We start from the raw sequence: 56,485 nt of genomic DNA, 5'->3' as shown, positions 1-56,485 counted from the left end.
GCAGAACCCATGATTCCGGCTACAAGTTTTTTCTTTTCAGGCTTCGCTTCATGATAGATTGCAAGCGCTGCCGCCGGAAGACCGAACATCATAAACGGATATTTCCCCGTCATAAATGTTCCCGCCGTCAGCTGCACGCCGTCTTTGATCTGAGCCATGAAAATCCGCTGATCTCCGCGGATGATGTCTCCGGCGGCATCTTTATAGCTGAAAAATTCATACCAGAACGGCGAGTAGAAAATGTGATGAAGACCGAACGGAATCAATGACCGCTCAATCATCCCGAAAATAAAGGCCGCCAAGGTTGGATTCGCTTCCACAAGACCTGTGGAGAAGGAATTCAGACCGTGCTGGATCGGAGGCCAGATCACTAACATAATAAGACCGAGAATTAATGCGGAAATTGATGTGATAATCGGGACGAACCGCTTACCCGCAAAGAATCCGAGGTACTGCGGAAGTTCAATTTTATAAAACTTGTTGAACAATAACGCGGCCAGAACCCCGACGATAATACCGCCGAACACGCCCGTCGCCAAAGTGGGTATCCCCAGCATGTTAATATAGGCCGGATGGTTTTCCGCAAAAAACTTTGCCCGTTCAATTTTGTCAGACGGAATACTGCCGTTTGCCATAAGCACGGCGCTCATGGATACGTTCATGACCAAGTATCCGATAATAGCCGCGATTCCGGCAACACCGTCTCCGTTGGCAAGACCGATCGCAACCCCTACTGCAAAAAGAAGCGGCAGGTTGTCAAATACGATTTGGCCGGCGCTTTCCATGACGTTCGCCACAAGCTGAACGTTATCATTGCTTAAGAAATGCATGACTTGAATCATATCTTTGTTCTGCATGGCATTCCCTAACGCAAGCAAGATCCCCGCAGCCGGTAAAATCGCAACCGGAAGCATAAGAGCACGGCCGATTTTCTGGAGAACGCCGAATAATGCTTTAAACATAAAAGATGTACCTCCTCTGTTAGCTAGTGTGACCTTACAGCGAAAATTCATGACAACGAATTCACTGGCGCAAGTCTTCAGTTTAACCGTTTACATTTGCCCTTTTACACAACAAAAAAGGCATGAGTAAAAAGGGTGTGCAAAATAACGGGATCGTTCTTCCCGTTTTTTTACCCTCAATCACTCATGCCTGATCGAATCAGTGACACGTTTTTAAGGTTTCAACTGAAATTATGAAATTTTATTGGTTAATCGGTACAAATGAAGCGTGAGATAAACCGCTTCCGCCTCATGAACTGGTTTTTTCAGTATTTGCTGCAAGATTTTTATCAGTTTCCAAGCAGTATTGTAGCATAGCGGGTATTCATTTTTCAATAATAACATTAACTTTTCTGGTTCTTTTGTCTGCTCTTCCCGATTAATCCTGTCTATGGTAAATCTGATATGCCGGATCAGCCGCAAATAGTGGACGCTTTCTTTATTCACTTTCATCTGGAAAGATTCCTCAATCACCTGAACGAGCCGGGACATCAGCTGTGAATGCTGATTGACCTCTGAAAGGGGCCGATTCGTCAGGGCGGAGTGGATATGCAGAGCGATAAAGCCGATCTCTCCTTCCGGAAGGCAGATTCCCGTCTTTTCATTAATCATGCCGACGACTTCACGGGCAATTTGGAATTCTTCCGGATAAAGCGTTTCGGTTTCCATAAGAAACGGGTTTTTAATGTCAAAGCCCTGCTGCAGCCGCTTTACCGCAAAGGCGATATGGTCAGTCAGCGCAATATGGATATGCTCATTTAACGGTTGGCTTGTCCGCTTCTTGATATGATAAATGACGTCATTGGAGATGTCGACAAGTGTCTCGTCCACATAACCGAGGAGCTTTTTAAATTGTTTTTGTTCTTTTTCATCCTTTAAGATGAACATCTTGTCATACCCTTTATCTTCAATGACATCCGCTTGTTTTTTTCCAAAGCCGATCCCTTTTCCGATTAAGACGACCTCACTGTATCTATCATGTGTTGCGATGAGCACATTGTTATTTAATACCTTTTCAACTGTAAAGGACCCCTTCATGATCCTCAGCTCCTTTGTCATTCAATACCTCATATCGTACAAAACGAACGGAAAGCGCGTCAATTCTTTTTTTAGACGGTTGATCGTTCAATAAGTCGGTAATCAAGAACTTTCCTTGCCGGAGGCCCGCCGCTGATCCGGTTCTCAAGCATGTGAAAAGCCTGCTTTCCCATTTCTTTTGTTTGTATATCTATTGTGGAAATACCTAACATCTTGCTGATATCATGATTGTCGATGCTCAAAATCGCAAGCTCTTCCGGGATGCGTGTCCCGTTTGCCTTGGCTTCAAGGTAAAGACCTGCGGATACTTGATCATTCGCCGCAAACAGCGCAGTCGGTTTGTCATCCCAGCTCTTCCATCTATGAAAAAGGGCTTTCCCGTCAAGCAGCGTCAGCGCCTTTTCCACAACCAGCTCTTCCCTGTAAGGCTGCCCGATCTTCTTCAGCGCCTCTTTGTATGCGGCAATGCGTACTTGACTGTTTTTTCCCTTTTTTCTGGCCAGGCTGATCGCTATTTTCCGGTGTCCCTTTTCTATCAGATAATCCAGACCGTGCCGAAATGCTTCCCGATGCGGATTACTGATGGAGGAAAGCCCTGCCGCATCAGTGTACTGGCAGAGGATGAGCGGTTCTTTCACGGTAAGCAGATGCTCATCAGGAATTGCTTTGGAGCAGATAATCAGGCCGTCCACTTGGCGCTCCTGTAATTGTGATAAGGCAAAACGTTCTTTTTGCTGCTGATAATCTGTCTGGTATAAAGAAAGATGCACGCCTGACGTTTCGGCAGCCTCGGCAATACCTGCAACAAGGTCTGCAAAATACGGAAGATTCACCGACGGAAGCACAACGCCGATCATATCGGAAAAACCTTTGGATAAATGCACAGCATGAATGTTGCGCGTATATCCGAGCGATTGCATCGCTTTTTTCACTCTTTCTCTTTTGTCCTTACTTACATAAGGATGATCGTTTAACACTCTTGATACCGTTGTAACGGAAACCCCGGCAGCGCCGGCAATGTCTCTGATCGTAGCCATGGCGTCCCCCCTTTCTTTTTTTCCCTTGATCTGGAATGCGTTTCATACAGTAAGCTAGAAACAGATACAGCCTATTCGTTTGAAAGGAGAAGAACAGCGATGGGGATTCTTTGCTTAATCGGTTTGTGTCTGGCCATAGTCGGCGGCAGTTACCTTGCCATGCGGCCCCTGAATGAAAAGCATGACATCAAACCATTTCAGCATTTTGATGATTTTTTCATTTAAAAGGTGATAAAAAAGGACGCTGCGTTCCAGAACCGTCCTTTTTTATCACAAAGCTTTCTATTTCAGAATCGTTAATTCTTTCGGATACTGCGTTAATGCTTCGGCGCCGTCTTTTGTGACGAACACATCGTCTTCAATGCGCACGCCGCCGACATCCGGCACGTAAATCCCCGGTTCTATCGTGTAGACCATGCCTTCTTTGAGGAGTGTGTCGTTCGCGCTGCTCATTGATGGATATTCGTGAACCGAAATCCCGAGTCCGTGGCCGAGGCGGTGCGGGAAATAGTCTCCGTATCCGGCTTTTTCAATAATGCCGCGGGCTTTTAAATCAAGATCGCCGATTCTGACGCCGGGTTTGCTTAATTGAAGCGCCGCCTGTTCAGCTTTAAGCACCGTTTCGTAAATCTCTTCCTGTTTCGGGCTGATTGATTGGTATGCGAATGTTCTCGTAATGTCTGAACAGTAGCCGTCAAGAATAACGCCCAGATCAAACAGAACGAAATCGCCTTTTTTCAACCGGTCTGCACCCGGATTTCCATGGGGCTGGCCTGATTTTTCCCCGAACAGCACCATCGTTGAAAATGACATGCCCTGCACGCCTTTTTTCTTCAGCTCAAACTCAATCTGCGCGAGTACTTCGGTTTCACTCACACCCTCTTTAAGCGCCGCGACACCGACTTCAACTCCGTAATCCGCGAGTTTTGCCGCTTCCCTGAGAATGCTGATTTCCTTCTCATCTTTTACGAGACGGAATTGGTTGAGCGTTTCTTCTGCCGAAACAAATGCCGCGCCCCCTGAAGCTTGTTTGAGCTGTTCTGAGCGGGAAAGAGAGATCGAATCCTTTTCAACCGCGATGGAATCAAGCCGCACATTTCGTTTTGTGAGCTCGGCTTTGATCAGCTCCCACGGATCTTCGTGATCGCCGTAGCCGATAATACCATGCTCCCACCCGGCGCTTCGGGCTTGTCCGGCTTCCATTCCCGGACAAACGAAAAACGGCTCCTGTTCCTGAAACAGGAACAATCCCATTAACCGCTCATGCGGATCCGTGTAAAAATCAGTTAAATAAAATACGTTTTCCTTTGTATGTATAAACGCCGCATCATGTCCTTCTTTTTTCAGCCAAGATGAAACACGTTTTAATCTGTTCATTTTTTGCTTTTCCTCCTTACCAAAGTGACTCTTTATTCATTCTATCAGTTTTCCGGCGTTTATGCTGTGAACGAACATTAAAAAAACAGCCGCCCGTGTGCGGCTGTCATGTTTATTTTAATAATCTCAGTCCGTTCAATATGACCAGAATCGTGCTCCCCTCATGCCCGATCACGCCAAACGGCAGTTCCATCACCTGCAGAAAGTTAGCGCAGATCAAAAGGCAGATGACCGAGAGCGAGAAAACAATATTCTGCTTAATAATCCGGTTCATTTTCCTTGAGAGTCTGCACATTTTCACAAGCTTGTGAAGATCATTTTTCATAAGGACTAAGTCAGCCGTTTCAAGAGCCACGTCCGTTCCCCCGCCCATCGCAATACCGACGTCAGCGGTTTTCAGAGCGGGCGCGTCATTAATGCCGTCCCCCACCATGGCGATTGTGCCGTACGTTTCTTTCAGCTTCTTCACTTCTTTTGCCTTTTGGTCCGGCAGACAATCGGCAACAACCGTCGTCATGCCCGCCTCTTTTGCAATGGCAGCCGCAGTTTCAGACTGATCGCCGGTGAGCATGGCTGTTTTAATGCCCAGTGATTCAAGCTCAGCCATCACGGCTTTCGCTTCAGGTCGGATTTGATCCTTTAAGGCAAAGCAGCCCGCAATCCGGTCATCTTTCTTGACAAAGACCAGTGTAAAGCCTTTATCCTTTAATTCTTTTCCCGATGTCTGCAAAAAAGCATCTGTCGCATCTTCACCTGCAAATCCCGCTTTTCCGACCATCCATTTGACGCCTTCTATTTCAGCCTGAACACCGAATCCGGACGTCTCGTCAATCGATAGATGTCCTGCGGGCGCGGCGCCCCGGCTTTCGGCAAATTCAGCTATCGCTTTTGCAAGCGGGTGGCTTGATTGCTTTTCTATCGCATACACCGCCTGCATGATCTCATCTTCACTCACATTTTCCGCAGCTTGAAATGCCGCGACTGCCGGCTGTCCCTTAGTGACCGTGCCGGTTTTGTCAAAAGCGATCATCCGTACGCTTCCCAGCTGCTCTAAAAACACACTTCCTTTAACCAATAATCCGTTGCGGGCCCCATTTGAGATAAGGGAAAGCGCAGCGGGCATAATAGAAGCGACAAGCGCGCACGGGGAGGCGACCACCATAAACACCATCGCCCGGTAAAAGGTTTCACTCCAGCTCCAGCCTAAAGCGAAATGAGGAACGAATAAAAGCAAAGCCACGGCTAACAGCACGCCTTTGACATAGACACTTTCGAACCGCTCAATAAATGCCTGAGCCGGTGACACGCTGTTTTGGGCTGATTCCACCAGCCGGATGATTTTTCTGAATAAAGACTGTTCATTTGTTTTCGTCACACGGACAGTTAAGGAGCCGTTTCCGTTTACCGTTCCTGTAAACACAGAATCTCCGGCTGTTTTTTCCGCCGGCATCGCTTCACCCGTAAGCGCCGATTCATCGAGGCTCGTCACGCCAGACTCAATGATCCCGTCTGCCGCTACGCGTTCGCCCGGCTTAATGACGATCATGTCACCGATCTTAAGTTCAGCAGCGGGCACCCGCTTTTCCCGTCCGTCCGCAAGCAGGGTCGCTTCCTCCGGTTCCAGTTTCATCAAAGAGGTTAAATCACGGCTGCTTTTATTCATCGTATATGTTTCGAGCGCGCCGCTTAACGAAAAAATAAAGATAAGAACAGCGCCTTCCGCCCAGTAACCGATCAGGGCGGAGCCGACAGCCGCAAAAATCATCAGCAGTTCCACATTTAACGCCTTCGTCTCAATGGTATCCTCAATTCCCTCTTTCGCTTTTGCAAATCCCCCGATCAGGAAGGCAAGGATATACAAAGTGACGGACAGGCCTTTTGTTTCGGTAAAAAACCAGGCCGCAAGAATAAGGACGCCGGATACGAGCGCCGCAATGAGTTCTGCATGCTGGAGCCACTTTTTTCCGGCCCGCTCTTCTTGTATGTGCTGTTGTGAATGAGTTTGTGTCATCACTTGTTCATTCATTATGAATTCTCCTCTCTAATTGAGAACGCAAATCATCTTCAATTCCCCGATAAAAGCAAAACAGCCGCCTGACAGGCAGCATTTTCACAGTGTTATCGCAGTGTTTTCTTTATTATAGCATGCCGGCGGAAGATTTCAATTATAATTGTTTTAATTTCTTTTTGATAATAATTATCATTAGTGTTTCTTCAGCTGTTCATTATATGCAAAAAAGGTGCGGGAGGAATTCCTCCCGCACCTTTTTATTTCTCTGACCATTCTTTTAATTGTGAGGCGGTCATCGGACCGACGATCTTTTTTTCGATTTCTCCTTTTTCATTCAGCAGAAATGACGTGGGAATCGTCATGACATCGTATTCCTTCATAAGCTCGCCTTTCTTGTCAAGAACAATCGGGAAAGTGAGATGGTGCTGACTGACAAAGTTTTGAACGGTATTTTTGTTTCGCTCGGCATTCATCAGATTTACCGTTACAAGGCTTACATCATCGGACTGATGCTGTTCATAATACGTTTGGAACTGCGGCAGTTCTTTTTTGCACGGCGGACACCACGATGTCCAAAAATGCAATATCGTTTTCTGCCCTTTATTCGGAATCGATATTTCGTCTCCTTCAATCGTCTTCATCAGAAACACGGCGGGAACTGCCTGTTTTTCTGATGAGGCGTTTGCTTCAGGCATCCAGACGGCGGCAGCTATCAAAAGGACTGCACATACAATTAGGCGGTTTTTATGCATATGATCTTCCTTTCACGCGTTTCGGATAGCTTGCCCTTCCTTATTGAAATGTATCAGCCTTTTCAGCTTTCGATCCGGGGCGCTGTTCTTCCGCCGCCCGTCAAAAACACGGAGACACCGAGGTCTTTGCAGATCGTCGCGTAATGTAAACTTGTCAGAAGAATCATGCCGGTATTCATGCCGAGTATAATGCCGAGCATTTGCAATTCCGGCATAGAACCGAGCACATACATCATCGAAAGCCCTACAATGCTGCTCCATACGTTATGATAAAACGCCGTTTTCACGTGGCCGATGCCGATCAGACAGGCCTGAAGCGGCATCACAAACAGGTGAAAAAGAAAAAACGGCCACAAAAGCTGCAAATAATACTGCGCTTCCGGAGACTGAAAAAACAAATGGGTCAGCGGGCCCGCGAACTGAAACATGACCCAGACTGCCGGAATGCCGTAGCCGAATGTAATAAAAATCGCTTGTCTCAGCCGTTTCAGCACAATATCATATTGGGACAGCGCATACGCTTCTGAAATGCTGGGAATCATGACGACCATCAGCGAATGGGCGATAAATGCAGGAAACGAACCGATTGTCATCGCTACACCGGCAAGCATGCCGTATTGATCAATCGCGGCGGTCCCGGCTGCCCCGGACGCCAGCAGCGCTCCTTTCACTAAAAAGGGTTCAATGGCGTTTGTCACCGCATGAAATATACGAAGTCCCGTTGTCGGGATGGATACGGCCAGGAGGCGTTTCCGCACGTCTTTCCCGCGAAGATGAATGTGCTGATGGCCGGAAAGCGCCCTCCGCGCCAAAATAAACTGCGTATATAAGTAAACGAACACCACAACATCGCTTGCGACCAGCACAAATAACGAAATGAGCACGGCCATATCAATTTCAAAAGAGTACCATTGAAAAAAGATAAACAGACAAAGCACTTGAATGATTTTTTTCAAGACATTCGCAACCGCGATTTTTCCCATTTGCTGCACACCCATAAAATAACCTCTGGCGATGGATGTAAAAGCGACGACTGGAATCAGCCCGATGACAATCCCTTTAATAAACGGGTGATACGTATCGAATACAGGAATGAACGGCAGCGCGATGCTTGCGGCCGCGGTTGAAAACGCGGTAAAAACGGCGGTCATTCTGAAGGCATGCCGGAGCATGCTTTCATGCAGCTTCTGATTGGATTCCGCGATGAATTTTGAAATGGAGATCGGAAGCTCCAGACTGGCGATCACGATAATTAAAAAAATGGTGGGCAGAATGCTCATGTAAAGCCCCATCCCATGCTCGCCAAGCTCCCGCGCCAGTATCATATTCACGACAAATTCCAGACATTCCGCGAAAAAGGCGGCGATGGATAAAAGAATGATCCCTTTCACAAATCGATTCATGGTGTCTCTCCTTGTCTCTCGTTCTTCCATCATCATATGAGACAAGTTCTGAAAATATTTTCGATTTCTCAAAATTGAAAAAAGCATAGCCGGGATATTTTTGATCCCGCTATGCTTACATCGCAAATACGTGTCTGCCGATCCGTTCGATAATTTTTCGGGAACGGATCCAGTGGTCAGATGCCGTTTTCGGATTGTAGAAAAACACCGCGTTCGTTTCTCTGCCCGGATGGTCAAGCGCCTCATTTGCGGCGGCGACGGAATCCTTATCCGGCTTTTGATTAATGCTTCCGTTTGCTACCGGTTCAAATGCATTCCTTTGATAGATCACACCCCGAATGGTATCCGGGAAGCCGTTTTTTTCAGTGCGGTTCAGCACTACGCTGGCTACCGCAACCTTCCCTTTATAAGATTCACCTTTCGCTTCTGCGTGAACGAGACGTGCCAGAAGTTGTCTGTCAGCGCGGGAATACGTTTTTTTCGGCGGCTGATAAGCCGTCTCTTCCGGTTTTGCTTCCTTCTCTTGGTGAGATGACAGCTTTATCGGTTGAATAGAATGCTTATGATCCGTTTTTGAAAGCTTCGGAACCGAGCTTTTTTTATTTAAATCAGCAACCAGTGTGCTGGGTTCTTGCTTTGGCTTCTTCGCAAAAGTAAACAGAGCTTCTGTATGTTCAATTTTTGATGCAGGCATAAAACATAGAAAAAAGACAGCCAAGGCAGCAAATTTTGTCGTCATACGATTTCCTCCTTAAATACTTCACTACCTTAACAAGAGCTGTGCGCAAATTCACGGTTAAAGATTTTCCAGTGCTCCCAATCAGCTTTTATGATGGAAGAAGTTCGTTAACAGCCTTGTTATTGGCAGGAAAACAGCCGTCATTTTCACAACATTAACCAAATAGCAGTAAAAGTATCCATCGGAGGGATTTTACATTTTGTTTACATCTGTTACAGCCAGATGAAATGAGAAACTGAAACCCCAAAAAAGACTCCTCAAGTGCGAGGAGCCGTCAGCTTCTTGGCTGTTCTAAATACTGAAATATAACATCTCCGCCCTGCTGGGCAATACCGCGGAAATGCTTAAAATCTTCCTGCTTCGACAAAACCGCTCGAAATGCAAGAAAATGTTCTTTCTGCACCCTGAATTCTTTGATTTCACCGGTGCGCATTTGGTTGATACGTTCTGAAATTTCCTCAGGCAGCAACGAATACAGCCTCCTTTTCTCGGCTTTTTCCCGAAAAACAATATACCATCTTTCCCCCGCCGGGACAATGATTGAGCGGGCTGATACCCATATCGCTTTACTTCTTAAAGAAAATACTGCAAAATATTTTCAAACAGGATTTATGATAAAGGAGAGGAAGCTCGTGAAAATTGCTAAGGTTGGAAACGTCATTGAATTTAAAAACGGATTAACCGGTATTGTTGAAAAAGTAAATGAAAACTCCGTCATCGTTGATGTAACCATCATGGATAATTATCGTGACCTTGAATTAGATTCCCTCACTGTCGTCAACCATAAGAATTATAAAATCATCAGAGACTCCTATTAAACCCCCCCGAACATCCGAACCATTTACATATCCCGCACAAAAGCTGCCGCCCGGCAGCTTTTTCAAATGAATTCAGATCTCGGTCATTTCTACATAAAAATCACCGGTCTCATCTTTATTGTAAAGATTTGTGACGGATGTATAGTAGTTGGTTATTTTACCGCGGAATTCAAGCCCGCGCTCGGGCGCCTTGATGTCAAATGTTTTTTCATACAAAAGGACGGCAATATCATGATACGTTTCAGAGGTCACCTTCAATACAAATGAAATCATGCGGCCGTTTTTGCCCGCACTTTCTTTACAATCATACATTTTCAGCCTTACACCGTTTAACTCTAACGGCTCCATAACGAACACTCCTTCTTTTTACAGGACATGCTATCATGCTGACCATTCCTTTACAATTGATCCGCTCCGAATGAGAAAAAACAGCGCAGGTCTTTACAAACATACGTTCCCTATTTTATAATGAAACAGACGAGCTGCCATCCAGCACCCGTCACGTAATGAAGCGGCGAGTACACTCCCCCCGGGTTTACTCGTCTTTTTCTTTTCTCCAAATGATCTCTCTTTTCCTTATAGAAGTTCTGTGCAAATATCATGCACCTTTTTGGCGGCGCGGCACAGATGAAAAATACCCCCTCTTAAAAGGCGGGGGTATTTAGGTTATATTCCGAGACCGTACTCCGTCTGAAAATTAACGGTTGTCAATCGTCTCCGGGTACATATCATGATTCATCATCCGATGTTCGGCCATTTTTTCATATTTTGTTCCCGGTCTGCCGTAGTTTGTATACGGGTCAATGGAGATTCCGCCTCTAGGCGTGAATTTGCCCCATACTTCAATGCAGCCGGGGTCCATTAATTCGATCAAATCATTCATGATGATGTTCATGCAGTCCTCGTGGAAGAAAAGGCAGGTCAAAGTCTTGTCCCATAAGTACTTGCTCTAGACATTAATCATGAAGTCACACCAATTTCACACCTTACCAAACGATTGATTTTAACCTTTTTTGGGGACTATTTGTAATCTCTGCGCAGTGAAATTATACCTGTGCTAGCCCGCCATCTACGAACAATTCAACACCCGTCAAGTAACTGCTTTCGTCTGAAGCAAGGAAAGATACAGCGTTTGCTACTTCTTCAGGTGTCCCAACTTTTCCAGCTGGAACAGTATTTCTGCTATTTTCCATTACTTCTTCAAGTGCATCACCAAAAAGCTCATCGTAGGCAGGTGTAAGAATAGCTCCTGGACTAACCACATTTACACGGATTTCAGTACCTTTTAGGTCAAGAATCCAGTTGCGAACTAGTGCTCTTAATGCTGCTTTAGATGCTCCATATACACTAAACGCTGGGTTGCCAATTGATCCAGCAGTAGAGCCCGTTACAATAATAGAACCTGCTTTGTCCGGGAATAGTGATAACGCTTTTTGAACAGTAAAGATGGTTCCTTTAACGTTAATGTCGAACGTTCTATCAACCTGCTCTTCAGTAATTTCACCTAATGGAAGGAAGTTGCCGGTGCCTGCATTAGCAAAAAGAATGTCCAACTTACCTTTTTCCTGCTTTATAATGTCATATAGTTTGTCTAAGTCTTCAAGCTTAGAAATATCACCTTGAACACCGGTTACGTTCTTGCCAATTTGGTTAACAGCTTTATCAAGTTCGTTTTGTCTGCGTCCTGTGATATAAACATATGCACCTTCGTTTACAAATTTTTGTGCTGCAGCAAGACCAATCCCACTTGTTCCACCCGTTACAAGCGCTATTTTACCTTCAAATTTACCCATACTTAACACTCCTTTAGAATTAATTTTATTTTATGTCTAGTACCTTTAAGTACTTGAAGAACAACTTACAAGATATAGTATCCTTCAGTAAGCACATTATCGGAAGTACCCACTTTTTTGTGATATAGTAACTAAAAAGTAATAAATGTGGAATGGAGAGCTTTAGACATGAAAAAATTTAGCTGCGGCTTTGAAGTGACAAAGGAAGTTATTGGCGGAAAATGGAAAGGCCTTGTATTATACTTTTTAATGAATGGACCAAAGAGAACGAGTGAATTAAAGCGCATTATCCCAAATATAACTCAGAAAATGCTGATTCAAACACTTAGAGAGCTTGAAGTCAGTGGACTTGTGAGCAGAAAGATGTATAATCAAGTACCGCCGAAGGTTGAATATTCATCCACTGAACTTGGAGAATCTCTTAAACCTATCTTGCAGGAGCTCTGTCAATGGGGAGGCCATTATGCGGAGCAAGAGTATGCAGAAGGTGAATATGAAATTGTACAACCAGAACAACTAAGTTAGGATTGATGTAGCTGCTGAAGTAAATGCTAAACAACTTCAATACCATCACCTAACAGATGAAGAACAGTCAGAAATAAATGAAGATATTCAATTTTGAAAGTGAAGTTCTAATAAGAAGTGTCATCGATATATTCAGGAGAACTTTGATGAAATTCAAAAAAGAGCTGTTTCAAATGTTAAAGAGAAGGTTCAGAAACTTAGCCAAAAAATAAATGAAGATATTGATAATAATATTTAATGCCTATGATCTCTAGATAGGCATTTTTTCTTTCGGATAAAAAAAGAAAAGACGTACAAATTGTACGCCTTAATCTGCTTCTGTACTATCAATTTTTCACTGCATAAAAGTCACAGTTCAGGTTGCACCTCAGGTCACACTTTTATTGAGCTTAGTGCGGGTCACACTCCGGTCACTTCGGGTCACAGTCGGGTCACAATTCCGCTGAAAATTAGCACTGAATGTTCGGATTTTACTGTGACTCCACTTCGTTTCACACTCCGTATCACACAACGGAATAATTACCGATTATCAATCGTCTCCGGATACATATCATGATTCATCATCCGATGTTCGGCCATTTTTTCATATTTTGTTCCCGGTCTGCCGTAGTTTGTATACGGGTCAATCGAGATTCCGCCTCTTGGCGTGAATTTGCCCCATACTTCGATATAACGCGGATCCATTAATTCGATCAAGTCATTCATGATGATGTTCATGCAGTCCTCGTGGAAATCTCCGTGGTTGCGGAAGCTGAAAAGATACAGCTTCAGCGATTTGCTTTCCACCATTTTTTCGTCCGGAATATAGCTGATGTAGATGGTTGCGAAGTCCGGCTGTCCCGTTTTCGGGCAAAGCGACGTAAATTCCGGGCAGTTGAATTTTACGAAATAATCACGGTTCACGTGTTTATTCGGAAATGATTCCAAAACCTCCGGCGCATATTCAAATAAATAGTTTGTCCCTTGATTCCCCAGGAGCGTAACTCCTTCTAATTCTGATTCTTTTCTTGTCATATAAATCTCCCTTTCTATTAAACTCCCCGTTTATTGCCCCAAAGCAGCGTATGCAGCTGAGGCAGGACTCTGACGAGATTCAGATCCGAATCGGCTGAAACCTTATCAACGAGTGTTTCGTATTTTCCGAGCAGATGTGCGATTAATGCCCGGTCGTCCGTCGTATGGACATTATCGTTTCCGACCTGAAGATAAAACGGGATATTCGGATACCGCTTGTGCACGGTTTTCGCGAATTGCAGATCTTCATCATTAAAAATGACGACCTTTAAGCTGACCGCGTTAAGCCTTTCTGCCGCATCAAGCGAAGACACAATGTGATCGAGCTTTGCAAAATCGGTTGTCATCCCCGAACTTGGCGGCTTCGGTGAAATCGTCAGGTCGTTAATCATTGTGAACCAATCCTGATAGACCGTTCCCTGCGTTTCTAAAGCGGCGCGCACCCCGTGCTCTTTCAGCAGCAGAATCAGCGCGTCAAGCTGCTTTAACAGCGCCGGGTTTCCTCCTGAGATGGTGACATGGGAAAAGGCGTCTCCGCCGATTTCTCTCAGCTCGCGGTAAATGTCTTCCGCCGTCATCCAGCGGATATCTTTTTTGGCTGAGCCGTCCCATGTAAAAGCGGAGTCGCACCAGCTGCAGGAGTAGTCGCAGCCCGCCGTGCGGACAAACATGGTTTTCTGGCCGATAACCATGCCCTCCCCTTGTATCGTCGGTCCGAAAATTTCTAAAACCGGAATTCCTTTAGCCATTCCTATCACCTTTTTTCGGGCGGTATACGCAATAGCTTGTCGGGGTTTCCCTGACAAAAATCTGCACGCAGACCGGCTGATTCTCCAGTGTTTCAAGGTAGGACTGCACCTTATCGTAAATCGTTTTGGCCACGACCTCGGTCGTCGGCAGTGAATATCTGTCATCTTCAGAAAATTCGTCATGGTCATTCAGCAATGTATGGTCATAAGCGCCGTGCACCAATTTCTTCAGCACGCTGAAATTCACGAGAAAGCCTGAATCGTCCAGTTCATCCCCCGCAACTGTAATATTTACTGTATACGTGTGCCCGTGGACTCTGCTGCACGCTCCGGCGCTTTCGCGGGGAATAAAGTGCGCGGCTGAAATGTGCATGTCCTTATTCAACTCAAACGAATAAGGATGCTGAACCTGCGGGTAAATTTGAGAAAGCAATTAGTTCCGCTCTCCTTTCATTTTCATATATTCATCATATCCTTTATTGCGGAGCAGGCATGCCGGGCATTCGCCGCATCCGTCCGCAATGATGCCGTTATAGCAAGTCAGTGTGTTATTCTTTACAAAATCAAGCGCGCCGAGCTCATCAGCAAGTTTCCACGTTTCCGCTTTGTTCAGCCACATAAGCGGCGTATGAATGACGAACGGCTTTTCCATCGCCAAGTTGACGGTGACATTGCAGGATTTGACAAACTCGTCACGGCAGTCCGGGTAGCCGCTGAAATCAGTCTCGCAAACACCGGTGATAATGTGGCGCGCGCCGATTTGATACGCAAGAATAGAAGCAAAGGATAAAAACACGAGGTTTCGTCCCGGCACAAAGGTTGTCGGCAATTCCCCGTCCTTCGCTTCAATTTCGATATCATCTCTTGTCAGCGCATTCGGCGCAAGCTGATTTAAAAGAGACATATCAAGCAAGTGGTTTTTGACACCGAGCTTTTCGGCAATCGATTTTGCCACATCGATTTCTTCTTGGTGACGCTGATTATAATGGAATGTAACGGTTTCCACTTCTTCAAAGTTTTGCAAAGCCCATAATAAACAAGTCGTGCTGTCTTGGCCTCCGCTGAACACCACAACTGCTTTTTCTTTTTTCATGTCTTTCTCTCCCTTATCTATCATTCCATAAAAAAAGCGCCTTTTTCGGAGAAGGCGCCCTAAAAAACATAAAAAAACCGTATCCAAGGATACAGCTCGTCCTTAGTTTTTTATAGAGGGTGTAGCTAGAACCTCTCCCGCATACATACGGATTTTCTTCTTTTTTCACTTTCGCTATCATACCATAATGTTGTTTCCCGTGACAATAAAAAAACAGCCTGAACACTGTGTCAGGCTGCAAAAGCGGGTTTAAGCCCCGCGTTTTTTCCCCGGAAATACCATCAGCACAATCCCGATCAGAACAAATAAAGCAGGCCAGAAAACAGAAACCGGGATGATCGGCTGAGACGTCATCATAAAGCAAAGTGCTGTCAAGGTCAGCACCGCAATCGGGATGAGCAGCGCCTTCTCTTTCCCGCCGAACAGCCACAGCTCAAATAAACCGAATGCCGTTGCAAGCAGGTAAACAGGCCATGTCACACCGGAGTAGGACCAATTGGTTGCCGTTTCAAAGACAAACAAGATCCCCGTAATCAATAAGATGCCGCCCGGTACGAGAAGTCCCGCGTTTTTGACAGGTTTCGGACCGAAAATCGGAATGTGAAAAGCGGCGCCCAGCAAAAGAATGAGAGCGGGCCAGCCGCGTTCGCTGATGACTTCATTTGCATTGGTGAATATGCCGAAAATGCCCGCGGCGCACAGAACCGCCGCAGCAGTCAAAAGCCCTCTTTGCCTTCTGCCGAACAGCCAGGCTTCAAACAGCCCGAACGCAACGGCAAAGAGGTAGACAGGCGATGTCACATTTGCGTATGTCCAATCCGTCAGCGTTTCAAACCATAACAAGCCGCCCGTCACAAGCAAAATGCCGCCCGGAATAAGAAGGCCCGATCTTTTTTTCGGCTGCATAAAGGCAGCGGCGTGAAACAAAAGCGCGGCTGCGATGATCAAAAGCGGCCACAGCCCCGGCATCAGCATACCGGCAAAGCATAGTGCTCCCACGGCAGTCAGGATGAAAGCAGGAATCAATACACCTAACTTCCTCCCGCCGAAATACCACAGCTCAAACAGACCGAGAGCAGGCGCCCATATATAAACAGGCCACGTCACGCCTGAATACGTCCATCCCGTTGCCGTTTCAAAACAAAACAGGCAGCCCAGCACAAGAAACATACCGCCCGGAACGAGCAGTCCCGCCTGGTCAGGCGTTTTTTTCGCAAAAATAAATCCGCCGTGAAACCCTGCGGACATTATAATGAAAAGAAACGGCCACGCCGAACCTGCGGATATATGTATAACTCCCGCCTTCTGTAAAAAAAACGCAATGCCGATACAAATAAAAATAAATCCCAATAATACACGTCGAGCTTTCATCTCTTACTCCTCCCCATCATTTCCCAATTCATTATACAGAAATGTCAGGAAAAAAGAAGGGGAATTCCCAAAAAATACAGACATTTTCCTTATATCCTTATTTTTCTTTCGGGATTTTTTTGCAAATCAATGCGCCGATAAAAGCGAGACTCACATACCCAAACACCGGGTAAACGGTGGAAATCAGCTGTCCGTAGCCGATTTGGCTGATAATGAAAGCAAACGCCAAAATGCCGCCGTAAATATATGTACTTTTTATATGAAGAAAACTGTTTAATTGTTTTTCCAATCCGTATAAATTGCCGATGACCGACGTAAACACTTCCCCGAAAATAATAAACAAATAAATGATATGAAGCGAACGCGAATACGAATAGACAACTTGAGCCATCGGAATGTCAAACTCCAGCACATCCGGCAGCACCGATAATGATAAAAAGCTCGCGGCAAGCACCAGTGTCAACAGAACGCCGCCTAAATAAGCCCCCTTTCTGATCACCTTCTCTGAAGACATTTCGTTCGCAAGCGGCACAAGGACGGCTTGGGCGAGCGATAAATTTAACGCGCCGTAAGAGACGGCGGACAAAAGCCAGTTCCACTTGTCAGGCCATACCCATTCGTCCGCGTTTCTCGTGCTTGTAAATACAAATGAATCAGCTGTCACGATAAAAGAGAAAGAAATTAAAAGCGGTACAACCAATATATTGACGCCGAACACACCTTTAACACCGCTTGTCATGACGGCAAAGCTCAGTACGATCGTCAAAAGGATCCCCGCTTGTGCAGACCATCCAAGCTGTTCATGAAACAGCGCCCCCGCTCCGGACAGCATGACAGAGGTCACTCCCAGCAATATAAACATCATAAACATGTTTACGGCACGGCCGATGGACTGGCCGAATAAATATGTGTTCAATTCCTGATAAGACGCTGCGTGAATCCGTTTGGAAATGATCATGATTTTGGCGCCTAAATATGTAAACATCAGACCGCTTACCACGATACCGAACAGACCGATCCAGCCAAACTTCAGAAAAAACTCAACGATTTCCCGTCCCGTGGCAAAACCGGCTCCTACAACCGTGCCTACGTATACAAATGCAAGCTGACTTGCAGAACCTTTTGTTTGTCCCATTTCACCCTCCGGCTAAGCGCAGATTTGTCCAGGCCTTTATATATGCTTATGAGACAAGTCACCCAAAAAGACGAGCAAATCGTCCTTCCCCGGAGAAAACAGATTCAGCTCTCTCCTCTAAGCAAAAATATTGAAAGAAAAAAAGGGCCGGCGTATACTCTTCATCAAGAAAGGTCAAAGCATTTCATTTCCTTTCTGACTATATTGGTCAAAAATAATCAAACCTCACAAATATCACTTATCATGCTGTAAACATTTATTTTTCGAGGTTTGAAACAAAACACTTGAAAGTCAAAGAAGGTCAAAGTATACTATTAATCAAAGAAGGTCAAAGTTAAGACCTTATTTTCTAATCCATTTGGTCAAAGATGATCAAACATTTTCCAAGGAGGTTTTGGCAAATGCGTTGTCAACATTGTCAGAAAAACGAGGCGACGATTCGCCTGAACATGCAAGTCAATTCCATTCAAAAACAATTCGTTTTATGTGAAACATGTTATACAGAATTAACCCGAAAACCGTCTATGAGCATGGGGCCGCAATCATTCGGATTCCCGTTTGAGCAAGGTTTCGCTCCCAATCAAAATAAACAGCAGGCCGGCCCTGAAAAAGGCCTGCTCGACGAGCTCGCTCAAAACGTCACAAACGGCGCAAAAGCAGGTCTGATTGACCCTGTGATCGGCCGCGATAATGAAGTGGCGCGCGTAATTGAAATTTTGAACCGCCGGAATAAAAACAATCCGGTGCTGATCGGTGAACCGGGCGTCGGTAAAACGGCTATTGCAGAAGGCCTCGCGCTTAAAATCGCTGAAGGCGATGTGCCGAACAAATTGAAAAACAAAGAGCTTTACCTGCTTGACGTCGCTTCTCTCGTCGCCAATACAGGGATCAGAGGCCAGTTTGAAGAAAGAATGAAACAATTAATGAACGAATTAAAAGAACGGAAAAACGTCATCTTGTTCATTGATGAGATTCACCTTCTCGTAGGCGCCGGCTCTGCCGAGGGATCAATGGATGCCGGGAACATCCTGAAACCGGCGCTTGCCAGAGGCGAGCTGCAGGTCATCGGGGCGACAACGCTGAAAGAGTACCGCCAGATTGAAAAAGATGCGGCGCTTGAAAGACGCTTCCAGCCTGTCATGGTTCACGAGCCTACAATAGAACAAGCCATCAGCATTCTGGAAGGCATTAAAGATAAATACGAGAAATACCACGGCGTCACATTCAGCAATGAAGCGATAAACGCCTGTGTTACGCTTTCATCCCGTTACATTCAGGACCGCCGCCTGCCGGATAAAGCGATCGACTTATTAGATGAAGCCGGCTCTAAGGCGAACCTGGAGCTTGATACCGTAAATGAAGAAGATGCGGCTGAGAGACTCAAAGCAATTGACGCGGAGAAAACAAAAGCGCTTCATGAAGAAAATTATGAGCTTGCCGCGAAACTGCGTGATGAAGAAGCGGCTTTGGAAAAGCAGCTGGCGCATGAAACACCGGCCTCTTCACCTGAAATCGGTGCGGAGCATATTCAAGCCATCGTTGAACAGAAAACAGGCATTCCGGTCGGAAAACTCCAGGCTGATGAACAAGTCAAAATGAAGGAACTTGAAGAGCATCTTCATCAGCGTGTCATCGGTCAGGAAAAAGCCGTGAAAAAAGTGGCGAAAGCGGTCAGACGAAGCCGCGCCGGCTTAAAATCCAAAAACAGACCTGTCGGCTCCTTCCTCTTTGTCGGACCGACCGGAGTCGGAAAAACCGAGTTATCAAAGACACTCGCAGATGAACTGTTCGGTACAAAAGATTCCATTATCCGTCTCGATATGAGTGAATACATGGAAAAACACGCCGTATCAAAAATCATCGGTTCACCGCCGGGATATGTCGGACACGATGAAGCCGGTCAATTAACGGAAAAAGTGCGCCGCAATCCGTACAGCATCGTGCTGCTCGATGAGATTGAAAAAGCCCACCCTGATGTCCAGCATATGTTTCTGCAGATTATGGAGGACGGCCGTCTGACAGACAGCCAGGGCAGAACGGTCAGCTTCAAAGATACCGTTTTGATTATGACAAGCAACGCTGGAACCGGCGAAAAACAGGTGAAAGTCGGATTCCAATCTGAAGAGAGCGTCCTGGAAGAACAAACGCTGATTGATTCACTGAGCGCGTTCTTCAAACCGGAGTTTTTAAACCGGTTTGACAGCATTATTGAATTCCAATCCCTGAAAAAAGAACATCTCGTGAAAATCGTCAGCCTGCTTCTCACAGAGCTTGAAGACACATTAAAAGAGCGCGGCATCAGCCTGAGCGTCACCGATGATGCGAAAGAAAAAATCGCTGAAATCGGCTACCACCCCGCTTTCGGAGCACGCCCGCTCAGAAGAACCATCCAAGAATTGATCGAGGACGAAATGACAGATCTCTTATTGGATGACAACGAAATAAAAGCCTTCCATGTCGTAATGGAAGAGGACGGCATCAAAGTCCGGGCACAATAAGAAAAAAGCGGTCCCCTCCTTTCGGGGAGCCGCTTTTTTGTTTCTTTCTCCATGCCGGAAGGGAGAAACTGTGAAGAATTCGGGAACAATTTCTCAATCACCCTAAAGTTCCATGCACTGCCACCGATATTAACCATAGAAAGCTAGTATAAAGGATTTGGTGAAAACTATGGATAAAACATCGATTATCGGTATCATCCTCGCCTTGATTGCTTTAAGCGTGGGCATGGTGCTGAAAGGGGTCAGCTTAAGCGCACTCGCTAACCCGGCAGCTATTCTGATTATTTTGTTCGGTACGATTTCTGCGGTGATCATCGCATTCCCCGGAAAAGAAATCAAAAAAGTGCCTGCCCTTTTTAAAGTGCTGTTTAAAGAAAACAAACAGCTGACAATTGCGCAATTAATTCCTATGTTCTCTCAATGGGCGCAAATCGCCAGACGTGAAGGTCTGCTCGCATTGGAAGCAAGCATTGAAGACGTGGATGACGCATTTTTGAAAAACGGCCTGAGCATGGCGGTTGACGGACAAAGCGCAGAATTTATCAGAGATATTATGACTGAGGAAGTTGAAGCGATGGAAGACAGACACCAGGCCGGCGCAGCCATCTTTACACAAGCCGGCACATATGCGCCGACACTCGGCGTTTTGGGTGCGGTCATCGGCCTTATCGCCGCTCTTTCCAACATGAACAACACCGAGGCGCTCGGACATGCCATCAGTGCGGCGTTTGTCGCCACCCTTCTCGGGATTTTCACAGGATATGTACTATGGCATCCCTTCGCCAACAAACTGAAACGCAAATCAAAGCAGGAAGTCAAACTGCGTGAAATCATGATCGAAGGCGTTCTGTCAGTGCTTGAAGGACAGGCTCCGAAAGTGATCGAACAAAAACTTCTCATGTATCTTCCTGCGAATGAACGCGCAAAAGTCGCTGAACAAGAAGGAGAGGCAAACAATGGCGAGAAAAAAGAAGAAGAAGCATGATGACGAGCATGTGGATGAGTCTTGGCTGATCCCGTACGCGGATTTGCTCACCCTTCTTTTGGCTCTGTTCATTGTATTGTTCGCCATGAGCTCGGTCGATGCGGCGAAATTCCAAATGCTGTCTAAATCATTTAACGCCGTGTTTACCGGAGGCACGGGTGTTCTTGAATATTCAAGCCTCACCCCTCCTGAAAACGAAAAAGACGGCGTTGATCAGTTAAAAAAAGACAAGGAAAAAGATAAAGAACAGAAAAAGAAAGAAAGAGAAGCAGCCGACCGCGAAGAACTTGAAGGCGTGCAAAAGCAAGTCAATCAATTTATAAAAAATAAAAAGCTTGAAACTCAGCTTGAAACAAAGCTGACTAAAGAAGGACTCTTAATTACGATTAAAGACAGTATCTTTTTTGATTCCGGACGGGCGGATATCCGTCAGGAAGATATTCCGCTTGCCAAGGAAATCTCGAATCTCCTTGTGCTGAATCCGCCGAGGAACATTATCATCAGCGGACATACGGACAATGTACCGATTAAAAACTCACAATATCAATCTAACTGGCATTTAAGCGTCATGCGGGCCGTCAACTTCATGGCTATTCTGACAGAAAACCCGAAACTTGACGCAAAAGTTTTCAGCGCCAAAGGTTTCGGAGAGTATAAACCGGCCGTGTCGAACAAAACCGCTGAAGGGCGCAGCAAAAACAGGCGCGTCGAGGTATTGATACAGCCTAGAAACGCCGCGACTGACCAAAATCAGTAATATAAAAAAGGAAGCCTTTCAAATGGCTTCCTTTTTTATTTCTGATGAAAATATTTAGCGTTTAATCCCACTCTTTTCAGCATTTCCGTACACATTTCTATCTCTTCATCACTCAGCACACTGATCATTTCTTTAATTTCTTCAGCATGATCAGGGAAAATATCGTCCAAAAGACGGATTCCCTTTTCAGAAATCTGTGCGAAAGTCACTCTCCTGTCAGTCGGCGAGGCTTTTCTGATGAGAAGTTCTTTTTTCTCTAATTTGTCAACAACGTATGTAATACTTCCGCTCGCTAATAAAATTTTGTCGCCGATCTGCTGAAGCGGCTGGTTGCCTTTGTGGTACAGCAGCTCAAGCACCGCAAATTCCGTCGGGTTCAGGCCGTGCTTATGAATATGTTTATTCATATGGTCGTTAATAGATCGGTACGCACGTGACAGTACAATAAATAATTTCAATGAGTTTTCTGTTTTATCCGTCATACATTCAATCATCCTTTTACAAAAGAAACCGTTACAGAGAAACATTAATAAACAAAATGAAAAATGTCAACAAAAATGTTTCCAAAATTTCTCTTCTTTTTGTCTGACCTTAATAAAATAATTTGTTTTTCTATCATTTTGGTTATTTTTTCTTATTAAAGAAGTATAAAAATGATATAATACCTCTATTCAAGTGTAATGTTGGAGCGATGCAGAGTGAATACATTTAAAGGTGCCCGGGGAAAGATCAAGCTTTATCTCATATTGGTGATCATCCCGGCACTTATTATCAGCTTTTTCATTTATGAAAAAGAAAAGCAGAAAATAGCCGATAAACACATACAGGAAGCCAGTATGATGCTCAACCTTCACCGCAATAAGCTCAATTATTTAATCGGTGAAACAAAAGCCCGGATGACAACACTTGCGATCGCTGTCGATAAGCCTGTCAATGAAGAAAAGATCATTGACATTCTTGATCAGGCTTTTGAGGATGAACCCAGATTCAGCGGTCTGTATATGCTGAATTCCAAAGGTGATGTCATCGCAAGCACGACTGATCTGAAATCAAAGGTGAATTTGGCCGACAGACCGTATTTTACGAAGGCGAAAAAGACGAAAAAAACGGTCATCACAAATGACTACTCCAGCAGAATTACAGGCCAGCGCATCTTCACGATCTGCGTGCCGGTGTTAGACGCAAAACGGGAAGTCACGGATTATTTAGTAGCCGCCATACAAGTCGATTATTTGAGAAATATGATCAATATGCTGAGCCCTGACGTTTATGTCAAGGCAACCAATCAGAATAAAGTGATATTTGCCAGCGGACGGGCTGATCAATCAGAAGGTGTGAAACCGGTCAGCGGCTATCTGGATGATATTAATTGGAATATCAATGTTTATCCGAAACCGGTTGAGCTGAACGAGCTGACCAAAAGCGTGCTGCTGCCGATGTCCAGTATTGCCGTGCTGCTGAATATTCTGTTCATCCTCGTTCAATATTATCTGCTTAAGCGCAAGACCCAGCTGGAGCGCGCTCAAAATGAAGCGCAGAAATTGGAGCTGATCGGAACGCTTGCCGCCAGCACCGCCCATGAAATCCGCAACCCGCTTACAGGGATCAGCGGCTTCATTCAGCTTTTGCAGAAAAAATACAAATCGGAGGAAGATCAGCTGTATTTCTCAATTATTGAGCAGGAGATTAAACGGATCAATCAGATTGTCAGTGAGTTTTTAGTGCTTGGAAAACCCACTGCTGAACGGTTGGAAGTGAACTCGCTGCAGGATATTCTTGATGAGATTATGCCGATTATTTATTCTGAAGGGAATCTGTATAATGTGGAAGTGAATGTGGAGATTCTCGTCAATCGGCCGCTCAAGGTCAACTGCACGAAAGACCATATTAAACAGGTGATTTTAAATGTCGCGAAAAACGCGCTGGAATCCATGCAGGAAGGCGGCCGGCTGTCCATCTATTTAGAAGCACGCGATCATAAAGCAGTCATTAAGGTGGCCGACAACGGAATGGGCATTTCTGAAGATATGCTTGAGCACATTTTTCTTCCGTTTGTAACGTCAAAGGAAAAAGGCACCGGCCTCGGCCTTGTCGTATGTAAACGAATCATGCTGATGTACGGCGGTTCGATTGACATTCAAAGCGAAGTCGATAAGGGCACAGAGGTCACCATTGCCCTCCCTGCCGCTTCTCGATGAAAAAACACCCTGTATCGGGGTGTTTTTTACTTAAGAAGAATATGTGTAAGAGGATATACCAGAGGAACGGCATCATAGCCGGCAGATAGTACGAGGCGCTTCGTGAGCCGTGCCAGCGGAAAAATCTGCTGACTGTACGCGGTCATCTTTCGGATGCGGCGCTTGATCAGGAAGCGCATTCAGTCTTCGTTATCTGTTTTATCATCAATCATTTGTTTGCTTCATATGCAGGCATGACGTCACCGCGGGAGAACAAGCCTATTTTCTTCACAAGGCCCTGTATTCCTTGGTGATGTGTACGATCACGGTTTACCAGCTGCTGATACGCGTTCATCAGACAGTCCAGTTCCTGGCTGTGCCTGATCGTGTCATATCCTGTAAACCCTTGCCTGTTAGCCGCATCTATCATCATTTTTCTTTTTTTATCAATAGATACAAGCAATTTTTCTTGTTCAGAATAACTGCCCATTCACTTCACCCCTCACCGCTAAAAGAATAGGAAACAAGTTTGATTGGGTTATTGAGCATTATTACAGATTATACTTTATTTGTAAACATTTTTTTACTAAATAACTTATTTTTTCATTTCATATTGGAATCTTTGCATGAATACGAGAATAATACCCATTCGGGTAATGATATAAACAGAATGCGGCATATTCAGGAATTAAAAAACAGCCACAGCTGACTTTATATTACAATAAAAAACCTCTCATGCCGGTGGGTGCATGAGAGGTTCGGGCGTCTATCAGTTTTGCACACTTTCATTTTCGTAAATCGGCACCCAGCCCTCAGTCGTCACAAAGATTCGGATTGCGACGACCCGGCGGTCTTCCTGAAGCGTAAAGTAGTGGCGGATGTTCTCCGGAACTGAAATCAAATCTCCCGGATTTAAACGGACGTCGAAAAATGTGCCGTCTTTGCCTTGAATGACGAAGATGCCGTGTCCGCTGACGATAAAGCGGACTTCATCATCCGTGTGGTGATGTTCTCTTTGGAAATTTTTTAATAATTCATCAAGATTCGGCGTGGTATCTGATAAAGAAATGACATCCTGAGACTGATATCCGCGCCGGGCTGAAATGTCCTGAATCTCCGTGTCAAACGCCGCGAGAATCCGTTCTTTTTCATCTTCAGTTAGATCGTATTTTTCCGAAAGCTCAGACGGAAGTTTTTCAATGTTCCACTGCTCATAGATCACCTCTTGCTCGTCTAAGAAGCGTGCTACTTCTTCCTGATGTTCAATGATCGTATTCTTTTCGTCATGAATTCTGATGGTCGCCATTTTCTATTCCTCCTTTTATTTTACCAGCTGCGGACGAAGTGCCAGAAGCTTGAGGTGACAGCTGAATAAAAATTCATAGGCTTCCAGCACCCTTTTCGCTTCAAATGCGGTCCGCCCCCATGCCGTAATGCCGTGATTGCGGATTAACACCGCGCCTGATCCGGCGTCCGCATGGTGCGCGAAATTTTCGGCCAATGCCGGGATGTGCGCCGGATTGTCAATGATCGGAACGGTCACGGACGCGTTTTCCTCCCATAATCCGAGCGCCTTAATCATCTCCTGCCCCTGAAAAGTGATTTGTTTTTCATCCCCGTAAAGCTCTGAGATGACATTATTATTGACGGTATGGACATGCAGACAGCAGCCGGCGTCTGTCTTTTGGTATAAGTAAGTATGGAGAAGCGTTTCCGCTGAGGGTTTTAAAGAATGGCCGGTCTCAGCGGGCTTCCCGTTCTCATCGATTAAGAGAAAATCTTCGTCTGTTTCTTTTCGTTTGTCTTTTCCGCTCGCCGTAACGAGAAAAGTCAGCGGCCCGTCGGATACTTTGATGGAAAGATTCCCGCTCGTTGCCGGGAACCAGTCTCTTTCGGCCAGCTCGCGCTTTACCTCAGCAAGTTCGCGCCAGCGTTCTTCTTTTGCAGCCATGCCTGCACCTCCCCGATGTTTTCAATGCCTGTTTTCACCTCATGAAAATCTTGAAAAGGCAGATGCCGGAGGCCGAGTTCTTTGCATTCAGTCAAAAGATAATCTCTCGCAAAACACATATCGGATAACTTTGCAGCCTCGACATCCGTGACCGAATCACCGATCATAACGAGAAATTTCTGCTGATCGGATAGCTTCCGGATGACTGACGGTTTGCAGCAGCCGCATTGATTGGTACAGTCTCCGTCACAGGCATGCGGCCAGTCTATATGAATATATTCATTGTCAAAGGATGCATGATTGCAGAAAATCCGCTCCTTTTCTACGATCCCTTCCAAAAGCGGATGCACAAAAAAGTCCATTCCTCCGCTTACGATATAAAACGGGAGGTCGTTTGAGCGGACAAACGAGACAAAATCCAAAAAGCCGTCCCGTATTTTCGCATCCTTCAGGATAAAGCCGGTCAGTTCTTCTTTTAAGCTGCTCGGCAGCAGTCCGAACATCCGGCCGACTCCTTCTTGGATTGATATGCTTTTAGACAGAACACCGTCTTTTAATTCAAGCCACTCAGGAGGTGCGAATTCTTTCATCATGCTGACAATGTTGTCGTTCATGGTGACCGTTCCGTCGAAATCACAAATAATCAGCGGTGTGCGGGTCATACGGCTTCCACCCTTCCCCATTTGTCTAATGCGAGCTGAAGATCTTTGCACGACGCGGCTTTTTCTTCAATCGGCTGCGCTTCAAGCACCGCATCAATGACGGCGCGGAACGCTTTTCCGCCACCCTCGGCTCCTTTCGGGTGGCCGTGAATGCCTCCGCCGGCATTGATGATGTGATCGATGCCGAAATCGCGCATCAATAATGGCACCATACCGGGATGAATGCCTGCTGACGGGACGGCAAACGACGGATGAAAGACATCGTCTTTTACACATTCATCATGGATTGCAAGCGCGGACTCCTTCGGAAGAGCAACGGTTCCGTAAGGTGACGGAAATAAGCTGAAATCAGCGCCGCAATAGCGGTTCAGCTTGCCGAGCAAAAGCGCATGCGACAAGCCGTAAACGGGAGATGATGTGAACGCGCCGCTGACTGCCGGATGCGCCATGATCGGAAGCGGGATTTCCCTGTCTTCAGCAAGGCTCTGCATCACATCTAAACCGTAAGCGAACACATTCAATAAAAGCGCGTCCGCCCCGAGTTCTGCCGCGCGCCTCGCTTTATCCCGCAATTCAGCGGTCCTTCCCGTAAGGTTTACGGCATACAGCGTTTTATGCCCCGTCTCCTCCCGGGTTTCCTTCAGGACTTGTTTTCCTTCGATAATGCGGGTTTCAAACGGAGCCAGTTCATTTTCAAAGAAAATTTCGTCATCTTTAATAAGATCCACGCCGCCGAGCGCCTGCTGTCTGAGCTGTTCTTTAATGTCGGCGAGATCCCGTCCGATCACGCCTTTAAATATGCTCATCAGAAGCGGTCTTTCAAATTCGCCCAGCAGTTTGCGGATGCCGTATATACCGAATTTCGGCCCGGGAAGGGAGCGTTTAAACCCTTCAGAAAATTCAAGATCAGTCAATTTTATTTTTCCGTCCAGTGACAGCTTTCCGAATACCGTCGTCAGGACGGCCGGAATATCTCTTGAAAAGTTCGCCTCGGGATAGGCGATGGTGATGACGGATTGTGTTTCGTTTTCTGAGGTTCCTTCTTTCTCCTCAACTTTTACGACCCGCCCTTTATGTTTTCTGAGCTGTTCCTGCTTCACCAGGGGCAGGTCAGTCCAGGAGCCTACCGTCAGCCCCGCCGCAATCTGTTCCGCCCGCTTTTCACTGTCCGTTGTGTCTGTCAGAAGATATGTTGCCAATACTTCGCTCATGCGTGAACGCCTCTCTTTCTTTCGCAAAACATAAAAAAACCTCTTCCGTATGAGCAGAAAGAGGCTTCGTGTTATGTCCGAATCTTATCTCTCAGCTCCTGCTGCAAGAATTAGCACCGTGCTTTATCAGTCGGTTGCCGGGCTTCATCGGGCTCGTCCCTCTGCCTGCTCTTGATAAGAATAATGATTTTATAAAGTATTTTGAATTATCGCATTGTTATCCTGATATGTCAATGCTTTTTCGGGTGAAAAGATTCAGTTTCCCGATCCGTTCCGCAGCTTCTTTAAGTCTTTCTTCACTTGTCAGAAGACCGACTCTTATATAGCCTTCCCCCCATTTTCCGAACCCGTTTCCGGCAGCGACCGCGACATCCGCTTTCTCGAGCAGCAAGTCTGAAAACGACTGTGACGTATAACCGTCAGGCACAGGGAGCCATGCAAAAAAGGAGCCCGCCGGAGCCGTCACATCCCAGCCGATATCGCGGCAGGCTTCAATCCATGCATTGCGTCTCGATTCATATCTGTCATTTTGCGCTGCGACGCATGCCTGATCCGCTAAAAGAGCGGCTGCCGCCGCCTGCTGCGCCGCGGGAAACAAACTGACAAACATATGATCCTGATAAAGGTTGATCGCTTCGATGACAGAAGCGTTTCCGACGGCAAATCCGACCCGCCAGCCCGCCATATTATAGGTTTTAGACAAGGTATAGATTTCGATTCCCGTCTCTTTTGCGCCTTCGGTCTGCAAAAAGCTCAGCGGTTTATGCCCGTCAAAACCGACGGCTCCGTACGCGAAATCATGAACGACACAAATGCCGTTTTGTTCCGCAAAACCGACCGTCTCCTCGAAAAACGCCTCTGTCGCCACAGCGCCGGTCGGATTATTCGGATAATTGAGATACAGCAGCTTCGCCTCGCTCCGCACCTTTTCAGGAATTACGCTGTAATCAGGGAGAAACCCTCTTACCTCCGTCAGCGGCATCATTTCCATTTTCGCTTTCGCAAGGGCGACGCCTGACCAGTAATCAGGATATCCGGGATCAGGCACCAGAATGGTATCTCCAGGGTTTAAAAGACATTGCGGAAGCTCAACAAGTCCCGCCTTGCCTCCGAACAGCACAGCGACTTCCGTTTCCGGATCAAGCGTGACCCCGTACTCCCTTTCATAAAATGCAGCGGCTGCTTTTTTGAAGCTGTAAGCGCCCCGGAATGATGAGTATTTATGATTTTCCGGCCTTTCGACGGCGCGCTTCATTTCTTCAACGATATGCTGAGGCGTCGGCTGATCAGGGTTTCCCTGCCCTAAATTGATGACGTCTCTGCCTTCTTTCAGCTTTTGATTCACTTTTTGCACCAATGATGCGAAAAATTGTTCCGGCAGCTGTTTGAGTACATCTGAGATTTCAAAGTTCATATTTTTCACCTTCTAAAAATGTCTTGAAATGATAGTCCATCATCATATATGGTTAAATAAAAAAAGTAAAGAGAAACTTGAGGTGTTAAAAAATGAAATGGACCGTTTCCTGTTTGCAATTTGATATTTCATACGGAAATCCTTCAGAAAACTTTAAAAAAGCAGAATCTTTGATTGAGCAAGAAAGCCGCCATGCGGATGTAATCGTGCTTCCTGAGTTGTGGACGACCGGCTATGATCTCACACGGCTAGATCAGCTGGCGGATGAAAACGGCAAAGTTTCGGAACAATGGCTTAAAGAAACGGCAAAAACATACAACGTACACCTCGTTGCCGGATCTTTTGCGGTCAAAGAAGGCGAAAATGTCTATAACACCATGTACATCGCCGATAACAGCGGACAGATCGTGAAGCGGTATCAGAAAGCACATCTGTTTCAGCTGATGGATGAACACCTTTACTTGTCAGCAGGAAACAGTGACGGTTCCTTTGAGCTTGACGGTGTCAAGTGCGCCGGGCTGATCTGCTATGATATCCGTTTCCCCGAATGGATCAGAAAGCATACGTCCCAGGGCGCGAATGTCCTGTTTATCTCTGCTGAATGGCCTCTGCCCCGCCTTGATCATTGGCGAAGCCTGCTTATCGCCAGAGCAATTGAAAACCAATGTTTTGTTGCAGCCTCTAACTGCACGGGGTCCAATCCCGATAATGAATTTGCCGGCCACAGCCTGATTATTGACCCGTGGGGCCGGATTTTAGCCGAAGGAGACCGGACGGAAGGCGCAGTCCGGGCGGAAATCGATGTGTCAGAAAGCGCGGCCGTCCGCGGAACCATTCCGGTTTTCCAAGACTTGCGGCGTGATTTATATTAATTTTCAAAAAAACGTTGACAAGAATATCCGGCACCTGCTAATATTTTCATCAACTGATTAATCCGAATTGTGATACAAATCAATATTTTTTTCTCTTATCGAGAGTTGGGCGAGGGATTGGCCTTTTGACCCCAACAGCAACCGACCGTAATTCCATTGTGAAATGGGGCGCGTACATTTTGCGCCGAGACGATTGTCTCATAAGGCACGGTGCTAATTCCATCAGATGTTATCTGAGAGATAAGAGGCGGACTGCACTGTTTCAGCCTCCTTCTCTTTCAGAGAAGGAGGCTTTTTTTGGGGCGTATTCTCCGTCACGCTCTCTTACTGCCACTACATAATTGGAGGGTAAATCCATGTCAGCAACTAAAACAAGTCTTTATGAACAATTAACAGAAAGCTCCGCCGCCGCGTTAGCCGTCAAGCTCGGCTTATTCCAAAGCAAAAGCACTCTGACATGCCGTGAAATCGGCGACGGCAATTTAAATTACGTCTTTCATGTTTACGATAAAGAAAACAAAAAAGGACTGATTATTAAACAGGCAATCCCTTACGCGAAAGTCGTCGGTGAAAGCTGGCCGCTTACAATTGACCGGGCGAGAATCGAAAGCAGCGCCCTCATCCGCCAGGGCGAACACGTGCCGCACCTCGTTCCGGCCGTTTACTATTCCGATACTGAAATGGCCGTCACGGTAATGGAAGACCTCTCCCATTTGCGGATTTCAAGAAAAGGGCTGCTGGAAGGGCAGCATTATCCGAACTTATCGGTTCATATCGGTGAATTTTTAGGGAAAACGCTTTTTTACTCATCCGATTATGCGCTTGATGCGAAAGTAAAGCAGCAGCTCGCAAAGCAGTTTACAAATCCTGAGCTTTGCAATATTACAGAAAGGCTTGTGTTTACAGAACCGTTTCTCGACCATGAGACAAACGATTTTGAAGAGGAGCTGCGCCCATACGCAGAAAAAGTTTGGAACAATTCACGCCTGAAAGAAGGCGCTGACGAATTGAAAGCCATCTTTCTGAATTCCGCGGAAACATTGGTTCACGGTGATCTGCACACGGGAAGCATCTTCGCCGATGAACATGAAACAAAGGTGATTGATCCCGAGTTTGCTTTCTTCGGACCGATCGGGTTTGACATCGGCCAATTTATCGCCAATCTGCTGTTAAACGCCCTCAGCCGCGACGGTGACGACAGACAGCCGTTATATGACCATACTGCCGCCGTATGGGATACATTTGTGAAAACATTCAGTGAAGCATGGGAGAAAGACTGCTTGCCTTCCCGCAGACACCTGCTGGAAGACACACTGAAAAACGCATTTGAGGAAGCGGTCGGTTTTGCGGGATGCGAATTGATCCGGCGCACGATCGGACTCGCCCATGTGGCTGACTTAGATGAAATCACTCCGTTTGACAAACGAATCGAACGGAAGAAGCTGGCGCTTGACATCGGCGCCTATTATATCGAAAACAGAAAAAAACTGAAGCATATCACCGAGGTTCTGGACCAATTTAAGCTCCGTGTAAAGGAATGATGCAGCATGACCAATGAATTTGCCATCCCCCGTTCTGTGGAATGGAAAGAAACCTACATCCGCATTTTAAATCAGCAAAAGCTTCCCGACGTCACTGAATATGCGGAACTTGAAACAAAGGAAGATGTATTCGACGCGATTGTCACGCTGAAAGTAAGGGGCGCCCCGGCCATCGGTATAACCGCAGCGTTCGGACTCGCGCTCTCCGCCAAGTCATTTGAAGCCCGCGACCTTTCAGATTTCCGACGTCAATTCGCGGATGTCAAAGCGTATTTAAACAGTTCGAGGCCCACTGCCGTCAACCTTGCGTGGGCGCTTGACAGACTTACGGATTCGATCAGGGATGCGATCTCAATCAATGAAGCGAAGACAACGCTCGTTCATGAAGCCATTCAAATTCAGATTGAGGATGAAGAAACATGCCGAATGATCGGCCAAAATGCTCTGCACCTTTTTAATAAAGGCGATCAGATCATGACCATCTGCAATGCGGGCTCGATTGCCACAAGCCGGTACGGTACGGCGCTTGCTCCCTTTTACTTAGCGAAACAAAAAGACCTCGGCCTTCATATCTACGCATGTGAAACAAGACCCGTTCTTCAAGGATCACGGCTGACGGCGTGGGAGCTGATGCAGGGCGGAATTGATGTCACGCTCATTACGGACAGCATGGCCGCCCATACAATGAAGGAAAAACATATTTCTGCGGTCATTGTCGGCGCTGACAGAATTGCAAAAAACGGTGATACGGCCAACAAAATCGGAACGTACGGCCTCGCTATTTTGGCAAACGCCTTTCAAATTCCGTTTTTTGTGGCCGCACCGCTTTCGACATTTGACTTGCAGATTGAAAACGGCGATCAGATTCCGATTGAAGAAAGAGATCCGGATGAAGTCAGACAGATCTCCGGCATACGCACCGCTCCCGAGGATGTTCCGGTCTTCAATCCGGCCTTTGACATCACACCGGGCAGCCTGATTTCCGGCATAATAACCGAGAAAGGAATTGTGACCGGTTCTTACACGGAAGAAATTGAACAATTATTCGCTGACTGCCAGCTGAGCTGAAAAACCGCTGATGATATTGCCTCAGGCAATGTCAGCGGTTTTTTTGTCTGCACAATGTAATCACTTCATCTTTTTGGGCGGCTGTAATGAGATGCATTTTAAAAAACAGCTCTGCATAACCGGCTATCTTTTGCGGACGGCTCATTTTCATCAGGCTTCGTCCTCCTTTTTCATCAGGGCAACTTTTTTCACTTAATAAAATGATATGTCGGACGCGAAAAAACGGAACGTGCCATACGCTTTATTTTTCTTTATAGGATATTTGTTCGATGTTCAGCAGCACCGCTTTTACATCCGTCTTCGTGCCTGCGTATCCCGTTAAGGCGCTGTTTTTGCCGATTACCCGATGGCACGGGATCAAAATCGGCAGCCGGTTTCGTTTATTGGCTTGTCCGATGGCGCGCACCGCTTTCGGTTTTCCGATCGCTTCAGCCATATCGCCGTAGCTTCGGGATTCCCCGTAAGGAATCATCGTCAGCGCGTTCCACACCCTTTCCTGAAAGGGTGTGCCTTTTTGTCTCAGAGGCAGAGAGAATTGCTTTCTTTCTCCTGAAAAATATGATGCCAACTGCTGTTTCGCCTCCGACAGCAAAGCGGTTTCGCACGGCTTTACGCCGGGCGCGTCTTTCCGCCATTCCTCAAAATCTTCCCCGGTGAGAAACAGGCCGGTAATAAAGCTCTCTTCCTCTGTTACGATGACGGTTCCAAACGGCGCTCTTACACTTGTAAAACAGATCATTCCCCGCTCCTTCTTTCTTCCGTATTCTGCCGGATCGGAAGCGTCAAATGAAAAACGGTGCCCTTCCCTTCTTCACTTTCCACATGAATGCGGCCCTGATGCTCTTCGATGATTTTATAACTGACCATGAGGCCGAGGCCCGTTCCCCTGTCTTTTGTCGTGTAAAATGGTTCACCCAGACGTTTTAATTTGTCTTCGGAAATGCCCGTTCCTTCATCTTGAATAGAAATCAAAATGTGGTCTTGATCAGAAGACTGAATGGTCACGTAGATATTGCCGCCGCCCGGCATGACTTCAATGGCGTTTTTTAAAATATTGATAAACACCTGTTTTAATTGATTCGGTTCACAGTAAATCGGCGGGATGTTTCCGGTCAGGTTCAGATGGATCTGCACATTGACAAGATTGGCCTGGGCATTCAAAAGATCAGCCGTGTCTTTCATAATCTGCGTCACGTCTTTTTCTTCATATAGTATCGCTTGGGGTTTCGCTAAAATTAAAAATTCAGTGATGATAGACTCGATGCGTTTTAATTCTGAGGTAATGACGTTAAAGTACAGAGAATATTCGCCTTCAATGCTTCCTTGAAGAAGCTGAATGAACCCTTTCAGCGCCGTCATCGGGTTTCTGATTTCGTGGGCGATGCCCGCCGCCAGCTCCCCTACAACATGAAGAGTATCGGATTTCCGCAGCCTCTCTTCAAGCTCTTTGGCCTCTGTGACATCTTTAAAGATGGCCAGATTCATATTTTGAATGATATTTCTTTTGAAGGAGAATTCCAGTTTGCGGCTGTCGCTGCTGCTTAACAGGAAGGGGATTTCATTATCCATTCCTTCTAAATCAATCTTTCTGGCGGGAACACCCGCGTTTTCAATATCAAATAAAGAAAGAATATCCGGAACGGTGTACGCTCTCAGCTCCTCATCCGGCATACCGAGTATACGGCTTGCGAGAGGATTCGCGTCAATAATGCGGAATTGGTTGTCAAATAAGACCTTGCCGTCCATTGAGCCGTTGAATACTTTTCTGAATTTCAGCTCGCTTTCCCGCAATTCTTTTTCCATGCGCTTACGATCGCTGACATTTCTTAAAATGGTTAAATGCTGACCTTCAAGTATGGTTCGTTTTGATGTGAATTCCAGCTCTTTAAATTGGCCGTTTGCCATCTGAAACAGCATTTCTTCACGGATTTCCCCGTATTTTTCATATTTCTTCTTAATCTGCTTGTATTTTTTCTGCGGATCAACGATAAACGTACATAAATTCGTCTCCACCAGCTTATCCATCGGCAGTTCGAAAATGCGGCACGCCGATTCGTTTGCTTTGGCAATCTTTCCGTCATCAGACCAAATGACAATCGCGTCCATGGCGTTTTCAAAAATTTCGCGGAATCGCTCTTCGCTTTTAAAGAGTTTCAATTCCATCAGCCGTTTCTCTGTTATGTCTCTCATAATGGACATGTAGAACCCGCTGATTAAGTTGGACGTAATCGTAAATTCAAACAGCTTCTCTTCGCCGGACCGAAGCTTGACGGGCAGTTCTCCTTTGGCGTTTCCTTTTCTGCGGAGGGTTTCCCAGATTTCTTTCAGATGCTTTTTGTTTTCTCCGTCGGTAAAATGGCGGAGCGACAGATGGGACAATTCATTCTGGCCGATCTCAAAGCTTTTGCAAAAAGAGAGGTTCGCATCAATAAACCCGCCGTCCTTATCAAACAGCACGATGCCGTCGACAGCCCTGTCAAACAAATCTTTAAACAGCTGCTCGTTCATGGAGAATTCGCGCTCTAATATTTTTTTAGAGGAGATATCCCTCATCACCACAAAAAAATAATCCTCCCCAATTCCGTCTCTGGCGAGGAATTCAATGTATTTCGTCGCGCCGCTGTCAAGCTTAATCGGCACCTCTTTCCACAGATGGCCTTTTTTTAAAAACTTTTTCACGGCCTTATTCAGTTCTTCCTGAGGCACGGAATATAAAAAATCCAGGACGGAGCGGTTAATGAGGTTCTCTGCCTCAATCTGCATCATCCGGGCCGCAGCCTCGTTCGCCTGGACGATTTTCATTTCCTTACGGCATATAAAAATGGCATCAAGCGTGTTATTCATAATCATGTGATACCGGTTCAAATCACTCTTCAGGCGGTCATTTTCCTCTTTCATCCGCTTCAGCTGCTCTTTCAGCGACTCGTTTGTTTGCAAATCCAGAGTTTCAGCCATTCAGTACACTCCTTCTTCAAAAACCTATCCTTCAATATTTCTACAAAATACCTCATCTTCCTTCATTCGCCCTATACATTTCAGAAAATTTCAATGATATGACAAGTTAAAGTCTTTTTCTACGATCCTTACCTCCCCGTTACATCATCCTAACAATCCCTTTTGTCCTCCTTCAATTTTTTGTTTTTTATTTTAAAATGAACACCAACAGGAAATAATCATGCAGTGGATGATTTTTGAAGAGAAGGTGATGCTATGACAAAATCGCGAGACAGTTACTTTGACAACGCCAAGTTTATCTTGATTTTTCTGGTGGTGTTCGGCCATATCCTCCGGTCATTTATTAACGGAAATGAGTTTATGCTCCATCTCTACAAATTCATTTATACTTTTCATATGCCGGCCTTTATCCTGGTTTCCGGCTATTTCGCAAAAAACTTTAAGCGGACAGGTTATGTGAAGAAGCTGGCTGTGAAGCTGATTATTCCGTACCTGATTTTTCAGGGCATTTACTCAGTTTTTTACTATTTGATTCAGGATGAAAGCATGGCAAGCGTCAATCCGATTGATCCGCAGTGGTCTCTCTGGTTTTTAGTCAGCTTATTCTTTTGGAATCTGCTGCTTTATCCCTTTACGAAGCTGCCGAAAATGTGGGCGCTTGGGGCGAGCTGCGGGCTTGCCGTCATGATCGGGTATCTTGATTTTATCAGCAGCACGCTGAGTCTTTCACGGACGTTTGTTTTTCTTCCGATGTTTCTCGTCGGGTTTTATTTAAAGAAACAGCACTTTGATTTGCTTCGGGCTAAAAGAGGCAGGCAGATTGCCGCGGGCGTGCTGGGGATTGTTTTCCTGTTATGCTGGTGCATTGACTTTGATTACTCGTGGCTGTTCGGATCGGAGCCTTATTCCACATTCGGCACAGTGTCGCTGTTGAGCGGTCTGTCGCGCATCGGCTGGTATGTTTTGGCCTTTGCCGCCACTTTCAGCTTTTTGGCGCTCGTTCCGCAAAAGCGTTATTTCTTTACGAAATGGGGGACGAGAACGTTTTACGTATATCTGCTGCATGGATTCATTATAAAAACGCTGCGGCAGATCGGGCTTGAAGATCACTTGTCTGATTATCAGAATTTAGTCATACTCTTAATGTTAACGGCCGCTCTTACGTCCATTCTCTCCAGCAATGCGGTGAAAACGGCCGCACAGCCGTTTATTGAGCTGCGGATAACCGGCTTGCTTGAAGCGGTGAAAGGAACAAGAAACGGTGCTTATTCGAAATAATGCAAAATACCTCTTAAGCGTTGCCGCCTAAGAGGTATTTTTTATTTTTTGCCGTCTTCTTTTTTCTTTGGCTTCGTCTGTTCAAGCGTTTCAATCCATTTTCCGGCGTTATAATCACCGAGCTCGCTTGCAAACTCTTCTTCAAGCAATTTAAGGTCCATCGGCTTTTTATGGTTTTGCATGTCTTTGCTGTGGCGGTTTTTTTTCGTCATGTTACTCGCCTCCTTGTTTGCCGTGTTTTGATTTGCGGTTTGCGCCTCTCAGTCCGGGATCACCGTCATATTGTGTTTTGTATGCATCTTTGTCCATGCTCTCAGTCGGTGTGTTGTTATTGGTTAAAGCTTCATTCTTTGCTGCTTTGCGTTTCATTTGATTTCCTCCTTCTGTCAGCAAATCTGTTTTGAATTCATCAAGCATTTTTTTCAAGTCGCGCACTGTCACGTTTTTGGCCTCATCAATGAGTTCATAGCCGATCTGTCCGTTCGGCTCAAGCAGCACATATTTAAAATCTTGAATGTCTCCGAGGCCTTCCTGCCTGATCCTCATTGACAGCTGAGCTTCGGTAAAACGCATTTTTTTTAAGTTTTCCGGGATGATTTTTCCGTTTCTGACAACGGCGACGGTTTTTCCTGAAAATAAAAACTCAAAAAAGCTTGATTTGATTTCTAAATATTCCATCAGGATTAACACCGCAATAAAAATCGCCGCCGCGAAAATAGTTTCCCATAAATTATGTTCAATAAACGGCTGAATAATAATCGAGCCGATCGAAATCATGATGACTGTCTGGGTCACCGACAGCTGGCTGATTGATTTCCGTCCGGCAATCCGCAATAAAAAGGTACCGACCGCTATCATAACTACCGACTTCCAAAATACGGCAAACAATGACGTCACCTCTTTACAAGTAGAATCTCCAAAGAAACTGTTTCCACACATCCATTTTACGGCAATAAAAAACACCGCTTTCTGAAAAGCGGTGTCAGCCGATAATCATTCTTTCCTTCGGATAGTGATAATTTGCTTCGATTTCTTTTCGGCCGATCAAATAAAGGAACGTCAAAATGCCGATCCGGCCGATAAACATGACAATCATGATCACGCATTTTCCGATGTCGCTTAAATGCGGAGTAATCCCGAGCGACAGGCCGGTCGTTCCGAAAGCGGAACACACTTCAAAAAGCAGTCCGAGGAGCGTCTGATTTTTCTCCGTCACGGCCAGAATCAGCGTCGATCCGAACACGAGCAGAATCGCCATCATCGTAACGACCAGCGACTTCATGACATCAGCCTGGTGAAGCTCGCGTTTAAAGACCTTGACCGCTTTATTCCCCCGGGCAAAATGAAACAGAGCAAGAAGGTTAAGCGCAAACGTCGTCGTACGGATTCCGCCGCCGACCGAGCTCGGTGATGCGCCGATAAACATGAGGGCGCAGATGAAAAATAATGTCGGCGCCGACAGCTGGCTGATATCAATTGTCGCAAGCCCGCCGCTTCGCGTAGCGGTTGATTGAAAGAGACATAAAAATAAAACATCATGCCAGCTTTTCCCCTTCATGACATGGCTTGCTTCAAGCGCGTAAATGCCCACGGCTCCGAACAAAACGAGCATTCCGAACGTAACGGTCGTAATTTTCGTAAACAGCGTGAATGAATATCTGCGCTGTTTTGAAAACAAAAAGTCCTTTACTTCTACGAGCACCGGAAAACCGATCGCACCGAAAATAATCAGAAGCATCGTAATAAACTGCACGAAATAGTCATGTCTGAACGGGACGAGTGAATTTCCCGTAATATCAAAACCGCCGTTTGTCGTGGCGCTGACGCTCGCAAAGAATCCGTGCAAGTACGCCTGTTCAAACGAATCATAATACGTTAAAAAATATGTTCCTAAGATGATGCCGCCTAAAAACTCGATTAATAAAATCAAAAACAGCACTTGCTTCATCAGGTTGACGATACCGGAAAACTGCGATTGATTCTGATCCACCATGATGAGCTTCCGTTCCCGCAGACCGATCCGTTTGCCCATAATGAGCCAGACGAATGTTCCGAGCGTCATGATGCCGATTCCGCCGAATTGAAGCACGAAAGCCAAAATGACAATCCCGGCCGTGCTGAATGTATCAGCCGTGTTGACGACCGTTAAACCGGTGACACTGACTGAGCTGACAGCCGTAAACAGCGCGTCTATAAACGACCAGCTGGCCCCTTGTTTGTGGGCGGCCGGCAGACTTAGCAAAATAAATGCCACCGTCACAGCAAGAAAATAATATAATGCAATCAGCTGTGCTGGCGACAAGATCTGTATGAATTTCTTCAGTTTTAATTTCATAAGATAGTTCCTTCTGCCTCTCAAATGTAGTACGTAATTATTCTAATGATATTGGGAGAATTTTTAAAGGTCTTTTTAGAAAGATTTTTCATTACCTTATGTAATTTGCCGATCTTTAAACAAAAAACCTCTGAAACGATTGTCAGAGGTTTTGTTGATTATTTTGCTTCCAGCCTGCGAATGCGCTCATCGAGATCAGGGTGTGTGGAGAACAATGACGAATGCTTTTTGCCGTTAATTTTTAACGTCTGCACTGCCGTCTGGTCTTCTTCATTCACATGTCCTGTATAAGACTTCAGCGTACGCAGGGCGTGAATCATTTTATCCTTGCCGGCAAGGTCTGCACCGCCGCGGTCAGCGTGAAACTCTCTGTGGCGCGAGTAGGCGAAGACGACAAGACTGCCGAGAATGGAAAAGATAATCTGAAACACGATCATCGCGATAAAATGCACGACCGGTGCGAGGTCTTCTTTGACAAAACGGCTTGCAACCCATGCCGCGATTCGGGAAAGGAATACGACGAACGTATTGACGATTCCCTGCAGCAGCGTCATCGTGACCATATCACCGTTTGTGATGTGTGCGACTTCATGGGCAAGAACCCCTTCCACCGCAGCATCATCCATCTGCTGCAATAAACCTGAAGAAACCGCGACAAGCGAACGGCGCTTAGAAGGCCCGGTCGCAAAAGCATTGACCTCCGGGGAATGATAAATGCCGACTTCAGGCATTTTCGTCATCCCTGCGGCACGGGACAATCTGTGCACACGGTCAACCAATTGCTGTTCTTCATAGCTGAGCGACTGTTTCTTCGGATTTAACACCCGGACGCCCATCATCGTTTTGGCCATCCATCTGGACATTCCGAGAGAAATAAAAGAACCGACAAAACCGACGACAAGACTGAACACGAGCAATGCCATCAGATCAATGCGGCCATTTTGTATATACGAGCCGACACCGGTAACGCTTGTAATAATCGTAAGCACAATTCCGATTGTCGTAATGACCAAAAGGTTCGTTAAAATAAACAGAAATATTCTTTTCGCCATAATTACCTCCGTCTTTTTTAAGATCAAAAGAACTTATTTACTTAAATTATAAATGATCTGTTTGAAAATGCAACAATTTCGACGTATGATGTTAATGTAATTCTCAGTGATATTAAAAAGTGAACACGTAATCAATCAGAGGTGAACCATGAACACGTTTAAACTGACCCGAACTGATATGGTCCGGCTTCTTTACGCGTTAAAAGGCCAAGGAGACGCAACTCCTCTCCAAATCTTATTGCACTCAGCGGATATGACCTTGGATGAAGCGGAAAGCCGTCTGCATATCCCTGAATTTCTGACGAGATTCGAACGAAAAAAAGAGAAAAAGGAATACGGGCTTTCAACTAACGAGATTGTCGAGCTGGGAAATCTGTGCGAGCTGACGTCTTTAAAATCAACCGCCGTCCAAAACTGGGTGAAGCGCGATATTAAAGATTTAATCGGCCACCCCTTACTCGGCAAAAAATATACAATTGAACAAGCTGTCATCCTTCTCATTGTACGTGATTTAAAATCAATTTATGACTTCGAACATATACGCGGCATATTAAAAATCGCTTTTAACACGATCACAGACAGATCAGACGACGTCATCAGCCCGATCAGCTACTATGAAAGCTGCGCCCAAGTGATTGATTATCTTCATCATAAGGCAAACCCGCCGATGAAGGAAACGAGCCTGCAGGAGCTCGTCGAAGAGCAGACGGACAAGCTCAAAGGCTGCTTTAAAGAACTCGGAAGCGGACAATGGAACAATATCAGATCCATAATCGCCGTCACGGTGCTCTCCGTTTTGACTTTCCATATTCAAGCCTCGGCCTACAAAATGATCAGCCATTTATTATAATTCATAACGCTTCTTCGCCCCGGTGTCTGCGCCGGGGTTTTTTTGCTGTACAACAATTGCCAGCATAATCAATACCGTTCCGTTTGAAACTAAAATGCGAAAACACATCTTGCCAGAGAAAAGGAGATGAAAAAGATGGCGAGCAGAAATAAACTCTTAGTTCCAGGGGCTGAGCAGGCACTTGACCAATTTAAATACGAAGTGGCTCAAGAATTCGGCGTGAACCTTAGCTCTGATACAGCAGCACGCGCAAACGGCTCTGTAGGCGGGGAAATGACAAAACGTCTTGTACAGCAGGCTCAATCACAATTAAACGGGAAAAATCAATAATGCAGCTTATTCGCCGGGACTTCTCGGCGAATTTTGATATTTATCGGCATTCTCCTTTCCGTGCCGGTAGCCGTTCGGATTCCTTCGGTCTGACGAATCTTCATGATGCCGATAGGATTCCCAATGTTCATTGCGATCATGATTCCAGTAATGATTGTAATACTTTTGCTTAGGCTCTTTGTCATTTCCGTTTTCCTGAGGATTTTGTGTTGGGGGCTGCTCTGTTTCCCCATCTTGTTCCTTCTGTGTGTTTTCCTCTGATCCGGAAGCTGCATTTTTTTCGGTTTGCTGATTGCCGTCCTGACTGTCCGGCTTCGCTTCTTCCGTACCGGGCGTTGTTTCATTGTTTCCCGGCTTCTCTGCTGCCTTTTCTTCATCAGGAGCTGTCTTTTCATCAGCCGCCGGCTTGTCTGTGTCCGGCTGCTCGCTTTGATCAGCGTCTGTTTCGGTATCTTTTTGATCTGTTTCATTGCCGTCGGTTTGCTTTTCAGGCTGTTTTTCTTCTGTTTTCTTTTCGTTTCTTCTTATGTAGCTGCCTGTTGACATCCCTTCCTGTTTTGCTTTTTCTCTTGTTTCCATATCAGATTCAAGCGATTGGACCTGGTAGGTGCCCTTATATTTTTCAGTCATGTCGGCCAGCTGTTTTTTAACGCCTTTTTTATATGTATTGTCATCTGTATTTTCATAAACCGTGGAAATTAAAATCTCTTTTGATTCCTTTACATATCCATGCTTGCTGCAATCGGTAATAATATTACTGATGACTTCCTTAAAATCGCTGCTTTTCCAATCTCCGATGTCACTGATGACCTGTTTGGCGTCATGGTTCAGCGGTGTCAGTTCAATGACTTCATATTTGCTGTTTAAAGCCATTTCAATACTGGGATTAATGTCAAGCGTCATATACGCGTAAGCTTTGTTATCCGAAAAAACCGGGAGCAAAATTAAAATAAACAAAATAATAGCAGTCATCGTAAACACTCCCAATTTAAAAGGGCGCAGTTTCAGAAAATCAAAAAAGCTGGCCCTTCTTCCCATACGCGTTTCGCCTTCAAACGTAATTTCCTCTCCGATTTCACAAGTGCGGTGATCATTTTTTGTTTTTAAAAATTGTCCGTCAGGGGTTAGCAACGTGACGAATTTTTTATTTTTCTCTACTATGATCCCTCTTCTCATGAGTGCAACACCCCTTTAAGATAATCTTTTAAATAAATATAATCACCGGTAATAATAATACTCATGGCGATGATATATTTTCGGTTCCGTTCGATCGTTTTTCTGCTGACCGACACGAGCTGCTCCAGCTGTTTGACAGGAAGCTGTTTTTTCTGGTGCAAAATGGACGCCAGCTCTTCATTTTCAACAAGCGTGTAGGCTACCTTAATCGCATTCTGCCTCGCATCTGTATGTTTCGGCGATTGTTCCAGCAGCTCTTTAAAAGACAGCCCGTATTCTTTGAGCTGCTTCTGAAAAAAAAGAATTTCTTCCCGGCGCTGTTCCTGCTCTATCTGTTTGCGGTATTCATCAATGGAAAGCTCCGCTTCGATAAGGCTCTGCGAAGATTCCTGGTCGTCGCCTTCCTGCACATCCATATTGATATGCTGAGCGGTTCTTGCTTCTTTTCTGATATAGTCTATCACTTTTCTTTTTATAATCAGCTCTGCAAATGCAAGCAGCGAATTACCTTTTTCAGCCGAATACTTTTCAATGGCTTCGTTAAACGCGATCAGCCCGATGCTGAATTCGTCGTCTTTTTCATCTATATATCGTTTACAAACGGATGAAACCGTCTTCGCGATAAAAGGCTTATATTGCTGTATTAAATCGTTCTGCAGATCTTTGTCGCCTTTTTGTATTTTTTCAACAGATGTTTCAAGCGTTTGCTTCTTTTTTCCCAATTTAAACAAAAGGCTAAGCACTGGTTTCACCTCAGTTCCTCCCTATAACTACTCATAATCATAGCTAATTTAGTAGGGATTCGCAAAGGAAGAAAAAGAGAAATCGATTTCATTTGTCTCAATTATGACAAGCCAATAAGACGTACTATACATGATTTCGTGCCCCCATGCAGAATTAAGGGGGTTTTCTCTGTGTTTTTTGTAACAATGCTGTTATAAAATTGTTATCATATGTCTTAAATGTAAGCGTTTCAAACAAAAAAGGGAACCTGCTTTTTAAAAAGCCAGACTCCCTTTTTGATCATTTTACGCGTGTTCTCTTTTTTCCGATTCCGCGCCAGACTCTATTTGTTTTGCTCCTGACATAAACCATCCGCAAACCGCGATGGCAGCCAGAACCGCCCAGAAAATGATTTTCCAGGCCGCCGAATGGATGACATCTGCCGGAATTATACCGAGTTCCTCATGGGCCAATGTATAAAGAGCGAGCTTTACTCCTACCCATCCGACAATCACAAATGCCGCCGTTTCAAGGCCCGGCCTGGTTTTCAGTAAGGATACGAACATTGATGCCGCAAAACGCATAATGATTAAACCGATTACGCCGCCAGCTAAAATAACGAGAAACTGACCGCCGTCCAAGCCGCCGATGGCAGGAAGCTCTGTTCCCGGGAGCGTTACGGCAAGCGCGACCGCAGCTAAAATGGAGTCAACGGCAAAAGCGATGTCCGCGAGCTCCACTTTCAAGACAGTCTGCCAAAACCCGCTTTCTTTCTGCGTTTTCTGACCGGCGTTATCTTTAAATACATACCGCTTCAGCAAATGGCTGACCGCAATGTAAAACAGATATAAAGCGCCGACGGCCTGGACCTGCCAAACATTCACCAGAAAAGAAATGGCGAACAGCGACCCGAAACGCAAAATAAATGCGCCCGCCAATCCGTAAAATAAAGCCTTCTTCCTTTGTTTTTCAGGAAGATGCTTCACCATCACAGCCATCACCAGCGCATTATCCGCCGCCAAAATCCCTTCCAGCCCGATTAAAACGAGAAGAACCCGTCCATACTCCAATAATAATGCAAAGTCCAATCCATTCCCTCCGTTTCTTTTTTCTATCATCCGAGCTTATACCGGCGGTTTTTTTACGCAAAAAAGACCTTTGCCGATATAAGGCAAAGGTCTTGCTAGACATGAATGATTGGCATGCCAACAAAGCCGATGGATATGATCCATGAATTGACGACTTTGTTTCCGGAATATCCGGACGCTACTCCCCTTTGGGATTTCAAGAAATATTTGTTTATACGCTCATGATAAAGCCTGTTTCATCATTTGTCAACGCTTAACTTTTTTAACAAATTGAGAAATTTTTTCTGTTTTGGCCCGCTGTTTTCTTCTCTTTAAAGACATCCAAAGAATGAGAAGCAACACAATGATTATACCGAGCGGCAGCATATATTGATCGAGAATGGAACCGACGCTTTTCCAATTTTCCCCGAGTTTCATTCCGAGGTATACGTAAGCAAATGTAATCGGCAGCATCGCTGCATATGTATATAGGGAGAACACCCAGACATTCATCTTCGCAATGCCGCACGGCAAAGAAATCAGCGTCCTGACCCCCGGTATAAAACGGCCGCTGAACGCGACCAAACCTCCGTGCTTCTGAAAGAAATCATCTGATTTCTGCAGGGATTCGGGTTTTATCCATATATACTTTCCATATTTCAGCAAAAACGGCCGACCGCCCAGCCTGCCGATTCCATATAAGACAAGCGGACCTGAAACACCGCCGAGCGAACCGGCAAACACGGTCCCGGCAAGCGTCATATCCCCTTTTGAGACCCAATAGCCCGCAAGCGGAAGAACAATTTCCGCCGGGATGAATTCTATACTGAGCGCCAAAAAAATCCCGGCGTAAGATAAGCTTTTAAACGCCTCTATTATTGATATGATGAAATCTTCGATGATCTATCACTCCCGGCTTACGTCTATATTCCGAAACTTAAGAATGATTTTAACACAAAACCTTGAGGCTGAAATATCTTTTAGACATGCCCGTTATAAATGTGAGTCGTTTCAGATCGGTATAGCGGGAGGGAATAAGCGCAATACAACGTCCCGCCTGTCTCCTGATTGCTTGTCTGGCGGCGTTTACATCACTGAAGATCTCCGGAAAAGTTACCCTTCGCGGTAAGCGGCGGCTGACCGTGGATTCAGTTCATATGGGAGCGGGAAATTCTCTCAGTCACTACATGGGAATGCGTGGGCATTTCCCGGGGAATGATTTTGTATAATCTTTTTGATTACCACTGATGATTTTCAGGGACTTCAGCGCTTTAAAGAACTTACCGATTCACTGATTGTAAATAGAGAATTCATTTGCTTTTCAGCCGACCATTTCCGCCTGAGGAAATGGAACAGCCGCTCCATGAAGCGCCGCATCACCCATAAGTTGCTACACATGGAACGGACCCGTTTATCCACAATAAAGACAAAAAGGAGTTTTTATTCATGCACACGATGTGGAAGGGTTCGATCAGTTTCGGTCTCGTCAATATCCCGGTCAAGCTCTTTGCGGCCACTGAAGATAAAGATATAAAATTCCGCAGTCTTCATAAAGAAGACCATGCGCCGATTAAATACGAAAAAATCTGCACCGGATGTGAAAAAAGTCTGGAACCTGATGAAATCGTGAAAGGCTATGAGTATGTAAAAGGGAAATACGTCATTATGACAGACGAAGACTTGAAAGACGTAAAACAGGAACATGAAGAAAAAGCGGTTGAGATTGTTGACTTTGTCCAGCTGCAGGAAATTGATCCGATTTATTTTAACCGGTCGTATTATGTCGGGCCGGGAGATAACGGCACAAAAGCCTATACACTTCTGCGGGAAGCGCTGAGGACGACGGGTAAAATCGGGATTGCCTCCATTACGATCCGCTCTAAACAGCAGCTTGCGATTCTTCGCGTGTATGACAACTGCATCGTGATGGAATCCATTCATTATCCGGATGAAGTCAGAAATGCCGGACATGTGCCGGGCGTTCCCGAGCAGACAGCCGTTAATGAAAAAGAGCTGCAGACGGCGATTACGTTAATTAATGAACTGACAACCGAGTTTGACCCGGAACAATACGAAGACACATACCGGAAAGCCCTTCTCGCTAAAATTAACGATAAGCTCGAACATGAAGAAGCGGGCGTGACACCGGCTGCTGCCGGCCCGCGCGAAGATGTCATTGATCTTGTCAGCGCGCTTCAGGCAAGCATTGACCGGACGAAGCGGCCGGATCGCGAACAGGCTGCACCGGCGCGGACAAAAGACGCCGCGTCAGCAGGCGGCAGAGGCAAAAAGCAAAAGACGACCAGACAAAAAGCCGGAACATCTTAATCATGGTGCTGACGATGCAGCCGATTTTGACCTCTGTACCGCCTGAAGGCAGTGAGTGGCGCTATGAGGTAAAGTATGACGGATTCCGCTGTCTTCTCCGCATAGACGAAAGCGGCGTTACATTAACCAGCAGAAACGGACAGACGCTGACGAATCAATTTCCAGAAATCACGGCTTTTGCGGCCCGGTGTTTTCAGCACATGAAAGACAGGTTCCCCATTACGCTTGACGGAGAGCTTGTCTATTTAATCAATCCGTACAGAGCGGACTTTGAGCATCTTCAAATCCGCGGACGTTTAAAACGGACGGAAGCAATTGAAAGCACCGCTGATAGACGGCCGTGCCGCTTTCTGGCATTTGATCTCCTCGTTCTGGAAGGCGCCGGCACCGTCTCATTACCGTATGTGAAACGGAAGCGCGCCCTTTCCAAACTGTTTAAAGAAGCAAATCTTCCCGCCTGCCCTCATCACTTAGCGGAAGAAGCGATTCAATACATTCCGGAACACACTGACTTTGATGCGCTTTGGGACAAGGTCGTCCGCCATGACGGAGAAGGTGTCGTAGCAAAAAGAGCATCAAGCGGCTGGGCGGAAAATAAACGCTCTCCCGACTGGCAAAAGTATAAACATATGAAAACGGCACATGTGCTATTAACCGGGTTTAATCCGAAAAACGGGTATGTAACAGCCTCTGTTTTAAAAGACGGCACCGTCGTCCCGATCGCTTCCGTTTCCCACGGCATGCAGGCGGAAGAAAAAAACGCCGTCAGAACCATTATGGAGACCCACGGAAAAAAACTGCCAAGCGGCGAGTATACACTTGAGCCTTCTATCTGCATGACCGTGCAGTATTTAACCATATTGCAGGACACGCTGCGTGAAGTATCTTTTGTGTCTTTTCAGTTTGAAATGGATTGGACGGAATGCACGTATCAGCAGCTCACCCTCCGCTCTAAAACGCTGCCGCCGAAGCTGCAGTTCACAAGCCTGGATAAGATCGTTTTTAAAAAACGTGAAAAAACGAAAGCAGATTTCCTTAGTTATATGGTGAAAATGAGCGATTTTCTTATGCCCTTTCTTAAAGATCGGGCCGTCACGGTGATCCGTTATCCGCACGGCGCGCCTGGCGAATCTTTTTTTCAAAAAAACAAACCGGACTACACGCCGGACTTTGTCTCAAGCGTGTTTGACGGGAGCCACGAGCACATCGTATGCAGCAGCATACCGTCACTTCTATGGCTGGCCAATCAGCTGGCGCTTGAATTTCACGTTCCGTTTCAGACAGTGCATTCTGAAAGACCCGCAGAGATTGTCATTGACCTTGATCCTCCGTCAAGGAATGATTTTCCTATGGCAGTGGAGGCTGCGCATGTGCTGAAACAGCTGTTTGACTCATTCAGCATTACGTCATTCCCGAAGCTCTCCGGAAATAAAGGCATTCAGCTCTACATCCCGCTTTCACCGGAAGCATTCAGCTATGAAGAAACCCGTGCGTTCACAATGCTCATCGCCGATTATTGCGTCAGGACGCGCCCGGATCTTTTTACGACAGAGCGGTTTATCAAAAACCGAAACGGCAGGCTCTACCTAGATTATTTGCAGCATGCCGAAGGGAAAACCATTATCGCCCCCTATTCGACCCGGGGCAACGAATTGGGAACGGTTGCGGCTCCCCTTTATTGGAGCGAAGTCAACTCCTCTTTAACACCTGATGATTATACGATCGATACAGTAGTGAACCGCGTCAGGACAGAGGGAGATCCGTTTTATGATTTTTACCGGAATCCGCAGGACGGCCCGCTTTCAATCGTGCTTGAGCAAATCAAGAGGAAGAGCTGACGCTTTTTGTCAGCTCTTTTCAGTCTGATACGTGCACATCAATTTTTCTTTGGAAATAAATAAATAGCAGGAGTAAGGAATGTTTTTGAGGGTGAGCTGTTTTGCAGTAAAGTATAAAATCGGAATATGGGCCGCTTTCTTAAACAGCCTGTAGCAGCCGCTGGACGGTTTTATCACATCAAAACCGAGTCTCGCCGCTCCTTTATGAAGCATTGTAATGCCGACGACTCCCTTAATCTCGTCTTTCCGTTTATGCTGGTTAATATAATCCGCTAAATGAGGCATGGATTGATATACCTTCTGATATAGCATAATCCCCCTTCTGACCGCGCTTTCAATAGGCTGCAGCTCTTTCAGGAGTTTGACATTATGAAGATGAATCTTAACTAACACGTCGTTTTTTTTAATTCTGGTTCCGTCGCTCAGGATGACTTCTTTTCCTTTATATCTTGTCAAACGGACGCGGAATACATTCGATTGCCGTTTATCAATCAGCGTCAGCCGGGTAAAGAAGAAATAAAGCGGATCAAGTAAGTACCATATAGACAGCAGACAGCTTCTCACATGTTCACCTTCTTTATATTCAAAGCACCCTCATATTTTGGCATGGGGCATGTCACATTATGATTGGTAAATAATGATGCCGACCTGTATCAGCTTATGCAAAAACCGCTTCAGGCTCTACTGTCCGGAACAGAAAAAAACACTCTTCGTGAAGAAGAGTGTTTGTATCCGCTTTCTTTTAACGGAAAAGCAAATGCTGGCTGTGAATTCCCGCTTTTTTCAGTAAGGCTATCAGCTGTTCCTGTTCTTCAGGCATAAGTCCTGAAAACGCTCTCGCAATTCTCAATGAATGAATCGGATAAATTTTATCCAAATACTCGTTTCCTTTATCAGTTAAATGGGCGTAAACAGACCGTTTGTCCTTCGGGTCTTGTTCTCTGACCAAAAACCCGTTTCTTTCAAGCTTGTCGATGACATAGGTGACATTCCCGCTGACAAGCAAAAGACGCGACCCGATTTGCTGAAGCTTTTGCGGTCCTCTCGTATAGAGCAGCTCCAAAACGGCAAATTCAGTCGGATTAAAACCGTGTTCTTTACTGTCGCGGATGCTGTGTTCAGACACACTCTTGAAAGCCCTTGCAAAAACTTTGTACAAATTCATCGAACGCATCACTTCTTCTTCGTTAAATGATAATCTCATCATATCTACCCCGTATTTAAGATTTTTATAAAAAAATAATGTAAACCCTTACAATTCATAAGAGTCGTTCTTTGTTTTATATTCTATTCGTGCCGTTTTTCAGAATTCCTTCTTTTTTATATAAAAAAATACCCTTATACATCATTTAATTTGTATAAGGGTTCCGTTCTTTATAGGGAATGTTCCGAAAAAAATACGCGTATTCCTTTCTCAGCTCCGTAATTGTCATGGAATTGAGTATTTCTTTCGTATAGACTCCGATCTGCAGAAGCTTTTTGGAATAATGGTTTCTCTCTTTGTCCAATGCATTTTGAAGCAAACGACTCATGGCGGCCTCCTTTGTTTTCCGTTATTCTATGATCAGAATAACGCTTTTATATCAAAGACGTATAAAGCCATTGTAAAACTTCTGTAGGATTATGATGTTTTTCGGTAAAGTCCGTTCTGGACGGCTCTGAGCAGCGGAAAAGCATGTTCCCCGGCAAGCTGCATGAACGCCTCCAGCATTTCATCGCGTTTCATATCTAATTCAATGATTTCTTTTGCCAGCGAAACCGCTTTTTCTTTCTCCATTCCTATCCTTCCTCCTCATTGTGTCTGTACAGTAAGCATAAAACGGGGCAAAGGACCATGCATTAACCTTGTCAATTTTTCTGCCGCTTTTTTTCTAAAATTTTCTATTCCGCGTCAGAAAACCTGACAAGCGTCAGGTTTTTTCTCTTTTTTTCTTATATAATATGAGTAAAAGACATCCAGGGGTGGAAAAATGACGACAGACGAACAATCTTACAAAGATAAAAAAGTAATCTCGATCGGCATTGTAAGCGAATTAACCGGATTGTCAGTCAGACAGATCAGATACTATGAAGAACGGAAATTAATCTACCCGCAGCGTTCATCACGGGGAACGAGAAAGTATTCCTTCGCGGACGTTGAGCGGCTGATGGATATTGCCAACAAGCGGGAAGACGGCGTGCAGACGGCTGAGATTTTAAAAGACATGCGAAAAAAAGAACAGGCTCTCAAAAACGACCCGCAGCTCCGCAAAAAAATGCTGGAAGGACAGCTTAATGCTCATTTTAAGTATAAAAACCGCTGATCAAAAAAGTCCGCCTCCTGTGAGACGGACTTTTTTTATAAAGCATGAAGAAATGCAGTTGCAATGCCGAAATAAATTAATAAGGACAAAATATCGTTCAGCGTCGTAATCAGCGGTCCTGATGCAATCGCCGGGTCAATGTTCAGTTTATGAAGAATAATAGGGACGATCGTTCCGGCCATCGTACCGATAATCAACGTTGCAAGCAGCGATGAACCGACGACAAAACCGAGCGTTAAGTCTTTCTGCCAGACGGTTGCGACAATCGTAATCGCGATCGCACAGACGATGCCGATATAGATACCGGTTCTTAATTCACGGAAAATCAGTTTAAAGATGGTTTTTTTATTCATTTCTTCTTTAGCCAGTCCTCTGATGACGACGGCGAGTGACTGTGTGCCTGTATTACCCGTTGTTCCCGCAATCATCGGCATGAAAAATGCGAGGGCGACTACTTTTTGCAATGTATCTTCAAAATAATTCAGAATGCTTCCGGAAATCAATCCGATAAACAAAAGCAGAATGAGCCACGGCAAACGGCGGTACGCTGCAACGTACGCTTTCGTATCAAATGTAATCGCCTTACCGGAGGCTGCGAATTTTTCGTAATCTTCATCGGCTTCTTTAATCACGACGTCAATAATATCATCGACAGTGACAATACCGACAAGCACATGATTTTCTTCCACGATCGGAATGGCTAAAAAGTCATACCGCTGGATCAGCCGGGCGACTTCTTCCTGGTCTTGGAGCACCCCGGCCGAGATGACACGTGTAAACATGAGATCCTGCACTTTATCGTCAGGCTCGCCGAGAATTAAATCTCTGTAAGAGAGCACTCCGACAAGCTGCTTGCTGTCATTAATCACGTACAAATAATTTATTGATTCTGCGATTTCTGCAAAGCTTTTCAGCTTCACGACCGCATCTTTTACTGTATAATGCTGCGGAATCCAGACGAAGCGGTTCGTCATCATCCGGCCCGCCGATTCTTGCGGATAGTTCATCAAAAGCTGTACGGCCTTTGATTCCTCAGCTTCCATGCTGGATAAAAGCTGTTCTTTCAGTTCTTCATCCATCTCTTCCAGCAATGCGGCGAGATCGTCGTTATCCATTTTATTCATTGCGAGAGTGGCTTTCGTTTTACCGACTTTATGCAAAACGGCAAGCTGAAATTCCCGCTCCAGCTCTCCGATCATGTCGGTGATGTCATCAACCGTCATATATGACAGATAGCGGGCCCGGTGCTTTTCCGGCATTTCTTTAAACAAAAATGCCATGTCATAGGGCTGAAGCTCATCTATCATGTTTCGGAATTCTTTTATTTTTCCGTCCCGCAATAAAATGATAATGCGTAATATGAGTTCGTCATAGGTCATGTTTTGGACCATCGGGACTCGTACCTCCTTTACGGAGACGCGCCGTCCGTCAAGGGAAGTGCGGCGGTTTGTCTCCTCATCATGTCGTCACTGGTTATCTGGCTGTATATGGGTACTTCTTCTGACATACTCGAATGGGGAGAATCCATACTCCGCACCTCCTTATCATGCTCAGTCGTGTACGTTTTGAGGCATAAAAAAAACCTTCCGATATGAAGGCGAAAACAAGCACGGCAAATAAACGTGCGGGGCCTCCAATCGTAGAGCTTTAGCACTGTATGGCATAGGACAGCCATCCAGCTGCGTTAAGAATCACCTTATGTCGATGATTCCTGTTGACCCATTGGCGTCTTTGGACATTTTTGGGCAGCAGCGTATCTCCATACAGGAGCCTCACCTAACGAAGTTCTTATTTGAATTGACACACTGAGATTACAGAAAAAAAAGGAATGTGTCAACCTTAAATTTGTGATTTCAGCACATGCCTATAAAATAAACGGAATAAAGGCATAAAGCCCTTATTCCGGCAAATCGCTTTCATCCTCTTCTGAAAGGAAATGATAGGATTCATGCAGCATGAGCGCGTACTCCCCTTCTTTTGTCGGATGCGGTACATACTCAGCCTCGTTGATATACTGCTCTTCCCTTTTCTTCATATGACAGACCTCCTGTTCAATTTTAGATTGTCCAAAAGAAGACCCGTTATCATAGGAAAAAAAATCACTTGCGGAGGGGGACATGCAGCTATATTTTTCGGATCGTGAAAAAGTTCCTAAGCAGCCACGGGCCCGGTTTGAAACCGAGCGTTAATTGCCACGCGCCGATCGCCTGCAGTCCGAACTCCCGAATGAGAACCATTTTTTCACTCATGCTCCGTACATCCTCAAACCACACTTCATGCGTTCTTCCATTTTCATCAGTATACCGGAAGTAAGGGGAACGCTCCTGCTGAGAATAACGGATCACTGATTGATGCTTCATGGCCGTTTCCATGGCGCGCTGATTGGAGATGGCGGATCCGATCGTTCCCGGACGGTACGGAATCACCCAATCATACCCGTACAGCGGAACACCGAGAATCACTTTTCTTCTCGGCACCCTGCTGATGGCAAAATTGATCGTTTGCCTGACCTCTGTCAAAGGCGCCACGGGTCCCGGCTCACTGCCGGCGTGGTGCCAGTCGTACGCCATAATGAACATATAATCGACGACGGCTCCGATTCCGCCGTAATCATATCCCCTCAGCCACGGCACTGCATCACTTGTTTTCGCCGGAACCGATATCGTTAACGCGAGCTGATGCTCTGAAAGCCGGGTTTTTAACTGTCGGAGAAATCCTGTGAAGAGGTCCCTGTCAGCTTCTCTGACCCGTTCAAAATCGATATTTACACCGCCGTATCCCTTTCTTACGGTTAAGGAGACGATATTGTTGACGAGATTCGTTCTTGCCGTCGGATTTTGCAGCACTTGATGGGCTAACTCCGGACTGAATCCCCCTTCTGTCAGATTCGTAATGACGGCAAGCGGGCGCACTCTGTTCTGCCATGTGGTTTCTATTGCGGTTCTGTCGTTTAAATCGTTAATGATATCTCCGTTCGGTCCAAAATGATATTCAAACAAAGAAATCGCCGAAGAATACGGCGCAAAATCATTAATTAGCTCTCTATCCGCTTCAGGCGTCCGAATGACATAAAATTGCAGGGTTCCCGCAAGATAGTTAGAGATATCAGGGATCTTCACTTTCATACCCGCCCGCAGCCGGTTCGGCGGAATATCCGGGTTTGCCTGCATCAGCTGCATCTGCGGCACATAAGCCTTACCTGCGATAACGGCATACGTATCATTCGGCTGAACCGTATATTCATTAAGAGGGATTAAAAGCGCCTGCCCCGGAACGATATTCGTTTCCTCAAGCCCGTTGACGCTTCTGATGCTGTCAACAGGGTATCCGTACTTTCTGCTGATGGAAAATAACGAGTCGCCAGACTGCACTGTATGAACAAACATAGATGTCCTCCGTTTCCTTTTGATCAAAAGGGCTCTTCTTATCTTTATGAATGATCATCCGGTCCGATTCCAAACTCTGTTTGGAGAAAGGCTGTTTACAAATCAGACATGATCAACTATGATGATGTCATCATAAAAAACTGTATAGGAAACGCACTAGGGGTGCTGTTATCGGCTGAGATAAAACATGCGGCAGGCGTGTTTTGATCCCTTATAACCCGATCTGGATAATACCAGCGTGGGGAAGTGCAGATTGACCGGAGCGCAGGGTTTTTCCCCATGCGTTTTCGTTCTGCTGCTGCATATTCCCTCGGATATGCAGTTTTTTATTTTTCATTCAAAAACGGGGGAGGACACTGCAATATGAAACTGAATATAAACCGCCTGTAACAAAATCAACTCTTTCATACATACGACTATCCGATAAGAAAGCAGGAGATCACAATGAAAAATTGGAAAATGAGAGAAATTGTCGTCATGTCCGTCATCAGTGTTGTATTTGCTGTCATTTATTTAGTATCAACTCATGCAAGCAATATAGCGGCAGGGTTTTTCGGCCGGATGAGCTACGAACCGATTTACGGTATCTGGTTTATCGTCTCGGTAATTGCCGCGTACATTATTCAAAAACCGGGAGCGGCTCTTGTTTCTGAAATCATCGCCGCGTTTGTGGAGTGCTTACTCGGAAATCCGTCAGGACCGATGGTGATTCTGATCGGGATCGCACAGGGAATCGGTGCGGAAGCGGTCTTTTTTGCGACACGCTGGCGGATTTATACCCTGCCCGTGCTTCTTTTATCCGGTATGGGGTCTTCTGTGACGAGCTTCATTTATGACTTGTTCGTTTCCGGATACTCTGTTTTGAATCCGGGTTTATTAGCCGTCATGCTTCTTGTCCGTCTGATCTCAGGTGCGCTTCTTGCCGGCCTTCTCGGCAAAGCAATCAGTGATGCGCTGGCTTACACAGGGGTGCTGAACGGCATGGCGCTCGGAAAACAATTCAAGAAGAAAAAGAAACAGGTGAACCAAGATGCAGGCATCTGAGCCCCTTCTATCGGCCGGCTGTCTTACCTTTTCTTATGATCAGGATGAAAAGCCGATTCTTCAAAACGTGTCCTTTCAGCTCCGCAAAGGAGAGCGGGCTTTATTGCTCGGGCCGAGCGGATGCGGCAAAAGCTCGCTCGCTCTCTGTTTAACTGGTCTGTACCCGGAAGCATGCGATGGGGTTCAATCGGGAACCGTTTCTTTATACGGAACACCTCTTTCACATCTGACAGAACCCGCCGCCAGGTCCATCGGCGTCGTGTTTCAAGATCCGGACCAGCAGTTTTGCATGCTGACGGTTGAAGATGAAATCGCCTTCGGCTTGGAAAATTTGCAATATACAAAAGAAGATATGGACGCAATCATCGATGACGTTTTAGAAAAATTAGAGATCACTCATCTGAAAACGCGAACGATCGCTTCGCTGTCAGGCGGTTCAAAACAAAAAGTGGCGCTTGCCTGTATCATTGCGATGGAACCGGAACTCATTATTTTGGACGAACCGACGGCACAGCTTGATCCATATTCCGCACGTGAATTAGTGCGGCTGATCAAAGATCTTCAAGCAAAAAAAGGCTTCGGCCTTCTCGTTATCGAACATCAGCTTGATCATTGGGCGCCGTGGATGGACAGGACGATTGTCCTTGACGAAATGGGTCAGAAGGTGATGGACGGAGAGACGGACGTTATCTTTGAAACAAAGATTGAAGAGCTGATGCAGCTCGGCATTCCGATTCCGTGTGTGATCTCATTGCAGGAGCACGTCAGCATTCCTTTTACATTGTGTAAAGAAAAGCTGTTTCACGAACCTGTACCATCTCTGCCCGA

General features: G+C 45.7%; 58 protein-coding genes, 2 pseudogenes and 5 riboswitches (2 of these 65 only partly in view). Of the genes and pseudogenes, 18 read left to right on the top strand and 42 right to left on the bottom strand.

Translation table 11 applies throughout. The features are described from left to right. The 3 genes from ptsG to U2H13_RS07285 all read right to left on the bottom strand — a co-directional run. Positions 1–962 carry the start of a glucose-specific PTS transporter subunit IIBC gene (gene ptsG / locus U2H13_RS07295; protein ID WP_007409599.1) on the bottom strand. Its footprint begins 1,135 nt before the window's first position, so 962 of the gene's 2,097 nt are visible here — the first part of the coding sequence; the start codon lies at positions 960–962; the stop codon falls past the left edge of the window. 231 nt (positions 963–1,193) lie between these two features. After that, on the bottom strand, positions 1,194–2,060 hold the full coding sequence (gene glcT / locus U2H13_RS07290; RefSeq protein WP_012117426.1) for a glucose PTS transporter transcription antiterminator GlcT: 867 nt from the start codon (positions 2,058–2,060) through the stop codon (positions 1,194–1,196). A gap of 50 nt (positions 2,061–2,110) precedes the next feature. Further along, positions 2,111–3,076, bottom strand: coding sequence for a LacI family DNA-binding transcriptional regulator (locus U2H13_RS07285; RefSeq protein ID WP_021493767.1), 966 nt, complete (start codon positions 3,074–3,076; stop codon positions 2,111–2,113). 99 nt (positions 3,077–3,175) lie between these two features. Here U2H13_RS07285 and U2H13_RS07280 point away from each other — a divergent pair, with 99 nt between their 5' ends. Next, entirely contained in the window at positions 3,176–3,301 is a 126-nt protein-coding gene (locus tag U2H13_RS07280) for a hypothetical protein (RefSeq protein ID WP_014721086.1), read from the top strand. A gap of 57 nt (positions 3,302–3,358) precedes the next feature. Here U2H13_RS07280 and U2H13_RS07275 read toward each other — a convergent pair whose 3' ends face one another. The 6 genes from U2H13_RS07275 to U2H13_RS07250 all read right to left on the bottom strand — a co-directional run bounded on the left by U2H13_RS07275 (position 3,359) and on the right by U2H13_RS07250 (position 9,827). Beyond that, positions 3,359–4,453 carry a Xaa-Pro peptidase family protein gene (locus U2H13_RS07275; RefSeq protein WP_014417594.1) on the bottom strand — a complete coding sequence of 365 codons (1,095 nt, stop codon included), beginning with the start codon at positions 4,451–4,453 and terminating at the stop codon, positions 3,359–3,361. 112 nt (positions 4,454–4,565) lie between these two features. Continuing rightward, positions 4,566–6,479, bottom strand: coding sequence for a heavy metal translocating P-type ATPase (locus U2H13_RS07270; protein WP_121984216.1), 1,914 nt, complete (start codon positions 6,477–6,479; stop codon positions 4,566–4,568). Positions 6,480–6,721: 242 nt separating this feature from the next. Next, on the bottom strand, positions 6,722–7,216 hold the full coding sequence (stoA, locus tag U2H13_RS07265) for an endospore biogenesis thiol-disulfide oxidoreductase StoA (protein WP_103526938.1): 495 nt from the start codon (positions 7,214–7,216) through the stop codon (positions 6,722–6,724). Between the two features lie 62 nt (positions 7,217–7,278). Then, positions 7,279–8,619 (bottom strand): polysaccharide biosynthesis protein, encoded by a 1,341-nt coding sequence (locus tag U2H13_RS07260; protein WP_003154663.1) that lies wholly within the window; start codon positions 8,617–8,619, stop codon positions 7,279–7,281. 115 nt (positions 8,620–8,734) lie between these two features. Beyond that, entirely contained in the window at positions 8,735–9,358 is a 624-nt protein-coding gene (locus tag U2H13_RS07255) for a cell wall hydrolase (protein WP_103526939.1), read from the bottom strand. Between the two features lie 274 nt (positions 9,359–9,632). After that, complete coding sequence (locus U2H13_RS07250; RefSeq protein WP_014304905.1) at positions 9,633–9,827, bottom strand: hypothetical protein; 195 nt, start codon at positions 9,825–9,827, stop codon at positions 9,633–9,635. A gap of 163 nt (positions 9,828–9,990) precedes the next feature. On the opposite strand from U2H13_RS07250, the gene U2H13_RS07245 reads away from it, so the two are divergent. Beyond that, the gene (locus U2H13_RS07245; RefSeq protein ID WP_003154669.1) at positions 9,991–10,176 is read left to right on the top strand and encodes a YkvS family protein; all 186 of its coding nucleotides are present in this window, start codon (positions 9,991–9,993) and stop codon (positions 10,174–10,176) included. A 72-nt stretch (positions 10,177–10,248) separates the two neighbouring features. Here U2H13_RS07245 and U2H13_RS07240 read toward each other — a convergent pair whose 3' ends face one another. From U2H13_RS07240 to U2H13_RS07230, 3 genes and pseudogenes are all read right to left on the bottom strand, one after another. Next, positions 10,249–10,524: a DUF3219 family protein gene (locus tag U2H13_RS07240; RefSeq protein WP_014417589.1), complete on the bottom strand. Its 276-nt coding sequence runs from the start codon at positions 10,522–10,524 to the stop codon at positions 10,249–10,251. A gap of 349 nt (positions 10,525–10,873) precedes the next feature. Continuing rightward, positions 10,874–11,086: pseudogene (locus U2H13_RS07235) on the bottom strand (NADPH-dependent 7-cyano-7-deazaguanine reductase QueF); the annotation flags it as partial. Between the two features lie 136 nt (positions 11,087–11,222). Continuing rightward, positions 11,223–11,969, bottom strand: a complete 747-nt coding sequence (locus U2H13_RS07230) for an SDR family NAD(P)-dependent oxidoreductase (RefSeq protein ID WP_021493775.1) — start codon at positions 11,967–11,969, stop codon at positions 11,223–11,225. 168 nt (positions 11,970–12,137) lie between these two features. Here U2H13_RS07230 and U2H13_RS07225 point away from each other — a divergent pair, with 168 nt between their 5' ends. Further along, positions 12,138–12,494, top strand: coding sequence for a winged helix-turn-helix transcriptional regulator (locus U2H13_RS07225; protein ID WP_128496602.1), 357 nt, complete (start codon positions 12,138–12,140; stop codon positions 12,492–12,494). A 519-nt stretch (positions 12,495–13,013) separates the two neighbouring features. Here U2H13_RS07225 and queF read toward each other — a convergent pair. The 6 genes from queF to U2H13_RS07195 form a co-directional block, all read right to left on the bottom strand. Then, positions 13,014–13,508 carry a preQ(1) synthase gene (queF, locus tag U2H13_RS07220; RefSeq protein WP_003154673.1) on the bottom strand — a complete coding sequence of 165 codons (495 nt, stop codon included), beginning with the start codon at positions 13,506–13,508 and terminating at the stop codon, positions 13,014–13,016. A 17-nt stretch (positions 13,509–13,525) separates the two neighbouring features. Next, positions 13,526–14,257, bottom strand: coding sequence for a 7-carboxy-7-deazaguanine synthase QueE (gene queE, locus U2H13_RS07215; RefSeq protein WP_003154676.1), 732 nt, complete (start codon positions 14,255–14,257; stop codon positions 13,526–13,528). Then, the gene (queD, locus tag U2H13_RS07210) at positions 14,250–14,690 is read right to left on the bottom strand and encodes a 6-carboxytetrahydropterin synthase QueD (RefSeq protein ID WP_007611020.1); all 441 of its coding nucleotides are present in this window, start codon (positions 14,688–14,690) and stop codon (positions 14,250–14,252) included. Before queD ends, queE begins: the two co-directional genes overlap by 8 nt. Further along, complete coding sequence (queC, locus tag U2H13_RS07205) at positions 14,691–15,350, bottom strand: 7-cyano-7-deazaguanine synthase QueC (RefSeq protein WP_003154679.1); 660 nt, start codon at positions 15,348–15,350, stop codon at positions 14,691–14,693. 96 nt (positions 15,351–15,446) lie between these two features. Continuing rightward, positions 15,447–15,491, bottom strand: a riboswitch (PreQ1 riboswitch). A gap of 108 nt (positions 15,492–15,599) precedes the next feature. After that, positions 15,600–16,721 (bottom strand): hypothetical protein, encoded by a 1,122-nt coding sequence (locus U2H13_RS07200; RefSeq protein WP_179156010.1) that lies wholly within the window; start codon positions 16,719–16,721, stop codon positions 15,600–15,602. Between the two features lie 97 nt (positions 16,722–16,818). Beyond that, entirely contained in the window at positions 16,819–17,856 is a 1,038-nt protein-coding gene (locus tag U2H13_RS07195; RefSeq protein WP_017417655.1) for a membrane protein, read from the bottom strand. Between the two features lie 401 nt (positions 17,857–18,257). Between U2H13_RS07195 and clpE the strand changes: the two genes are divergently transcribed. From clpE to motB, 3 genes are all read left to right on the top strand, one after another. Then, positions 18,258–20,354: an ATP-dependent protease ATP-binding subunit ClpE gene (gene clpE, locus U2H13_RS07190; protein ID WP_022553434.1), complete on the top strand. Its 2,097-nt coding sequence runs from the start codon at positions 18,258–18,260 to the stop codon at positions 20,352–20,354. A 169-nt stretch (positions 20,355–20,523) separates the two neighbouring features. Beyond that, on the top strand, positions 20,524–21,339 hold the full coding sequence (gene motA / locus U2H13_RS07185) for a flagellar motor stator protein MotA (RefSeq protein ID WP_007408461.1): 816 nt from the start codon (positions 20,524–20,526) through the stop codon (positions 21,337–21,339). Continuing rightward, the gene (gene motB, locus U2H13_RS07180) at positions 21,311–22,096 is read left to right on the top strand and encodes a flagellar motor protein MotB (protein WP_017417652.1); all 786 of its coding nucleotides are present in this window, start codon (positions 21,311–21,313) and stop codon (positions 22,094–22,096) included. The genes motA and motB overlap by 29 nt, the downstream gene beginning before the upstream one ends. Before the next feature lie 35 nt (positions 22,097–22,131). Here motB and U2H13_RS07175 read toward each other — a convergent pair whose 3' ends face one another. Further along, positions 22,132–22,578 carry a MarR family winged helix-turn-helix transcriptional regulator gene (locus U2H13_RS07175; protein ID WP_121984210.1) on the bottom strand — a complete coding sequence of 149 codons (447 nt, stop codon included), beginning with the start codon at positions 22,576–22,578 and terminating at the stop codon, positions 22,132–22,134. 198 nt (positions 22,579–22,776) lie between these two features. On the opposite strand from U2H13_RS07175, the gene U2H13_RS07170 reads away from it, so the two are divergent. Continuing rightward, positions 22,777–24,294, top strand: a complete 1,518-nt coding sequence (locus tag U2H13_RS07170) for an ATP-binding protein (protein ID WP_029974827.1) — start codon at positions 22,777–22,779, stop codon at positions 24,292–24,294. A gap of 208 nt (positions 24,295–24,502) precedes the next feature. Here the strand turns inward: U2H13_RS07170 and U2H13_RS07165 are convergent, their stop codons facing one another. The 6 genes from U2H13_RS07165 to U2H13_RS07140 form a co-directional block, all read right to left on the bottom strand. Then, positions 24,503–24,763, bottom strand: coding sequence for an aspartyl-phosphate phosphatase Spo0E family protein (locus U2H13_RS07165; protein WP_003154690.1), 261 nt, complete (start codon positions 24,761–24,763; stop codon positions 24,503–24,505). A gap of 279 nt (positions 24,764–25,042) precedes the next feature. Beyond that, the gene (locus tag U2H13_RS07160) at positions 25,043–25,579 is read right to left on the bottom strand and encodes an acireductone dioxygenase (protein WP_029974828.1); all 537 of its coding nucleotides are present in this window, start codon (positions 25,577–25,579) and stop codon (positions 25,043–25,045) included. Positions 25,580–25,594: 15 nt separating this feature from the next. Next, positions 25,595–26,224, bottom strand: coding sequence for a methylthioribulose 1-phosphate dehydratase (locus U2H13_RS07155; RefSeq protein WP_061862129.1), 630 nt, complete (start codon positions 26,222–26,224; stop codon positions 25,595–25,597). Continuing rightward, positions 26,182–26,886: a 2-hydroxy-3-keto-5-methylthiopentenyl-1-phosphate phosphatase gene (gene mtnX, locus U2H13_RS07150; RefSeq protein ID WP_154817629.1), complete on the bottom strand. Its 705-nt coding sequence runs from the start codon at positions 26,884–26,886 to the stop codon at positions 26,182–26,184. The genes U2H13_RS07155 and mtnX overlap by 43 nt, the downstream gene beginning before the upstream one ends. Next, positions 26,883–28,097: a 2,3-diketo-5-methylthiopentyl-1-phosphate enolase gene (gene mtnW / locus U2H13_RS07145; RefSeq protein WP_029974834.1), complete on the bottom strand. Its 1,215-nt coding sequence runs from the start codon at positions 28,095–28,097 to the stop codon at positions 26,883–26,885. Before mtnW ends, mtnX begins: the two co-directional genes overlap by 4 nt. Positions 28,098–28,178: 81 nt before the next feature. After that, positions 28,179–28,278, bottom strand: a riboswitch (SAM riboswitch). A gap of 36 nt (positions 28,279–28,314) precedes the next feature. After that, the gene (locus tag U2H13_RS07140) at positions 28,315–29,511 is read right to left on the bottom strand and encodes a pyridoxal phosphate-dependent aminotransferase (protein WP_103526945.1); all 1,197 of its coding nucleotides are present in this window, start codon (positions 29,509–29,511) and stop codon (positions 28,315–28,317) included. 92 nt (positions 29,512–29,603) lie between these two features. Here U2H13_RS07140 and U2H13_RS07135 point away from each other — a divergent pair, with 92 nt between their 5' ends. The 3 genes from U2H13_RS07135 to mtnA all read left to right on the top strand — a co-directional run bounded on the left by U2H13_RS07135 (position 29,604) and on the right by mtnA (position 32,992). Continuing rightward, positions 29,604–30,383, top strand: coding sequence for a carbon-nitrogen family hydrolase (locus U2H13_RS07135; RefSeq protein ID WP_003154702.1), 780 nt, complete (start codon positions 29,604–29,606; stop codon positions 30,381–30,383). A gap of 92 nt (positions 30,384–30,475) precedes the next feature. Next, a riboswitch (SAM riboswitch) is annotated at positions 30,476–30,630 on the top strand. Between the two features lie 109 nt (positions 30,631–30,739). Continuing rightward, positions 30,740–31,924 (top strand): S-methyl-5-thioribose kinase, encoded by a 1,185-nt coding sequence (gene mtnK, locus U2H13_RS07130; protein WP_014417574.1) that lies wholly within the window; start codon positions 30,740–30,742, stop codon positions 31,922–31,924. A 6-nt stretch (positions 31,925–31,930) separates the two neighbouring features. Further along, on the top strand, positions 31,931–32,992 hold the full coding sequence (gene mtnA, locus U2H13_RS07125) for an S-methyl-5-thioribose-1-phosphate isomerase (RefSeq protein WP_017417644.1): 1,062 nt from the start codon (positions 31,931–31,933) through the stop codon (positions 32,990–32,992). Between the two features lie 241 nt (positions 32,993–33,233). Here the strand turns inward: mtnA and U2H13_RS07120 are convergent, their stop codons facing one another. After that, positions 33,234–33,731, bottom strand: coding sequence for a methylated-DNA--[protein]-cysteine S-methyltransferase (locus U2H13_RS07120; protein WP_007610941.1), 498 nt, complete (start codon positions 33,729–33,731; stop codon positions 33,234–33,236). After that, complete coding sequence (locus tag U2H13_RS07115) at positions 33,728–35,947, bottom strand: PAS domain-containing sensor histidine kinase (protein ID WP_095061351.1); 2,220 nt, start codon at positions 35,945–35,947, stop codon at positions 33,728–33,730. The genes U2H13_RS07120 and U2H13_RS07115 overlap by 4 nt, the downstream gene beginning before the upstream one ends. 255 nt (positions 35,948–36,202) lie before the next feature. Here U2H13_RS07115 and U2H13_RS07110 point away from each other — a divergent pair, with 255 nt between their 5' ends. Beyond that, a complete protein-coding gene (locus U2H13_RS07110) occupies positions 36,203–37,225 on the top strand; it encodes an acyltransferase family protein (protein WP_014417570.1) in 1,023 nt (340 codons plus the stop codon). Between the two features lie 41 nt (positions 37,226–37,266). Here the strand turns inward: U2H13_RS07110 and U2H13_RS07105 are convergent, their stop codons facing one another. The 4 genes from U2H13_RS07105 to htpX form a co-directional block, all read right to left on the bottom strand. Continuing rightward, complete coding sequence (locus tag U2H13_RS07105; RefSeq protein ID WP_376700751.1) at positions 37,267–37,437, bottom strand: hypothetical protein; 171 nt, start codon at positions 37,435–37,437, stop codon at positions 37,267–37,269. A gap of 1 nt (position 37,438) precedes the next feature. Beyond that, positions 37,439–38,113, bottom strand: a complete 675-nt coding sequence (locus tag U2H13_RS07100) for a DUF421 domain-containing protein (RefSeq protein WP_021493789.1) — start codon at positions 38,111–38,113, stop codon at positions 37,439–37,441. A 94-nt stretch (positions 38,114–38,207) separates the two neighbouring features. Beyond that, the gene (locus U2H13_RS07095; protein ID WP_007408478.1) at positions 38,208–39,560 is read right to left on the bottom strand and encodes a TrkH family potassium uptake protein; all 1,353 of its coding nucleotides are present in this window, start codon (positions 39,558–39,560) and stop codon (positions 38,208–38,210) included. Positions 39,561–39,718: 158 nt separating this feature from the next. Continuing rightward, on the bottom strand, positions 39,719–40,612 hold the full coding sequence (gene htpX / locus U2H13_RS07090; protein ID WP_007407207.1) for a protease HtpX: 894 nt from the start codon (positions 40,610–40,612) through the stop codon (positions 39,719–39,721). Between the two features lie 148 nt (positions 40,613–40,760). Here htpX and U2H13_RS07085 point away from each other — a divergent pair, with 148 nt between their 5' ends. Both U2H13_RS07085 and U2H13_RS07080 read left to right on the top strand, forming a co-directional pair. Further along, positions 40,761–41,462: a DUF1836 domain-containing protein gene (locus tag U2H13_RS07085; RefSeq protein WP_014417567.1), complete on the top strand. Its 702-nt coding sequence runs from the start codon at positions 40,761–40,763 to the stop codon at positions 41,460–41,462. A gap of 135 nt (positions 41,463–41,597) precedes the next feature. Further along, positions 41,598–41,792, top strand: coding sequence for an alpha/beta-type small acid-soluble spore protein (locus U2H13_RS07080; RefSeq protein WP_003154717.1), 195 nt, complete (start codon positions 41,598–41,600; stop codon positions 41,790–41,792). A gap of 6 nt (positions 41,793–41,798) precedes the next feature. On the opposite strand, the gene U2H13_RS07075 is transcribed toward U2H13_RS07080, so the two are convergent. The 4 genes and pseudogenes from U2H13_RS07075 to U2H13_RS07060 form a co-directional block, all read right to left on the bottom strand. Continuing rightward, positions 41,799–42,968, bottom strand: coding sequence for an anti-sigma factor domain-containing protein (locus tag U2H13_RS07075; protein WP_014417566.1), 1,170 nt, complete (start codon positions 42,966–42,968; stop codon positions 41,799–41,801). Continuing rightward, positions 42,965–43,720, bottom strand: a complete 756-nt coding sequence (gene sigI / locus U2H13_RS07070; protein WP_003154719.1) for an RNA polymerase sigma factor SigI — start codon at positions 43,718–43,720, stop codon at positions 42,965–42,967. Before sigI ends, U2H13_RS07075 begins: the two co-directional genes overlap by 4 nt. 276 nt (positions 43,721–43,996) lie before the next feature. Then, a pseudogene (locus tag U2H13_RS07065) lies at positions 43,997–44,895 on the bottom strand (TerC family protein). A gap of 130 nt (positions 44,896–45,025) precedes the next feature. Then, entirely contained in the window at positions 45,026–45,661 is a 636-nt protein-coding gene (locus tag U2H13_RS07060) for a DedA family protein (RefSeq protein WP_376700807.1), read from the bottom strand. A 543-nt stretch (positions 45,662–46,204) separates the two neighbouring features. Here U2H13_RS07060 and U2H13_RS07055 point away from each other — a divergent pair. Both U2H13_RS07055 and U2H13_RS07050 read left to right on the top strand, forming a co-directional pair. Next, positions 46,205–47,086: a Ku protein gene (locus U2H13_RS07055; RefSeq protein WP_109566897.1), complete on the top strand. Its 882-nt coding sequence runs from the start codon at positions 46,205–46,207 to the stop codon at positions 47,084–47,086. Between the two features lie 2 nt (positions 47,087–47,088). Beyond that, complete coding sequence (locus U2H13_RS07050) at positions 47,089–48,924, top strand: DNA ligase D (protein WP_121984205.1); 1,836 nt, start codon at positions 47,089–47,091, stop codon at positions 48,922–48,924. A gap of 9 nt (positions 48,925–48,933) precedes the next feature. Here the strand turns inward: U2H13_RS07050 and U2H13_RS07045 are convergent, their stop codons facing one another. From U2H13_RS07045 to U2H13_RS07030, 4 genes are all read right to left on the bottom strand, one after another. Beyond that, on the bottom strand, positions 48,934–49,488 hold the full coding sequence (locus U2H13_RS07045; RefSeq protein WP_007407215.1) for a hypothetical protein: 555 nt from the start codon (positions 49,486–49,488) through the stop codon (positions 48,934–48,936). A 178-nt stretch (positions 49,489–49,666) separates the two neighbouring features. Beyond that, entirely contained in the window at positions 49,667–50,131 is a 465-nt protein-coding gene (locus U2H13_RS07040) for a MarR family winged helix-turn-helix transcriptional regulator (protein ID WP_007610911.1), read from the bottom strand. 142 nt (positions 50,132–50,273) lie between these two features. Next, positions 50,274–50,456, bottom strand: coding sequence for a Fur-regulated basic protein FbpA (locus tag U2H13_RS07035; RefSeq protein ID WP_003154731.1), 183 nt, complete (start codon positions 50,454–50,456; stop codon positions 50,274–50,276). A gap of 89 nt (positions 50,457–50,545) precedes the next feature. Beyond that, the gene (locus U2H13_RS07030; protein WP_003154733.1) at positions 50,546–50,701 is read right to left on the bottom strand and encodes a hypothetical protein; all 156 of its coding nucleotides are present in this window, start codon (positions 50,699–50,701) and stop codon (positions 50,546–50,548) included. A gap of 193 nt (positions 50,702–50,894) precedes the next feature. On the opposite strand from U2H13_RS07030, the gene tnrA reads away from it, so the two are divergent. Further along, positions 50,895–51,227 carry a MerR family transcriptional regulator TnrA gene (gene tnrA, locus U2H13_RS07025; RefSeq protein WP_003154734.1) on the top strand — a complete coding sequence of 111 codons (333 nt, stop codon included), beginning with the start codon at positions 50,895–50,897 and terminating at the stop codon, positions 51,225–51,227. 35 nt (positions 51,228–51,262) lie between these two features. Here tnrA and mgtE read toward each other — a convergent pair whose 3' ends face one another. From mgtE to U2H13_RS07010, 3 genes are all read right to left on the bottom strand, one after another. Next, positions 51,263–52,618 carry a magnesium transporter gene (mgtE, locus tag U2H13_RS07020; RefSeq protein WP_007407216.1) on the bottom strand — a complete coding sequence of 452 codons (1,356 nt, stop codon included), beginning with the start codon at positions 52,616–52,618 and terminating at the stop codon, positions 51,263–51,265. A 234-nt stretch (positions 52,619–52,852) separates the two neighbouring features. Continuing rightward, positions 52,853–53,018: riboswitch (M-box (ykoK) riboswitch) on the bottom strand. Between the two features lie 106 nt (positions 53,019–53,124). Further along, on the bottom strand, positions 53,125–53,262 hold the full coding sequence (locus U2H13_RS07015; RefSeq protein ID WP_003154740.1) for a transcriptional regulator SplA domain-containing protein: 138 nt from the start codon (positions 53,260–53,262) through the stop codon (positions 53,125–53,127). 88 nt (positions 53,263–53,350) lie between these two features. Further along, positions 53,351–54,613 carry a glycoside hydrolase family 18 protein gene (locus U2H13_RS07010; RefSeq protein ID WP_014417561.1) on the bottom strand — a complete coding sequence of 421 codons (1,263 nt, stop codon included), beginning with the start codon at positions 54,611–54,613 and terminating at the stop codon, positions 53,351–53,353. 148 nt (positions 54,614–54,761) lie between these two features. Further along, a riboswitch (TPP riboswitch) is annotated at positions 54,762–54,875 on the top strand. Between the two features lie 182 nt (positions 54,876–55,057). Between U2H13_RS07010 and U2H13_RS07005 the strand changes: the two genes are divergently transcribed. Further along, positions 55,058–55,657, top strand: coding sequence for an ECF transporter S component (locus U2H13_RS07005; protein ID WP_014417560.1), 600 nt, complete (start codon positions 55,058–55,060; stop codon positions 55,655–55,657). After that, positions 55,644–56,485, top strand: the 5' portion of a protein-coding gene (locus U2H13_RS07000; protein ID WP_289357216.1) for an ABC transporter ATP-binding protein. The gene runs 796 nt beyond the window's last position; the window shows 842 of its 1,638 coding nt (coding positions 1–842); it begins with the start codon at positions 55,644–55,646; its stop codon lies beyond the right edge, outside the window. Before U2H13_RS07005 ends, U2H13_RS07000 begins: the two co-directional genes overlap by 14 nt.

The organism is Bacillus sp. A1, from assembly GCF_042296235.1.
Lineage (GTDB): Bacteria > Bacillota > Bacilli > Bacillales > Bacillaceae > Bacillus > Bacillus velezensis.
The sequence above is the reverse complement of the archived record's forward strand: the minus strand, read 5'-3'. Positions and strand labels throughout refer to the sequence as shown.

Bases quoted from the DNA above. Each gene is read 5' to 3' on its own strand.
- U2H13_RS07030 (WP_003154733.1), bottom strand. From the start codon at position 50,701: ATGGAGAAAGAAAAAGCGGTTTCGCTGGCAAAAGAAATCATTGAATTA.
- U2H13_RS07010 (WP_014417561.1), bottom strand. From the start codon at position 54,613: ATGTTTGTTCATACAGTGCAGTCTGGCGACTCGTTATTTTCCATCAGC.
- mtnK (WP_014417574.1), top strand. From the start codon at position 30,740: ATGTCAGCAACTAAAACAAGTCTTTATGAACAATTAACAGAAAGCTCC.
- U2H13_RS07285 (WP_021493767.1), bottom strand. From the start codon at position 3,076: ATGGCTACGATCAGAGACATTGCCGGCGCTGCCGGGGTTTCCGTTACA.
- U2H13_RS07260 (WP_003154663.1), bottom strand. From the start codon at position 8,619: ATGAATCGATTTGTGAAAGGGATCATTCTTTTATCCATCGCCGCCTTT.
- U2H13_RS07095 (WP_007408478.1), bottom strand. From the start codon at position 39,560: ATGAAATTAAAACTGAAGAAATTCATACAGATCTTGTCGCCAGCACAG.
- U2H13_RS07225 (WP_128496602.1), top strand. From the start codon at position 12,138: ATGAAAAAATTTAGCTGCGGCTTTGAAGTGACAAAGGAAGTTATTGGC.
- U2H13_RS07165 (WP_003154690.1), bottom strand. From the start codon at position 24,763: ATGGGCAGTTATTCTGAACAAGAAAAATTGCTTGTATCTATTGATAAA.
- U2H13_RS07240 (WP_014417589.1), bottom strand. From the start codon at position 10,524: ATGGAGCCGTTAGAGTTAAACGGTGTAAGGCTGAAAATGTATGATTGT.
- U2H13_RS07255 (WP_103526939.1), bottom strand. From the start codon at position 9,358: ATGACGACAAAATTTGCTGCCTTGGCTGTCTTTTTTCTATGTTTTATG.
- U2H13_RS07005 (WP_014417560.1), top strand. From the start codon at position 55,058: ATGAAAAATTGGAAAATGAGAGAAATTGTCGTCATGTCCGTCATCAGT.
- htpX (WP_007407207.1), bottom strand. From the start codon at position 40,612: ATGGCGAAAAGAATATTTCTGTTTATTTTAACGAACCTTTTGGTCATT.
- U2H13_RS07275 (WP_014417594.1), bottom strand. From the start codon at position 4,453: ATGAACAGATTAAAACGTGTTTCATCTTGGCTGAAAAAAGAAGGACAT.
- U2H13_RS07195 (WP_017417655.1), bottom strand. From the start codon at position 17,856: ATGGGACAAACAAAAGGTTCTGCAAGTCAGCTTGCATTTGTATACGTA.
- U2H13_RS07035 (WP_003154731.1), bottom strand. From the start codon at position 50,456: ATGAGTCGTTTGCTTCAAAATGCATTGGACAAAGAGAGAAACCATTAT.
- queC (WP_003154679.1), bottom strand. From the start codon at position 15,350: ATGAAAAAAGAAAAAGCAGTTGTGGTGTTCAGCGGAGGCCAAGACAGC.
- U2H13_RS07140 (WP_103526945.1), bottom strand. From the start codon at position 29,511: ATGAACTTTGAAATCTCAGATGTACTCAAACAGCTGCCGGAACAATTT.
- U2H13_RS07135 (WP_003154702.1), top strand. From the start codon at position 29,604: ATGAAATGGACCGTTTCCTGTTTGCAATTTGATATTTCATACGGAAAT.
- U2H13_RS07050 (WP_121984205.1), top strand. From the start codon at position 47,089: ATGGTGCTGACGATGCAGCCGATTTTGACCTCTGTACCGCCTGAAGGC.
- U2H13_RS07120 (WP_007610941.1), bottom strand. From the start codon at position 33,731: ATGATCTGTTTTACAAGTGTAAGAGCGCCGTTTGGAACCGTCATCGTA.
- U2H13_RS07015 (WP_003154740.1), bottom strand. From the start codon at position 53,262: ATGAAGAAAAGGGAAGAGCAGTATATCAACGAGGCTGAGTATGTACCG.
- U2H13_RS07270 (WP_121984216.1), bottom strand. From the start codon at position 6,479: ATGAATGAACAAGTGATGACACAAACTCATTCACAACAGCACATACAA.
- U2H13_RS07055 (WP_109566897.1), top strand. From the start codon at position 46,205: ATGCACACGATGTGGAAGGGTTCGATCAGTTTCGGTCTCGTCAATATC.
- queF (WP_003154673.1), bottom strand. From the start codon at position 13,508: ATGACAAGAAAAGAATCAGAATTAGAAGGAGTTACGCTCCTGGGGAAT.
- motA (WP_007408461.1), top strand. From the start codon at position 20,524: ATGGATAAAACATCGATTATCGGTATCATCCTCGCCTTGATTGCTTTA.
- U2H13_RS07075 (WP_014417566.1), bottom strand. From the start codon at position 42,968: ATGAGAAGAGGGATCATAGTAGAGAAAAATAAAAAATTCGTCACGTTG.
- glcT (WP_012117426.1), bottom strand. From the start codon at position 2,060: ATGACAAAGGAGCTGAGGATCATGAAGGGGTCCTTTACAGTTGAAAAG.
- U2H13_RS07280 (WP_014721086.1), top strand. From the start codon at position 3,176: ATGGGGATTCTTTGCTTAATCGGTTTGTGTCTGGCCATAGTCGGCGGC.
- U2H13_RS07085 (WP_014417567.1), top strand. From the start codon at position 40,761: ATGAACACGTTTAAACTGACCCGAACTGATATGGTCCGGCTTCTTTAC.
- U2H13_RS07200 (WP_179156010.1), bottom strand. From the start codon at position 16,721: ATGAAAGCTCGACGTGTATTATTGGGATTTATTTTTATTTGTATCGGC.
- mtnA (WP_017417644.1), top strand. From the start codon at position 31,931: ATGACCAATGAATTTGCCATCCCCCGTTCTGTGGAATGGAAAGAAACC.
- U2H13_RS07155 (WP_061862129.1), bottom strand. From the start codon at position 26,224: ATGGCTGCAAAAGAAGAACGCTGGCGCGAACTTGCTGAGGTAAAGCGC.
- U2H13_RS07170 (WP_029974827.1), top strand. From the start codon at position 22,777: ATGTTGGAGCGATGCAGAGTGAATACATTTAAAGGTGCCCGGGGAAAG.
- mtnX (WP_154817629.1), bottom strand. From the start codon at position 26,886: ATGACCCGCACACCGCTGATTATTTGTGATTTCGACGGAACGGTCACC.
- stoA (WP_103526938.1), bottom strand. From the start codon at position 7,216: ATGCATAAAAACCGCCTAATTGTATGTGCAGTCCTTTTGATAGCTGCC.
- queE (WP_003154676.1), bottom strand. From the start codon at position 14,257: ATGGCTAAAGGAATTCCGGTTTTAGAAATTTTCGGACCGACGATACAA.
- mgtE (WP_007407216.1), bottom strand. From the start codon at position 52,618: ATGGTCCAAAACATGACCTATGACGAACTCATATTACGCATTATCATT.
- U2H13_RS07230 (WP_021493775.1), bottom strand. From the start codon at position 11,969: ATGGGTAAATTTGAAGGTAAAATAGCGCTTGTAACGGGTGGAACAAGT.
- U2H13_RS07080 (WP_003154717.1), top strand. From the start codon at position 41,598: ATGGCGAGCAGAAATAAACTCTTAGTTCCAGGGGCTGAGCAGGCACTT.
- motB (WP_017417652.1), top strand. From the start codon at position 21,311: ATGGCGAGAAAAAAGAAGAAGAAGCATGATGACGAGCATGTGGATGAG.
- U2H13_RS07040 (WP_007610911.1), bottom strand. From the start codon at position 50,131: ATGATGAGATTATCATTTAACGAAGAAGAAGTGATGCGTTCGATGAAT.
- mtnW (WP_029974834.1), bottom strand. From the start codon at position 28,097: ATGAGCGAAGTATTGGCAACATATCTTCTGACAGACACAACGGACAGT.
- U2H13_RS07160 (WP_029974828.1), bottom strand. From the start codon at position 25,579: ATGGCGACCATCAGAATTCATGACGAAAAGAATACGATCATTGAACAT.
- U2H13_RS07110 (WP_014417570.1), top strand. From the start codon at position 36,203: ATGACAAAATCGCGAGACAGTTACTTTGACAACGCCAAGTTTATCTTG.
- U2H13_RS07175 (WP_121984210.1), bottom strand. From the start codon at position 22,578: ATGACGGATAAAACAGAAAACTCATTGAAATTATTTATTGTACTGTCA.
- U2H13_RS07105 (WP_376700751.1), bottom strand. From the start codon at position 37,437: ATGACGAAAAAAAACCGCCACAGCAAAGACATGCAAAACCATAAAAAG.
- tnrA (WP_003154734.1), top strand. From the start codon at position 50,895: ATGACGACAGACGAACAATCTTACAAAGATAAAAAAGTAATCTCGATC.
- U2H13_RS07115 (WP_095061351.1), bottom strand. From the start codon at position 35,947: ATGGCTGAAACTCTGGATTTGCAAACAAACGAGTCGCTGAAAGAGCAG.
- clpE (WP_022553434.1), top strand. From the start codon at position 18,258: ATGCGTTGTCAACATTGTCAGAAAAACGAGGCGACGATTCGCCTGAAC.